The sequence below is a fragment of the Marichromatium bheemlicum genome, from assembly GCF_012276755.1.
Lineage (GTDB): Bacteria > Pseudomonadota > Gammaproteobacteria > Chromatiales > Chromatiaceae > Marichromatium > Marichromatium bheemlicum.
The window spans coordinates 55,879-98,150 of record NZ_JAAXKX010000015.1; the positions used below are offsets into that span (position 1 = coordinate 55,879).

At 68.4% G+C, this 42,272-nt stretch carries 38 protein-coding genes (1 of these 38 running past the window's edge); 23 read left to right on the plus strand and 15 right to left on the minus strand.

Annotated elements, in window-relative coordinates:
- Together amrA and amrB are read right to left on the minus strand one after the other, a co-directional pair.
- Nucleotides 1-393: the 5' portion of an AmmeMemoRadiSam system protein A gene (gene amrA, locus HF203_RS11165; protein ID WP_246221746.1), read on the minus strand. Its footprint begins 222 nt before the window's first position; only the first 393 of its 615 coding nucleotides appear in the window; its start codon is at nt 391-393; the stop codon falls past the left edge of the window.
- The gene (amrB, locus tag HF203_RS11170; protein WP_168669661.1) at nt 380-1,162 is read right to left on the minus strand and encodes an AmmeMemoRadiSam system protein B; all 783 of its coding nucleotides are present in this window, start codon (nt 1,160-1,162) and stop codon (nt 380-382) included. The genes amrA and amrB overlap by 14 nt, the downstream gene beginning before the upstream one ends.
- A 187-nt stretch (nt 1,163-1,349) precedes the next feature.
- Here amrB and HF203_RS11175 point away from each other — a divergent pair, with 187 nt between their 5' ends.
- Together HF203_RS11175 and HF203_RS11180 are read left to right on the plus strand one after the other, a co-directional pair.
- Nucleotides 1,350-3,296, plus strand: coding sequence for a transglycosylase SLT domain-containing protein (locus tag HF203_RS11175; protein WP_168669663.1), 1,947 nt, complete (start codon nt 1,350-1,352; stop codon nt 3,294-3,296).
- A 332-nt stretch (nt 3,297-3,628) separates the two neighbouring features.
- Complete coding sequence (locus HF203_RS11180) at nt 3,629-4,171, plus strand: hypothetical protein (protein ID WP_168669665.1); 543 nt, start codon at nt 3,629-3,631, stop codon at nt 4,169-4,171.
- 7 nt (nt 4,172-4,178) lie between these two features.
- Here the strand turns inward: HF203_RS11180 and HF203_RS11185 are convergent, their stop codons facing one another.
- Together HF203_RS11185 and HF203_RS11190 are read right to left on the minus strand one after the other, a co-directional pair.
- Nucleotides 4,179-4,979: a sulfite exporter TauE/SafE family protein gene (locus HF203_RS11185; RefSeq protein ID WP_168669667.1), complete on the minus strand. Its 801-nt coding sequence runs from the start codon at nt 4,977-4,979 to the stop codon at nt 4,179-4,181.
- 58 nt (nt 4,980-5,037) lie between these two features.
- Nucleotides 5,038-6,195 carry a class I SAM-dependent methyltransferase gene (locus HF203_RS11190; protein WP_168669669.1) on the minus strand — a complete coding sequence of 386 codons (1,158 nt, stop codon included), beginning with the start codon at nt 6,193-6,195 and terminating at the stop codon, nt 5,038-5,040.
- Nucleotides 6,196-6,341: 146 nt separating this feature from the next.
- Between HF203_RS11190 and HF203_RS11195 the strand changes: the two genes are divergently transcribed.
- From HF203_RS11195 to HF203_RS11205, 3 genes are all read left to right on the plus strand, one after another.
- Nucleotides 6,342-6,842 carry a C1orf50 family protein gene (locus HF203_RS11195; protein ID WP_168669671.1) on the plus strand — a complete coding sequence of 167 codons (501 nt, stop codon included), beginning with the start codon at nt 6,342-6,344 and terminating at the stop codon, nt 6,840-6,842.
- Nucleotides 6,843-6,889: 47 nt separating this feature from the next.
- A complete protein-coding gene (locus HF203_RS11200) occupies nt 6,890-7,537 on the plus strand; it encodes an SOUL family heme-binding protein (protein ID WP_168669673.1) in 648 nt (215 codons plus the stop codon).
- A gap of 353 nt (nt 7,538-7,890) precedes the next feature.
- Entirely contained in the window at nt 7,891-9,870 is a 1,980-nt protein-coding gene (locus HF203_RS11205; RefSeq protein ID WP_168669675.1) for a methyl-accepting chemotaxis protein, read from the plus strand.
- 114 nt (nt 9,871-9,984) lie between these two features.
- Here HF203_RS11205 and HF203_RS11210 read toward each other — a convergent pair whose 3' ends face one another.
- The 6 genes from HF203_RS11210 to HF203_RS11235 all read right to left on the minus strand — a co-directional run bounded on the left by HF203_RS11210 (nt 9,985) and on the right by HF203_RS11235 (nt 16,174).
- Entirely contained in the window at nt 9,985-11,037 is a 1,053-nt protein-coding gene (locus tag HF203_RS11210) for a cytochrome-c peroxidase (protein WP_168669677.1), read from the minus strand.
- Between the two features lie 130 nt (nt 11,038-11,167).
- On the minus strand, nt 11,168-11,590 hold the full coding sequence (locus HF203_RS11215) for a GNAT family N-acetyltransferase (protein ID WP_168669679.1): 423 nt from the start codon (nt 11,588-11,590) through the stop codon (nt 11,168-11,170).
- 104 nt (nt 11,591-11,694) lie between these two features.
- Complete coding sequence (locus tag HF203_RS11220; protein ID WP_168669681.1) at nt 11,695-12,654, minus strand: EamA family transporter; 960 nt, start codon at nt 12,652-12,654, stop codon at nt 11,695-11,697.
- Nucleotides 12,655-12,925: 271 nt separating this feature from the next.
- Nucleotides 12,926-13,870 carry an L-lactate dehydrogenase gene (locus HF203_RS11225; RefSeq protein ID WP_168669683.1) on the minus strand — a complete coding sequence of 315 codons (945 nt, stop codon included), beginning with the start codon at nt 13,868-13,870 and terminating at the stop codon, nt 12,926-12,928.
- A gap of 20 nt (nt 13,871-13,890) precedes the next feature.
- Complete coding sequence (locus tag HF203_RS11230; protein WP_168669685.1) at nt 13,891-15,288, minus strand: MFS transporter; 1,398 nt, start codon at nt 15,286-15,288, stop codon at nt 13,891-13,893.
- An 85-nt stretch (nt 15,289-15,373) separates the two neighbouring features.
- Nucleotides 15,374-16,174, minus strand: coding sequence for a TIGR01458 family HAD-type hydrolase (locus tag HF203_RS11235; RefSeq protein ID WP_168669687.1), 801 nt, complete (start codon nt 16,172-16,174; stop codon nt 15,374-15,376).
- A 267-nt stretch (nt 16,175-16,441) separates the two neighbouring features.
- Between HF203_RS11235 and wecB the strand changes: the two genes are divergently transcribed.
- From wecB to HF203_RS11260, 5 genes are all read left to right on the plus strand, one after another.
- Complete coding sequence (gene wecB / locus HF203_RS11240) at nt 16,442-17,539, plus strand: non-hydrolyzing UDP-N-acetylglucosamine 2-epimerase (protein ID WP_168669689.1); 1,098 nt, start codon at nt 16,442-16,444, stop codon at nt 17,537-17,539.
- Between the two features lie 450 nt (nt 17,540-17,989).
- Nucleotides 17,990-19,435, plus strand: a complete 1,446-nt coding sequence (gene sufB, locus HF203_RS11245) for a Fe-S cluster assembly protein SufB (protein WP_168669690.1) — start codon at nt 17,990-17,992, stop codon at nt 19,433-19,435.
- 77 nt (nt 19,436-19,512) lie between these two features.
- Nucleotides 19,513-20,268 carry a Fe-S cluster assembly ATPase SufC gene (gene sufC, locus HF203_RS11250; RefSeq protein WP_168669692.1) on the plus strand — a complete coding sequence of 252 codons (756 nt, stop codon included), beginning with the start codon at nt 19,513-19,515 and terminating at the stop codon, nt 20,266-20,268.
- A complete protein-coding gene (gene sufD / locus HF203_RS11255; RefSeq protein ID WP_168669694.1) occupies nt 20,265-21,560 on the plus strand; it encodes a Fe-S cluster assembly protein SufD in 1,296 nt (431 codons plus the stop codon). The genes sufC and sufD overlap by 4 nt, the downstream gene beginning before the upstream one ends.
- 75 nt (nt 21,561-21,635) lie before the next feature.
- Nucleotides 21,636-22,061, plus strand: a complete 426-nt coding sequence (locus HF203_RS11260; RefSeq protein WP_168669696.1) for an SUF system Fe-S cluster assembly protein — start codon at nt 21,636-21,638, stop codon at nt 22,059-22,061.
- Between the two features lie 19 nt (nt 22,062-22,080).
- Here the strand turns inward: HF203_RS11260 and HF203_RS11265 are convergent, their stop codons facing one another.
- The 3 genes from HF203_RS11265 to HF203_RS11275 form a co-directional block, all read right to left on the minus strand.
- Nucleotides 22,081-23,304, minus strand: coding sequence for an alkaline phosphatase family protein (locus tag HF203_RS11265; protein WP_168669698.1), 1,224 nt, complete (start codon nt 23,302-23,304; stop codon nt 22,081-22,083).
- 66 nt (nt 23,305-23,370) lie between these two features.
- Nucleotides 23,371-24,183 (minus strand): undecaprenyl-diphosphate phosphatase, encoded by an 813-nt coding sequence (locus tag HF203_RS11270; protein WP_168669743.1) that lies wholly within the window; start codon nt 24,181-24,183, stop codon nt 23,371-23,373.
- 44 nt (nt 24,184-24,227) lie between these two features.
- Complete coding sequence (locus HF203_RS11275; protein ID WP_168669701.1) at nt 24,228-24,923, minus strand: 4'-phosphopantetheinyl transferase family protein; 696 nt, start codon at nt 24,921-24,923, stop codon at nt 24,228-24,230.
- A gap of 138 nt (nt 24,924-25,061) precedes the next feature.
- On the opposite strand from HF203_RS11275, the gene HF203_RS11280 reads away from it, so the two are divergent.
- The 5 genes from HF203_RS11280 to cysN all read left to right on the plus strand — a co-directional run bounded on the left by HF203_RS11280 (nt 25,062) and on the right by cysN (nt 32,492).
- On the plus strand, nt 25,062-27,440 hold the full coding sequence (locus tag HF203_RS11280) for a Tex family protein (protein ID WP_168669703.1): 2,379 nt from the start codon (nt 25,062-25,064) through the stop codon (nt 27,438-27,440).
- A 173-nt stretch (nt 27,441-27,613) separates the two neighbouring features.
- Nucleotides 27,614-29,164: a mechanosensitive ion channel family protein gene (locus HF203_RS11285; RefSeq protein WP_168669705.1), complete on the plus strand. Its 1,551-nt coding sequence runs from the start codon at nt 27,614-27,616 to the stop codon at nt 29,162-29,164.
- 31 nt (nt 29,165-29,195) lie between these two features.
- Nucleotides 29,196-29,534 (plus strand): hypothetical protein, encoded by a 339-nt coding sequence (locus tag HF203_RS11290; protein ID WP_168669707.1) that lies wholly within the window; start codon nt 29,196-29,198, stop codon nt 29,532-29,534.
- A 148-nt stretch (nt 29,535-29,682) separates the two neighbouring features.
- Nucleotides 29,683-30,585: a sulfate adenylyltransferase subunit CysD gene (gene cysD, locus HF203_RS11295; RefSeq protein WP_168669709.1), complete on the plus strand. Its 903-nt coding sequence runs from the start codon at nt 29,683-29,685 to the stop codon at nt 30,583-30,585.
- On the plus strand, nt 30,585-32,492 hold the full coding sequence (gene cysN, locus HF203_RS11300; RefSeq protein ID WP_168669711.1) for a sulfate adenylyltransferase subunit CysN: 1,908 nt from the start codon (nt 30,585-30,587) through the stop codon (nt 32,490-32,492). Before cysD ends, cysN begins: the two co-directional genes overlap by 1 nt.
- A gap of 26 nt (nt 32,493-32,518) precedes the next feature.
- Here cysN and HF203_RS11305 read toward each other — a convergent pair whose 3' ends face one another.
- Nucleotides 32,519-32,992 (minus strand): EVE domain-containing protein, encoded by a 474-nt coding sequence (locus HF203_RS11305; RefSeq protein ID WP_168669713.1) that lies wholly within the window; start codon nt 32,990-32,992, stop codon nt 32,519-32,521.
- Nucleotides 32,989-33,993 (minus strand): ribosome small subunit-dependent GTPase A, encoded by a 1,005-nt coding sequence (gene rsgA / locus HF203_RS11310; protein ID WP_168669715.1) that lies wholly within the window; start codon nt 33,991-33,993, stop codon nt 32,989-32,991. The genes HF203_RS11305 and rsgA overlap by 4 nt, the downstream gene beginning before the upstream one ends.
- Before the next feature lie 197 nt (nt 33,994-34,190).
- On the opposite strand from rsgA, the gene orn reads away from it, so the two are divergent.
- From orn to HF203_RS11350, 8 genes are all read left to right on the plus strand, one after another.
- On the plus strand, nt 34,191-34,739 hold the full coding sequence (gene orn / locus HF203_RS11315) for an oligoribonuclease (RefSeq protein WP_168669717.1): 549 nt from the start codon (nt 34,191-34,193) through the stop codon (nt 34,737-34,739).
- 152 nt (nt 34,740-34,891) lie between these two features.
- The gene (gene rfbF / locus HF203_RS11320) at nt 34,892-35,662 is read left to right on the plus strand and encodes a glucose-1-phosphate cytidylyltransferase (protein WP_168669719.1); all 771 of its coding nucleotides are present in this window, start codon (nt 34,892-34,894) and stop codon (nt 35,660-35,662) included.
- Between the two features lie 5 nt (nt 35,663-35,667).
- Complete coding sequence (gene rfbG, locus HF203_RS11325; protein WP_168669721.1) at nt 35,668-36,732, plus strand: CDP-glucose 4,6-dehydratase; 1,065 nt, start codon at nt 35,668-35,670, stop codon at nt 36,730-36,732.
- Nucleotides 36,729-37,289: a dTDP-4-dehydrorhamnose 3,5-epimerase family protein gene (locus HF203_RS11330; RefSeq protein ID WP_168669723.1), complete on the plus strand. Its 561-nt coding sequence runs from the start codon at nt 36,729-36,731 to the stop codon at nt 37,287-37,289. The genes rfbG and HF203_RS11330 overlap by 4 nt, the downstream gene beginning before the upstream one ends.
- Entirely contained in the window at nt 37,289-38,515 is a 1,227-nt protein-coding gene (locus HF203_RS11335; protein ID WP_168669725.1) for a class I SAM-dependent methyltransferase, read from the plus strand. Before HF203_RS11330 ends, HF203_RS11335 begins: the two co-directional genes overlap by 1 nt.
- Before the next feature lie 11 nt (nt 38,516-38,526).
- Nucleotides 38,527-39,363 (plus strand): NAD-dependent epimerase/dehydratase family protein, encoded by an 837-nt coding sequence (locus tag HF203_RS11340; RefSeq protein WP_168669727.1) that lies wholly within the window; start codon nt 38,527-38,529, stop codon nt 39,361-39,363.
- 61 nt (nt 39,364-39,424) lie between these two features.
- Nucleotides 39,425-40,198 carry a cephalosporin hydroxylase family protein gene (locus HF203_RS11345; RefSeq protein WP_168669729.1) on the plus strand — a complete coding sequence of 258 codons (774 nt, stop codon included), beginning with the start codon at nt 39,425-39,427 and terminating at the stop codon, nt 40,196-40,198.
- A 75-nt stretch (nt 40,199-40,273) separates the two neighbouring features.
- Nucleotides 40,274-42,272 (plus strand): tetratricopeptide repeat protein (locus tag HF203_RS11350; protein WP_168669731.1); only part of this gene is annotated, 1,999 nt, incomplete at its 3' end.

A 42,272-nucleotide genomic window follows, 5' to 3' on the forward strand; every position in this document is an offset into this window, starting at 1 on the left:
GCCGGGGCGCAGCGCGGCACAGCAGGCGGCCTCGTTGGCACAGTCGATCGCCTCCCGGGACGAGAGTACCGAGACCTCCAGGTGGAGCCCACCCAGCTCGGTGTCGCACAGTGGTGTGAAGCGCGGGTCGTCGAAGGCCGCGGCGAAGGCGTTGGCGGCAACATCGCACACCAGCGCGCGATGGGGCTCAAGGGTCCCGACACAGCCGCGCAGTGCACCGGCGTGCTCGAGGGTGACGAAACAGGCGCCCACGGCACGCAGTGGCAGCGGATAACGTGCGGGATCGGGGGTGAGTCGCGTGCCCCGTTCGAGTCCGTGGTCGATGGCCTGCAGCGCGAGCCGCAGCAGCAGGTCGCGACTGCTGGCATCGAGTGTCGAGTCAGTGGAAGGCATAGGCGCCATAGCCGACGACCTGTTGCGGGGTCCCGGGGACCGCCCCTGAGTTGCTCAGTGCCAGGGTGTGGGCGCTGAGCCCGTGGCGCCGGGCCAGGGCCAGCAGGCCGCGTAGTGGATAGCAGCCGCAGGCGTGATCCGGGGTGATGGCCTCGACGTCGAGTCGTTCGATTGCCATCGAGGTGGCGCGATCGAGCGCCTGGGCCTCGGCACGTCGGTGATAGTGGCTGAGATCGGAGCTGACCACGATCAGCGTCTCCTCGCCACCCCACAGGGTCTCGAGCAGGGTCACGAGATCGGCCGTGGGGGTCTCGCCGACCACCAGCGGTATCAGCGAGAAGTCGTCGAGCGTGCGTTGCAAGAAGGGGAGCTGGACCTCCAGGCTGTGCTCCTCGGCGTGCGCCTCCTCCAGAGTGCGCACCCCGTCGAAGGCCAGCACCCGGGCGATGGCGACCTGATCGAGTGGGATCTCACCGAGCGGGGTGGCGAAGGCCGTCGCCGCACTGGTGGCGGCACCGCGTAATGCTACCCGGTGCGCCGGTCCGAGCAGCACCACGCGGTCGATCAGCGTGCGTGCCCGGACCAGCGTCGCATAGGCGTGAGCGGCGATCGCACCGCTGTAGCGGTAGCCGGCGTGGGGGACGATGAGCGCCTTGGGTGGTGCTCCGGTGACAGCACCGGCAAGATAGCCATCGATCTCGGCGCCGAGTGCCTCGGCGGTGGCTGGATAGAAACGCCCGGCAACGGCGGGTGGTCGGATCTGCTGCATGTCGGTTTCTCCCGGTCGGGGACACATCGACGCTGCTGGTGTGGCTGGTTATGCTAGTCGCGTATCGGGAGACGCTGGTCGGCATGGTTGCCTACGCATGGGCGTGTCCCTGACTCCATTATCGACGCTGTTGGCGAGAGGGCAACGCCCTGACCGTCTCGTCAACCTGGTTCAACAAGTGAGTCCGATGCCGCTGTTTGCGTTCGTCCGCCGTTGCGCCCTATGGGGGCTGCTCGGGTTGCCGCTGGTGGCGGGGGCGGCGGGAAGCGCCGCCCCCCCTGTCGCCCAGGCGCGGGCCGATTTCCTCGCCGCCGAGCGCGCGCTCGAGCAGGGTGATGAGGAGGGCTTCGCGCGGCTCGAATCGCGGTTACGTCATTATCCGCTCCACCCCTATCTGCGCTTCGCGCAACTGACTGCCGACCTCGAGCGCACCCCGGACGCGGCCATCGAACGTTTCCTCGGCATCGAGCCCGATAGCCAGCTCGCTTGGCGGCTGCGTCGTGCCTACCTGCAACGGCTCGCTGCGGCTGGACGCTGGGCCGACTATCGTCAGTTTTATCGCCCCGAGGCCGATGTCGAGCGCCGTTGTCTGTATCTGCGCGCATTGATCGAGACCGGCGAAACCGAGCGCGCGCTCGCCGAGGTCGAGCCGTTATGGCGCTCCGGGCGCTCGCGTCCGAGCGCCTGCGATCCGGTGTTCGACGCCTGGCGCGCCGCCGGCGGCTTGAGTCCAGAACGGGTGTGGATGCGTATCCGGCTCGCGCTCGACGCCGGTCAGGACGGGCTCGCGCGTCATCTCGGCACCGACCTGCCGGCGCGCGAGCGTCTCTGGCTCGCACGCTGGCTGGCGCTGCGCGCGGCCCCTGAGCGGTTGCTCGACGAGCGGGCCGTGCTCCCCGAGCAGCCGCTGCGGGCGGCGATCCTCGCCGATGTGTTGACGCGGCTGGCTAGGCGTGATGCGGAGGCTGCGCGTGCCGCCTTCGGACGGTTGCAGGCGCAAATCCGTGTCGATGCCGAGGCCGCCGATCGGGTCCAGGCCGCGCTCGGCGAGGCGTTGGTGGCCGCCGGCGACCTTGGCTCCGGGTTTGCCCTGTGGGACGGCGTGCGCGCCGTGCCCGCGACGCTCGATGCGCAGGAGCGGCGGCTGCGCGCGGCGCTCGAACGTGGGGAGTGGGCCTGGGTAGCGCGCTGGGTCGAACGCATGCCCGAGAGCGAGGTCAAGGCCGATCGCTGGGTCTACTGGCAGGCCCGCGCCGAGGCCGAGCTGGGGCACCCGGAGGCGGCGCGAGCGCTGTTCGCGCAGGCCGCCGAGGCGCGCAGCCTGTGGGGCTTCATGGCCGCCGACCGACTCGACCTGCCGTATCGCATGAACCATCGGGTGACCCCGGCCGTGCCCGCCCGCATCGCTCGTATCGTCACCCTGGCGCCGGTGCGCCGGATGCGTGAACTCGACGCCCTCGGGCGCGATACCGAGATGCGCCGCGAGTGGCGTGCGCTGACCCGCGACCTCGATCGCGCCGACCTGCTCGCTGCGGCCTATGTCGCCGATGTCTTTGGTTGGCACGACCAGGCGATTCGCACCCTGGCGCGCACCGACTACTGGGACGACCTGGCGCTGCGCTTTCCGCTCGCCCATCGCGCCGAGGTCGCGCGCGAAGCCCGTGCCCAGGGGCTCGCTCCCGAGTGGGTGTTTGCGGTGATCCGTCAGGAGAGCGTGTTCGCGCGCACGCTCGCCTCGCATGCCGGCGCCGTCGGGTTGATGCAGCTGTTGCCGAGCACCGCGCGCGACATGGCCGAGGCGCTCGGCGAGCCACTCGATTCGCGCTGGGCGCTGCTCGACCCTGGGCGCAACATCCGCCTCGGCAGTGCCTACCTGGCGCGGATGCAGGCACGTTTCGAGCATGTCGCCCTGGCCACCGCCGCCTACAACGCCGGCCCGACGCGGGTCGCGCAGTGGCGCCCGGCGCGTGCGCTCGCCACCGATCGCTGGATCGCCACCATCCCCTTCATCGAGACCCGTGGCTATGTCGAACGGGTGCTCACCTACCGTGCCATCTACGCCGCCCGGCTCGACACTGACCGTCCCCGGGTCCGTGACTGGCTGGCGCCCCGGGTCGCGCCGGCGGGGGAGTGAGACGGGTTGCTGCCAGCCGCCAGCCGCCAGCTGCCAGCTGCCAGCTGCCAGCTGCCAGCTGCCAAGAGATTGAACCGCAAAGGCCCAAAGGACGCGAAGAAAGTGACCAGCCTTCAGCAAACAGCCCCCAGTATCGGTGTGCGGTCGACCGCGACGCGACGAGATAACCCAGCCCCTCACTGGAGGCTGGCAGCTGTAAGCCTTTCTTCATCTTCGCGCTCTTGGCGCCTTGGCGGTTCAATCTTTCTGGCTGGCGGCTGAAGAGACCGCCGCGCCGGTCCCGTCTGCTACACTAGCGCGCCTTCCGTGGTCACTGCCGTTTTCCTCTGTTCATGTCCATGCTGTCCCTCCGTCGTTGCTCGTGGGTCTTCGCGCTGTGCGTGTCGCTGCTCGTTGCGCCGCTGGCGCTGGCCTCGGGGGGGATTTCGCGCGAGGCGATGGCCGATGCCATGGCGCAGATGATGGAGGCGATGGGGTTGTTCGCGCCGCAGCGCGGTGGTTGGTCGGGGCAGGCCGGGGTGCCGGGCTGGCCCTCGGCCTTCGATGGGCTGGGGGTGCCGGGCACCGGGGGCATGGAGCAGTTTGCGCGGTCGCTGGGAGAAGCGGCGGGGGCGGTGTCGCTCGATGGTGAATGGGAGGGCAGCGACGGCAGTCTGCTGATCGTGCAGGCGGGTTTCTATCGCCTTTACTCGGCCCACGGTGGCTATATCGATGGTGAGCTACGGATCGCCGAGCGCTGGCTGGAGCTGACCAACCCACGCGCCCAGTTCGATCACCGCTTCGAGTTCGCCCTCGACCGTGGGCGGTTGGCGCTACGCGATGCCAACGGGCAGGTCTTTCTCTACCGTCGTCTGGTGCTCGGTCCCGGGCGCTGAGTGGGGCTCAGGCGCCGAGCGCGAGCCGGGTGGCGAGCAGTAGCAGCAAGATGCCGAAGAAGCGCTTGAGGGTGGCGACCGGTAGGGTGTGGGCGAGCCGCGCCCCGAGCGGGGCGCTGGGGATGCTCGCCAGCAGGATGGCGAGCACCGCAGGCCAGTAGACGAAGCCGGTGCTGCCGACCGGCAGGCCTTCGCGGCCCCAGCCCACCACCACGAAGCCGATCATCCCGGCGAGGGCGATCGGCAGCCCGCAGGCGGCCGAGGTGCCCACGGCCTGGCGCATCTCCACCCCGTGGGCGCCGAGGAAGGGCACGGTGAGGGTGCCGCCGCCGATCCCGACCAGTGCCGAGAGCCCACCGATGCCGCCGCCGGCGCCGAGCATGCCGCGCCAACCCGGCAGCGGGCGATCGCCCGCCGGCGCACGTGCGCGCAGCACCATGCGCAGCCCCATCACCGCGAGGAAGACGGCGAACAGCCGCCGCAGCCAGACCTCGGGCAGCACCCCGGCGAGTGCCGCGCCGATCCAGGCGCCGAGCACGATCCCCGGGGCCAGGCGCGCGACCAGCTCCCAGCGCACCCCACCGCGCCCGTGGTGGGCGAGGGTAGAGGCGATCCCGGTGCCGATGATGGTCGCCAGCGAGGTGCCGACGGCCAGGTGCGCGAGCCAGGGGCCGCCGAGGTCGAACAGCGGGAAGAGCAGCATCAGCGCGGGGACGATCACCGCCCCGCCACCGACCCCGAAGAGTCCGGCGAGCAGGCCGGAGCAGAGACCGAGGGCGATCAGGGCGATGACTTCGACGAGGGGCATGATGCGAATCCTGTGACAGCGGCAAAGCCGCCATCATAGCCTGCACCGGTGGTGTGGGTCAGAGTCGATCGCCGAGATCGCGCTCGGCGAAGCCGCGCCACGGGCCATCGAGCCCGCGCGTCAGCCCGATCACCTTGAAACGCTCGCCCATGGCGTCGGGCAGCAGCAGCTGTTTGGCCTGCTGGGCGAGATCGAGCGGGTCGGGGGCGGCGGCGAGCAGGGCGTCGATGCCGCAACCGATGAGGAAGTGCGCCTGGGTGGTGAAGCCGGCCAGCTCGAAGCCGGCGCGCGTCGCGGCCTCGGCCACGGCGCTGAAGTCGACATGGGCGGTGATGTCCTGCAGCCCGGGGTGACGGTAGGGATCGTCATGTGCCTGGTGGCGGTGGTGACACATCAGCGTGCCCATGTCGCGCTCGGGGTGGTAGTAGAGCGGGCGCGGATAGCCGTAGTCGGCGAGCAACACCAGGGCGCGTTCGAGCGCGCCGTCGAGCGCCGCGAACCAGGGGCCGAGCCGAAGGTTGATCTCGGAGCTGTAGCCCGGGGTGCGGGCCAACCCCGCCGCCTGAAGTGCCTCGACCGCCTCGACCAGTCCCGGCGAGCGCGCCGCGGCCTTGACCTCGCGGAACTGGCCGTCCTCGCGGGTGACGAAGACCTCGAGCACCTCGCCTGTGGCGCCGATGGCGAAGCGGTGTACCGGCATGGCGTCGAGCACCTCGTTGCCGATGACCACCCCGTTGAATCCCTCGGGCAGTCGCTCGAGCCAGTGGCAGCGCGCGGCCAGCGGCGCGGGCAGGGTGGCGAGGCGCTCGCGCTGGGCGGCCTGCAGGTCGGGGCTGGGTTCGAGGATGAGATAGCGTTCGGGCAACTGGTCGAGCGCGGCAAGGCGCTCGAGGACCTGGGCGGCGAGCGCGCCGCTGCCGGCGCCGAACTCCAACACGTCGCCGCCGCCGAGGCGCGCGCGCGCCTCGGCACACTGCGCGGCGAGGCACTGGCCGAACAGCGGCGAGTACTCGGGGGCGGTGATGAAATCGCCGCCAGGACCGAACTTGGGCGCGCCGGCGACGTAGTAGCCGAGTCCAGGCGCGTAGAGCGCCAGTTCCATGAAACGGTCGAAGGGCAGCAAGGTGTCGGCGCTGGCGGCGATCTCTGCGGTGATGCGGGCGGTGAGCGCGGTGCTGACCTGTTGGGCGTGGGTGATGTCTGCGCGATGAGGCATGGTCGGATCGAAGCGATGGGGCTAGATTGCTGGGTAGAATACCCGGCATCGACCCGTGATGTGCACCACCGGATGCCGGGTGAGGCTGGAGTTCTCGGGCACCAGCGCCATCTGCTCTGGGGTAAGCGAGAAAACCAGGAGATTGCATGAGCGACGACCACAAGCCGATGCTGCATACCGGAGACGAGCGCAGCGCCCCCTATCCGGTCAGCCGGCTGGCCCCAGCCTTCGATACCCGTGAACTCAGCGCTGAGGTCGAGCGGGCCGAGGCCATGCTCGGTGCCCGTACCGGGGCCAAGCTGCGCGTCATCGCCGATCAGATCAAGCTGCTCCAGCAAGAGGCGCGCAAGGTGCTGGCCGACGCCCAGGCCGAGCAGGCGCTCAACCAGGCCCAGTGCGCCTTCAAGCGCATCCCCGGCAAGACCTATCACCTCTATCGCCGCGCCGATGGTCGCACCTTCTTCTCGATGCTCTCACCCGAGGACTGGGGCGGCGCGGCGCCGCACGCGTTCGTCGGCTCCTATCGGCTCGAGACCGACTACTCCTGGACCCCGGCCGAGCGCCTCGATGTCGGTGACGACACCGGCGAGATGGTCAATCAGCTGTTGCGTATCGGCGGGCTGAACAATGGTGAGGGTGAGCGCTGAGTACCGTTGTGTCACCCTGTCGATCCAGTCTCCCGGAGGTACGCTCGATGAAGCTCGTCCTGATCCTGATCGGTGGCCTGGCCGCGCTCGGCGTGGTTGCCATGGCGGTATTCGTATTCGTGGTGCAGAACGTCGAGACCCCGGATTACCGGGTCGTCGAGCACGACGGTGCGATCGAGATCCGTGACTACCCGGCGCTGATCGTCGCTGAGGTGCGCCGCGAGGGCGACCGGCGCGCTGCGCTGAGCGCCGGTTTCGGGCCGCTGGCCGGCTATATCTTCGCCAAGGAGCGCGAGGGCGAGTCGGTGTCGATGACCGCCCCGGTGACCCAGACGCGCGCCGCCGAGCCGATCGCGATGACCGCCCCGGTCACCCAGACCCCGACCGACGCGGCGGGTCAGTGGGCGGTGCGCTTCATCATGCCGGCGCGCTACGATCTCGACAGCCTGCCGGCGCCGGCGGGCGAGACGGTACGGTTGCATGCGCTGGAGCCACGTCGCGTGGTCGCGGTTCGCTTTTCCGGGCGTGCCACCGATGCATTGCTTGCCGAACAGGAGGCGAGGCTGCGTGCCTGGATCGATGCCCGCGGTCTCGCCGTGGTCGGGGCCCCGACCTATGCCTACTACAATGATCCGCTCACCCCCGGTTTCCTCCGTCGTAACGAGGTCATGCTCGAGTTGACTGCCGGGGACTAGGCGCGCGAACCGTGGTGCCTGGTCTCGACGGTGAGGCCGCTTGCGTTCCTGACCGCCGCCTCCTTGCAGGGCTGACGGCCGGCGGGTCCGGCGCCGTGCACCGTCGCCTCCCCGGACAGGGAATCCCTGTGCTCGGCCTTTGTTCGTGTGACTCGAAGCGATAGGGACTGATTGCTGTGATCTCGTGGCCGCCATCCGCCCTCGCCTTGTGAGTCTTGCTGGCCGTACACAGTTAGGTGTTACCGGATGCCCCTCTCGTGCCCGTGTCGCCGCTTGTCGGCGATGGGGCGGGGCATGTTCGGCGGGTTGTCGCGGTCGCGCCCAGCCGCACCAGTCAAGGGATGGATCGCTCCATGTTCAAGCACCTCAGCCTGAAGCTCGCCCTGGCCGTCATCCTCATCATCGCACTGCTGTCGTTGCTGTCGCTCTCCGGGTTGGTGATCTCACGCCAGTTCGAACAGGCCGCTCAGGCCCGGCACAATCAGCATCTCGTCAATGTCGCCTATGCCGTCGAGGCGATCGCGCACAATTTCGCCGTCGAGCGTGGTCTCTCGGCTGGCTACATCGGCTCAGGTGATGCCGCCCTTCACCAAAAGATCGAGGCCCAGCGCGAACGCGCCGACGCCGCGCTTGCCCAGGTCGAGGCGTTGATCGATCGCGAGGGGCTTGGTTATAGCGATCTGGTCGAGGGGCTGCAGCGGTTGGTGGAGCTTGCCGGTGCGCGTTCGCGTATCCGCACCCAGGTCGATACGCGTCACGGGGGCGAGGCCTTTGGTTTCTACTCCAGCCTCAACGCCAATGCCCTCGACCTCTTCGTCAAATGCATCGGCCATGTCGGTGACGACCTGGCCCGTCGCCAGCTGTTGATGTCCTGGCATCTAGCCTGGGTCAAGGAGAAGCTCGGTCAGATCCGGGGCAAGGTCAATGGCGTGCTCTCGGCCGGGGAGATTGCCCCAGCGGCCCAACAGGCGCTGCGTTTCTATGTCGCCGACCTGCAACGCGCAATCGGCCAGTTCGGCAGTGAGACCGACCCCGAGCTGTTGCACCAATTCAGGGCGGTCGTGCGTTCGGACACCGCGCAGATGATGGATCGGGTGTTGAACCGGCTACTGATCGAATCGGGCCCCCTCGCTGGCGACTATCCGCCGCCGTCGGAGTGGTTCGCTGCGGCGACGCGTTATATCGGCGAGGTCAAGGCACTGATGGATGGGGTCAAGGCCGGTATCGTCGCCGCCATGGAGCAGCGTCAATCACGGGCCCAGGTGACGGTGGCCGTCTCCTTGACGGTCTTTAGCGTATTGCTGGCATTGGTCGCGTTGATCTCGGTGGCGGTGGCACGTCGACTCACCGGAAAGATCGATCATGCCCGACAAGCGCTCGATCGCATCACCTCGACCGGGGACCTGTCGCTGACCTTGGGGGATGACTCAGGTGACGAGTTGGGGGTGATCTTGCGTGCGGTCGATCGCATGGTGGCCAATCTGCGCGAGGTGGTCGAACAGCTGGTGATCAGCGATCGCTCGACCAGCGCGAGCATCCACAAGGTCGAGAGCGTCTCTGATCATGTCGTGCAGCAGGTGGCCAGCGCCGATCAGGCGGTGCATGAGATCGCCGCAGTGAGCCAGTCGCTCAGTGAGACCTCGGGACAGATCACCGAGGTCGCCGCGAGCGCGCTCGACAGCACCCTGCAGTTCACCCAGTTGTCGGCGCAGGCACGAGAGATGACCCAGGGGACCCAGCAGGCGATCGAGGCGCTGGCGGGGATGAACGAGCGTGCCTTCGGCTCGACCGAGAGTCTCAACGACAAGACCCAGTCGATCGTGCAGATCCTCGACAGCGTCAATGCCATCTCCGAGCAGACCAACCTGCTTGCGCTCAACGCCGCGATCGAGGCCGCACGCGCCGGCGAGAGTGGGCGCGGTTTCGCGGTGGTCGCCGACGAGGTGCGGCAGCTAGCGATCCGCACCCAGGGTGCAACCGGCGAGATCGGTCAAGTGCTGGCCGCGATCAAGAGCGAGGCCGAGGCGCTGCGCCGGATCATGGAGGATATCCGCGCCACCAGCCACCGCACCTCGGAGAGCAGCACCCAATCGCTTGGCAACATCGACGATCTCTATGCGCAGATCCAGGCCATTCGTCAGCAGATAGAACAGGTCTCGGCTGCCGCGCAGCGCCAGCATATCGCCGCCGAGGGGATTGCCAGCGAGGTCGAGACGGTCAAGGGTGAGTCGAGCGAGATCTCCACCGCGATGGCCGATCTACGTTCGCTGATCGCCGATCTGGAGGCCTCCCACAGCGCGATGACGCAGGTCATGCAGAAGTTCCGGGTGTGATCGTGCCCGTCTCGTCCGACATCAATCGTGGGCTGTGGGTCAGCGCACATCGCCCCCGGTCGCGCCGACCGGGGGCGATGTGCCGTCCTACTGCGTGGATGGGGGCACGCCGGCTCAGGGCTGGGGCCGGGGCGTGGTCTCGGTCTCGGCCGGCAGGATCGGATAGGTGATCGTGGGGACCTCGCCGGTCAGGGCCTCGAGGAAGGCGGCGATCTTGGTCGCCTCGCCCTCGCCGATCTCGCTGCCGAGCTGCGCCGTGCCCATCACCGCGACGGCCTGTTTCAGGTCCCAGATCGCGCCGGAGTGGAAGTAGGGCGCGGTGAGTGCAATGTTGCGCAGCGGCGCGGCGCGGAAGACGTATTCATCGGTCGCCGAGCGGGTGACTTCGAAGCGTCCCTTGTCCGTCGGCGGCAGGATGTCGGCCCCCGGGCGCTCGAGCAGACCGAACGGGAAGTAACCCTGGCCGCCGAGGTTGACGCCGCTGTGACAGGCGGTGCAGCCGCGGTCGATGAAGAGCGCCAGCCCCTCCTTCTGCTCGGCGCTCAGCGCGTCGTCCTCGCCGCGCATGAAGCGGTCGAAGGGGGCGTTGGGCGTCACCAGCGTGGTCTCGAACGCCTCGATCGCCTTGGCAGTGTTGTCGAAGGTGACCGGCTCGGTGGCCTCCGGGAAGGCGGCGGCGAAGTGCTCGACGTACTCGGGCATGCTCTGCAGTGTGGCGACCACCTGTGCGGGTTCGTTGGCCATCTCGACGGCGGCCTGGATCGGTCCCTTGGCCTGGGCCTTGAGGTCGGCGGCGCGTCCGTCCCAGAACTGCGCGACGTTGAAGATGGCGTTGAGCACCGTCGGTGCGTTGCGCGGCCCGCGCTGCCAGCCGTGACCGACCGAGGTCGGCAGGTTGTCGTCGCCGCCCATCCCCAGGTTGTGACAGGTGTTGCAGCTGATCAGCCCGCTCGCCGAGAGCCGCGGATCGAAGAACAGCAGCTTGCCCAGCGCGACCTTCTCCGGCGTCACCGGGTTGTCCACCGGGTCCTCGATGACCTCGGGGATGGGTTGCAACCTGGCCGTCTGCGCCTTGGCGCGCAGCGCCTGATCGTCGGCCGCGACCAGCGTCGGTGCGCTCAGCGACAGGGTGAGTGCAACGGCAAGCATCTTCATCTGGCTCATCATGGCTGGATTCCTGCTCCTGAATTGGCGGGCGATGGATGCGCGTGCCGGTTCAATGGGTATGGAATGTGGGGGCACGCCCCTGAACCTTAGCAGATGCGCCTGGACCCGCCGCCCCGGGCAGGGTCCGGTTTCAGCCGAGCGTCTTGGTCATGGCGACGCAGGGGAGTCGCACGCCGCCCGGCAGTCGATGGTGGCCGGGGCCGATGTCGAGATAACCGCGCGCGGCGTAGAAGTCCCGTGCGTTCAGCGTCGCCCGGGTCGTCAGGGTGAGAATGTCGGTCGCCCTGGCGTGCTGCTCCAGCGCCTCGAGCAGTGCCGTGCCGACCCCCTTGCCGACGGCCTCGGGGTGGACGTAGAGGGTGCTGATCTCCGCCGCCTCGGGATCGAGGATCGCCAGCCCGACCGCTCCGTGTCCGGGCTGCTCGGCGATCAGCACCAGCTTTTCCGCCAACGCCTGGTCATAGACGGACGGGGTGAGCAAGGCGGTCCAGGCGCGCAGCGCCGTGGCCTCGTAGTGCCCGGCGCACAGCCCCTGGATGGACGCGATGTGCACTCTGGCGAGGTCCTCGCAGTCGCTGGCCGATGCCTGTCTGATGGGTGTCGCGGGCGCCTTCATGGCTGTCGTCCTCGGTGTGGTCCGGCTGATCGGGTGCGTCCCTATCGTATCGCTCGCCCGCCGTCAGGGCGCGACGACGGTCGCAGGCGACGGACGAGCCACGCGAGCGCGTCGCCGCCGAGCTGGAGAGAGCCGATGGCGCCGATGATCAGCACCAGACCGAGGCCCTGGAGCGGCTGCAGGCGTTCGTCGAGGATCGCCCAGGCGGCGATCAGGGTGATCACCGGGCCGCTCAGCGCGATCAGGCTGGCGCGCGCCGCGCCGGTGTGGCGGATGCCCTCGAACAGCAGCAGGAAGGGGAGCACGGTGGCGATCACCACCATCAACGCGACCCAGCCGAGGCCCTCGGCCGGGATGGCGAAGTCCGCGGGCGCGGCGCCGAGCAGCGCATAGCCACAGAACACCAGGAAGGTGCTGGTGTTGGTGAGCGCGGTGCAGCGCGCCGAGCCGATGCGTCGGGCGGTGTCCTGGACCCACACCAGGAAGCAGGCATAGCTCGCCGCCGAGACGAGCCCGCAGGCGATGCCGATCCACCCGGCCGGGCCGAGATCGCCGCCGAGCCCCCGGGGCGCGAACAGCAGCGCCAACCCGCTGTAGCAGACCACGAACACCGCCAGCTCGCGCCGGGTGGGCCAGCGCCGCGCGCGCCAGGCGACGAGCAGCTGCACCATCAGCGGATAGGTGAACAGCAGCATCCGCGAGGGCCCGGCGCCGAGCCGGTCGATGGCGACGAAGTCGGCCACCGTCGCCAGGGTGAACAGCAGCCCGATGAGCAGCCCGTCACGCCAGTCGCGCCCGGTGAGCGGGGCGGCGGCGGGCGAGAGCGTGCGCGCGGCGATCCAGTAGAGCGGCATGGCCAGCGCGATGCGCAGCATCAGCATCCCGCCAAGGGTGATCCCGGTGGCCAGCGCGAGCTTGGCGAAGATGCCCTTGAAGGCGAAGCCGACGTTGGCGAGCAGCACCATGAGGAAGGCGCCGTGGGGCGAGGCGCGGTATGTCATTGACTGGGCTTTGCTAACGTCTTTTTCGGTCCGGTGGGCGCTGTGTGAGCATTGCCCCATTCCTCATGGAGACGGTCATGACCCAGACCCTCGCCTTCGAGGCGCCGCCACCCTGATCGACACCCACGGGTTGAACCCCGCTGGCAGGCAGGGCCGCCCCGGTCTTCTCCCGCGACTGGCGCGAGCGCTAGCTCGAATACGCCTTCCGGCGCGGGCAGATGTGGCGATACACGGCCCTGGCGTCTCGTCGGCGCTATTGGATGGAGGGGGCTCACCCCAGCCCCAACCCCTCGATAAACCCCCGCAATACCTCCGCCGAATGCGCCAGCGCCGCCCGTTCCTCGTCGTCGAGCGGGAGCGGCAGCGGTGCGCCGGCGCCCTCGATGCCGACCCGCACCGGGATGCTCAGACAGATGTCGTGGAGGCCGTAGGCGCCGTCGAGCCGGGAGGTGATCGGGAGCACGCTGCCCTGGTCCTCCTGGATGGTGCGCACCAGGTGGGCGATGACCAGACCGATGGCCCAGTTGGTGTAGCCCTTGCACTCGATGATCGCGCCCGCCGCGCCGCGCACCTGGGCGAGCAGGGCGTCGCGGCAGGAGCGGTCGCAGCGCTTACCGAGGATGGTGTGACCGCGGATCGGAGTGCCGCCGATGTTGGCCTGGCTCCACACCGCGAACTCGGAGTCGCCGTGCTCGCCGAGGATCAGCGCGTGGACCGAGCGCGGGTCGACCTGGAAGTGCTCGGCGAGCAGGGTGCGCAGCCGGGTGGTGTCGAGCATGGTGCCGGTGCCGATGACACGATGGCGCGGACGGCTGGAGAGCTGCTCCATGGCGTAGGTGAGCAGGTCGACCGGGTTGGAGGCGATCAACAGCAGCGCCTCGGGGGCGTGGCGGTCGAGCTGCTCGGCGATCTCGTGGAACACCGCGACATTGCGTTGCAGCAGCTCCAGCCGGCTCTCGCCGGGGCGTTGGGCGACCCCGGCGGTGACGATGACGATCTGCGCCCGCGCCAGGTCGCTGTAGTCGCCGGCGCGCACCCGCCGGCGCCCGACATAGCCCTGGGCGTGCATCAGGTCCATCGCCTCGCCCTCGGCGCGGGCCCGATCGCGGTCGATCAGGATCAGCTCGTTGGCGATGCGTTGCTGGAACAGGGCGTAGGCGGTGGCCATGCCGACCTGGCCGGTGCCGACGATGCCGATGGTGTGAGGGTGGAGCATGGGTCTCTCTCCGCTGCAGGTCAGGCCGGGCGCGCGTCGGGCCAGACCGGGTGATGGGTGTCGATGACGAAGTCGTGGGCGTGGCGCAACGCCCGGTGGTGGTGCGGGTGGCGATGCGGCTCCGGTCCCTCCCAGCCCGCGTGCGGGTGGTCGTGGTGACTGTCGTGGGTGTGGAGGTGGTCGTGGTCGAGCGCGTGGTGCTGGTGCTCGAGCACCACGCGCTCGTCGCGCGGCCACAGCCGGGCAGCGAGTACGGTGCAGGCGAGCGCGGCCAGTCCCAGCAGCAGCGCGGTGGCGGGCGTGCCGAGCGCGGTGCCGAGCGCGCCGGCGAGCAGATAGAACACCAGCCAGCAGGCGTGCGAGAGCGAGAAGTGCGCCGAGAAATAGGCGGCGCGATCGCTGGCGGCGGCCGAGCGGTTGACCACCCGACCGGCGGGGGTCTGCACCAGTGAGAGACCTGCGCCGACCAGCAGCCAGATGGCGAGCAGCCCGCCGAGGCCGGGCGCGGTGGCGACGAGCAGCAGGCCGGCGCCGAGCAACGTCGCGCCGCCGAGCATCAGCCGTCGCTCACTGATGTGCGCGAGCAGTCGCGGTACCGCCAGCGCGGTGAGCATCGAGCCGGCGCCGGCCGCGCCCAGGGCGATGGCCACCATCGACTCGCCGGCGCCGAGGGTGTCGCGTACATAGACCACGGTGTTGACGATCACCATGGCACTGGCGCCGGCCACTGCCAAATAGAGCGCGAGCAGCCCGCGCAGTCGCGGGGTGGCGAGATAGGCGCGCACGCCGAAGAGGATCTCGGCGCCGAGCGTGCCGGCGCGCTCCGGCGCTCTGGCCGCGGGTAACAGGGTGCGCGCCACCAGCACTGCCGAGACGAGGAAGGCGAGGGCGTTGAGCGCGAACAGCCCGTCGTAGCTGATCAGCAGCAGCGCCGCCCCGGCGAGCACCGGGCTGAGCAGCGCCTCGAGGTCGTAGGCCAGGCGCGAGAGTGCCAGGGCGCGGGTGTACTCGGCCTCGTCGGGGAGCAGGTCGGCGATGGTCGCGGAGAACACCGGCTTGAAGCCCGCGGCGCAGAGATTGAGCAGGAAGATCAGCGCCAGCACCTGCCACAGCGCATCGACCCAGGGCAGGGCGAGCAGCACCGCGGCGCGGACCAGGTCCATGGTCACCAGGAAGGGACGGCGCGGCAGGCGGTGCGCCAGTCCCCCGAACACCGGGGCGAAGCAGACATAGGCGACCATCTTCAGCGCCAGTGCGGCACCGAGGATGGCCGCGGCCTGGGTGCCGCCGAGGGCGAAGGCGAGCAGGCTGAGCGCCACCGTGCTCATGCCGGTGCCGACCAGGGCGATGATCTGAGCGGTGAATAGCCGGCGAAAGTGTGGATTGGCGAGGGGGCGTGGCGGCGCAGACGAAGTCATGGAGTCAGACTCGTTGAGTAGGCGATGGGGACGGAGCCCGTTGTTATCCCGACCATCGCACAAAATCGCCCGCAGGCAAACCGCCTCAGCCGTTCGCCTGCCACCAGTGCGGCAGGTCGGCGATCGAGTCGAGCACCGCCGCGGGGCGGATGTCGCTCGTCGCCAGCTCGGCGGCGCGGAACTTGCCGGTGCGTACCAGCAGGCCGCGCAGGCCGGCGGCCTGGGCGCCGCCGATGTCGCCGCGCAGGTCGTCGCCGATCATCCAGGTGGTCGCGGGGCTGGTGCCGAGCGCCGCGAGGGCGCGTTCGAAGAAGGCCGCGGCGGGCTTGCCAAAGACCTGGGGTGCGCGCCCGCTGGCATGCGCCAGCGCCATCACGAAGGGCGCAGTGTCGAGTCGCAACCCGTCCTCGGCACGCCAGTAGCGGGTCATGCCGAGGGCGAGCAGCGGCGGGGCGTCGGGCTGCATGAGGAAGCGAAAGGCGCGATTAAGGGTGGCGAAGTCCCAGGCCGCGCCGAGGTCGCCGACGACCACGGCGCTCGCGCGTTCGTGCCCGGGGTCGTGGGCGAGGGGTAGCCCGTCGAGATCGGCCAGGGTCGGCTCGGGGACGAAGGCCGCGACCGGGCCGTCGGCGTGCTCGCGCAGCCAGTCGGCGGCGGCCACCAGCGGGGTGAGGATGTCGCCCTCGGCGACCGTGATGCCGTGACCGGCGAGGCGCGCGACCAGCTGCGCGCGCGGGCGCGAGCTGGCGTTGGTGACGAAGCGGTGGGCCACGGTGTTGGCGCGTAGCCAGGCGAGGGCGTCGGCGGCGCCGGCGATGCTCTGTTCACCTTGGTAGAGCACGCCGTCCATGTCGATCAGCAGGGCGGTGGCTGGGTTTGGGCACATGGCTCGCTCCTGTGGTGGTAGGCGCCGGCGGGCGCTGGGTGTGGATGAGGGGGTTATCCACAGTTGCTGTGGTTCCATCTGTGGATAACCTGTGCGCGAAGTCGATAAGTGTCGACTGTCGTTGGAGTCTTTCTGGAGTGAGCAAGCATTGTCCGGTGAGGCGCACCGTCCACCCCGTCCGACGGCGGGTGACGGAGCCGAGACGGCGCGTTAGGCTGTGCGCGCGCGGCCCGTCGCCGCGCCCATCGCCTACGAGGGACCGGACCCATGCCCCTGATCGATATCATCGCGGGCGCACGCCCGAACTTCATGAAGATTGCGCCCATCATCCAGGCCCTGGGGCGGCAGCGCGAGGCCGGCGGCGGGCTCGAGTATCGACTGGTGCACACCGGACAGCATTACGATCGGCGGATGTCGGGTGACTTCTTCGACCAACTCGGGATCCCCGCGCCGGATATCAATCTCGAGGTCGGCTCCGGCACCCAGGCCGAGCAGACCGCAGCGATCATGGTCCGCTATGAGCGGCTGCTGCTCGAGCACCCCGCCGCGCTCTGTCTGGTGGTCGGAGACGTGACCTCGACCATGGCCTGTGCCATCGCCGCACAGAAGCTCGGGGTGCCGGTGGCCCATGTCGAGGGCGGCATCCGCTCCGGCGACTGGGGGATGCCCGAGGAGATCAACCGTATGGTGACCGATGCCATCACCAACTGGTTCTTCACCACCAGCGCACACGCCAATGCCAACCTGCGCGGCGCCGGGGTGGGCGAGGAGCGGATCTTCTTCGTCGGCAACACCATGATCGATACCTTACTGGCCAACCTCGACCGGCTGCGCCCGCCGTCGTGCTGGGAGGGCCTGGGGCTGACACCGGGCGGCTATTTCGTGCTTACCCTGCACCGCCCGGCCAATGTCGACGCCGACGGCGCCTTCGCGCGCATGCTCCGGGCGGTGGCCGAGCACACCCGGGGGCTGCCGGTGGTCTTTCCAGTTCATCCGCGCACCGCGCGTACCCTGGAGCGGCTCGAGGCGGTACCCGAGTCGCTGCACCTGATCGAGCCCCAGCCCTATCTAGAGTTCAATCACCTGGTGCGCCACGCCCGCGCGGTGATCACCGACTCTGGCGGTATCACCGAGGAGGCCACGGTACTCGGGGTGCCCTGTCTGACCCTGCGCGACAGCACCGAGCGTCCCGAGACGGTCGAGATCGGCACCAACCTGCTCGTCGGCACCGATCCCGAGCGCCTCGCTCCGGCGCTGGCGCGGCTGTTCGACGGACGTTGGCCGCGCGGCGGTATCCCAGAGCGCTGGGACGGGCGTGCCGGTGAGCGCATCGTTGCCCACCTCGGAGATCTGCTCGCGACCTGAGCGGTTGTGTCGGTGTTGGCTCGGTGATTGCTTGAGTTCTCCGTCGAGGGCGCCATGTGTTGGGTTTGCTCCACACCGGGGGATCGTCTTGCACCAGCAGTAGGCCTCTCGGCCCTGTCGTGGTGCAAGACGAGCGAGACAGGGCGCTGCGCTGCGCGGTATGGTTAAGGGTTAGTATCCGGCCCGGGGCGCTCGCCCCACCGTGGAAGACGCTGCCACGCGCACGCCTCGTTGTTGCAAGGTCGATGTGAAAGCAGCCCTCGAATTGGAATATAATCGCCGTTTGTCTGCGATTTTCGGTGGACATTACCGCATGCGGGGCGATGTCCGGCACCGTCCTGCCTCCCGAGGTCGAGTAACTGCCGCGTTGCGCGGGGTGTTGATTCGTGCCCTTGGCGGCGTATATTAAAAACTGAGCAATTTACTGAGAATAGAGCGGAGCCTGGAGCGATGACCTCAACCCCCGCCGTCGAAGACATCGTCGGATCCGAGTACGAGCACGGTTTCACCACCGACATCGAGTCCGATACCCTGCCGCCGGGTCTGGACGAGGACGTGATTCGCGCCATCTCGGCGCGCAAGGGCGAGCCCGAGTTCATGACCGAGTGGCGGCTCAAGGCCTATCGGCACTGGTTGACCATGACCCCTCCACAGTGGGGCGAGGTCGACCATCCGCCGATCGACTTCCAGGCGATCTCGTACTACTCCGCGCCCAAGCGCCCCGAGGACGGACCCAAGAGCCTCGACGAGGTCGACCCGGCGCTGCTCGAGACCTACGAGAAGCTCGGCATCCCCATCGAGGAGCAGAAGGCCCTCGCCGGGGTGGCGGTCGATGCGGTGTTCGACAGCGTCTCGGTGGCCACCACCTTCCGCGAGACCCTGGCCGAGGCCGGGGTGATCTTCTGCTCGATCTCCGAGGCGGTGCATGCCTACCCGGAGTTGGTCAAGCAATACCTCGGCTCGGTGGTACCCCACACCGACAACTACTTCGCCTGCCTCAACGCGGCGGTGTTCAGTGACGGCACCTTCGTCTATATCCCTGAGGGGGTGCGCTGCCCGATGGAGCTGAGCACCTACTTCCGCATCAACGCCCGCAACACCGGGCAGTTCGAGCGCACCCTGATCGTCGCCGAGGCCGGCAGCTACGTCAGCTATCTGGAGGGCTGTACCGCGCCACAGCGCGACGAGAACCAGCTCCACGCCGCGGTCGTCGAGCTGGTCGTACTCGATGACGCCGAGATCAAGTACTCGACGGTACAGAACTGGTACCCGGGCGACGCCCAGGGGCGCGGTGGCATCTACAACTTCGTCACCAAGCGCGGTGACTGTCGCGGCGCGCGCTCGAAGATCTCCTGGACCCAGGTCGAGACCGGCTCGGCGATCACCTGGAAGTATCCGAGCTGTCTGCTGCGCGGCGAGGGGGCGGTCGGCGAGTTCTACTCGGTGGCCGTGACCCGGGGACGCCAGCAGGCCGATACCGGCACCAAGATGATCCATCTCGGCCCCAATACCAGCTCGACGATCGTCTCCAAGGGCATCTCGGCGGGCGAGGGGCGCCAGACCTATCGCGGGCTGGTGCGCATCGGGCAGCGCGCGGCCAATGCCCGTAACTACACCCAGTGCGATTCGCTGTTGATCGGCGATCGCTGTACCGCCAATACCGTGCCCTATATCGAGGTCAAACACCCCTCGGCGAACATGGAGCACGAGGCGACCACCTCCAAGATCAGCGACGACCAACTCTTCTACTGCCGCGCGCGTGGGCTCGACGAGGAGGATGCGGTGTCGATGATCGTCAACGGGTTCTGCAAGGAAGTCTTCAACGAGCTCCCGATGGAGTTCGCGGTCGAGGCGCAGAAGCTGCTCAGCATCAGCCTGGAAGGTGCGGTCGGCTAGCGCCGCGCGGGCTCGGCGAAACAACACGCAAGATTCGGACAGGGAACCCACGGGTTCCGGACGATTGGGAGAGGACGATGCTATCTGTCAGTGGCCTGCGGGCCAACGTCGGCGACAAAGAGATCCTGCGCGGGTTGGACCTGCGCATCGGCCCCGGTGAGGTGCATGCCATCATGGGTCCCAACGGCTCGGGCAAGAGCACGCTTGCGCATGTGCTCTCGGGTCGTGATGGCTATGCCGTCACCGGCGGCACGGCGACCTTCGCGGGTCAGGACCTGCTCGCGCTCGCCCCCGAGGAGCGCGCCCAACTGGGGCTGTTCCTCGCCTTCCAGTACCCGGTCGAGCTGCCCGGGGTGAACAACACCTACTTCCTCAAATCGGCGCTCAACAGCATCCGCAAGGCGCGTGGCGAGGACGAGCTCGACGCGGTCTCGTTCATGCGGCTGATCCGTGACAAGCTCAAAATCCTTCACCTCGACGACTCGTTGCTCAAACGCGCGGTCAATGCCGGTTTCTCCGGCGGTGAGAAGAAGCGCAACGAGATCTTCCAGATGGCGCTCCTGGAGCCCAAGCTGGCGATCCTCGATGAGACCGACTCCGGGCTCGACATCGACGCGCTGCGGGTGGTCTCCGAGGGCGTCAACGCGCTGCGTAGCCCCGAGCGCTCGATGATCGTGGTCACCCACTACCAGCGCCTGCTCGACTACATCGAGCCGGACTTCGTCCACGTCCTCTACAAGGGGCGGATCATTCGTTCCGGTGGTAAGGAGCTGGCGCTCGAGCTGGAGCAACACGGCTACGGCTGGATCACCGACGAGGACGCGGCGGCATGAGTGAAGACCTGGCGACCTGGCTCGGGGACATGACCCCGAGCGACGGCCCGGCGTGGCTCGACGCCTGGCGTGCGAGTGCGCGCGAGCGGGCGAGGGCACTCGGTGTCCCGGGGAGCAAACAGGAGGCCTGGCGCTACACCAACCCGCGTCGCTTGTTCGAGCAACCCTATGGTGACGGCGCGGCACGCCTCGCCACCGAGGCCTTGGCGCCGCTGCTGATCCCTGGTCTCGAGGCCGACCGGGTGGTGCTGGTCAATGGCCGTTACGCCCCCGAGCACAGCCGTCTCGGCGCGCTCCCCGAGGGTGTGCGGATCGGTTCGCTGGCGCGGCTGCTGGCCGAGGACCCGGCGGCGGTGCGTCCCCATCTCGGCGCGCTCGCCGACGATGCCACGGCGCTCTTCCCGGCGCTCAACGCCGCCGGCGGCGCCGACGGACTGGTATTGCTGCTCGCCCCCGGCGCCCGGCTCGAACGCCCGCTCGAATTGCTCCACGTCACCACTGGCGAGACCCCGACGCTGGCCCAGCCGCGCCACCTGATCGTGCTCGGGGAGGATGCCGAGGCGCGGCTCATCGAGCGCTATGTCGGGCTCGATACCGCGACCGCGCATTGCACCAACGGTGTGCTCGAGATCAGTCTCGGCGCCGGAGCACGCCTCGAGCACGAGCGGCTCCAGCGCGAGGCGCCCGAGTCCTTCCATCTCAGCACGCTCTATCTGTGTCAGCAGGCCCGCAGTCACTACCAGGGGGTCAATATCGGGCTCGGTGGACGCTGGGCGCGTACCGATATCAAGGCCCGTTTTGCGGCGCCGGCGGCCGAGTGCGTGCTCCACGGCCTCTATCTCTCGGGGGACGGTCAGCTCATCGATTATCATCTCGATGTCGACCACGGCGTGCCCGATTGCAACAGCGTCGAGCTGTTCAAGGGCATCCTCTATGGGCAGGGGCGCGCGGTGTTCGATGGTCGGGTGTTCGTGGCCCAGGACGCCCAGCGCACCGACGCGGCGATGACCAATCGCAACCTGATGCTCTCCGAGCGCGCCGAGGTCGATAGCAAGCCCCAGCTCGAGATCAACGCCGACGACGTCAAGTGCAGCCACGGCACCACGGTCGGCCAGATCGACCCGCAGATGCTGTTTTATCTGCGCGCGCGCGGCATCCCCGAGGCCACTGCCCGGCGCATGCTCTGTCTCGGTTTCGCCGAGGAGATCATCGCTCGACTCGGCGACGAGGCGCTGCGCGCCCAGGTCGCGACCCTGGTCGGCGACCGGCTCGAGGCCGCGCCGCTGGACTGAGCGTAACCGGCGCCACGACAGGCGCCGGCCTGGCCCGTCGGTATCCTTCAGTTGCAGTCGAAGAGGTTCGAATCCATGAACAGACTGGCCCGCCTCGCCGGATTCGGCAAACGCGAGCGTGATCACCAGGACGAGGTAGCGACACTCGCCGCCGACGATGCTCGCGATGTCGTCGCCGAGTCGCCGGCGGTCGATGCCGAGGCCCTGCGCGAGTCGATCGTCACCGCCCTGCGTGGCGTCCACGACCCGGAGATCCCGGTCAACATCTATGATCTCGGCCTGATCTATGGCATCGACGTTGCCGCCGATGGCGCGGTAGCCGTGGAGATGACCCTCACCGCTCCCGGCTGTCCGGTCGCCGGGATGATGCCGGTGATGGTCAAGGACGCGGTCGCCCGCGTCGAGGGCGTGGGCGAGGTCGAGGTCGCGTTGGTGTGGGATCCGCCCTGGACCCAGGAGCGGATGAGCGACGAGGCCCGGCTCCAGCTCGGGCTGATGTGATTTCGCCCGCGTGCGGTGTTCAGTCCGGGCGCAGCAACGCCAGCGGCACCTCCAGCTCGGCACGACTCAGCCCGCCGTGGACCCCGATCATCGGGTGGCCACGCTCGTTCGGCAGGTGGTCGACGACGACCGCGTTGTCGCGCCCGAGCAGACAGTAGTCGCCGATCCGCTCGGGTAGGCGCGGGTGCATCTGGCCGGTGCCGAACATCCCCGCCTCGAGCAAGCGTTCGCTTGGGACCACCTCCACGCGCTCGGCCAGGTGCGTTTCGCAGTAGCGTAGGAACTGCGTCTCGTACCCCGCTCGCAGATAGCAGAAGGCCGCGCGCGGCTCGCCGCACAACGGCAGCGTCAGGCATTCGGCCAGCTCCGGATGATCATCGAGATCGACCCGGGTGGTGGCGCTGCTGTCGACCTGGCCGTGATCGGCGCACACCAGCACCTGGGTATCGGTTCCCTTGATCAACTCGAGAAAACGCTCGAGTGCCGCCTCGATGCGTTGCAGATGGGCCACTGCTGCGGCGCTCTCGATGCCTTGCTGATGGCCGATGGTGTCGAGCCTCGGCCAATAGAGGTAGAGATAACGGGGGGCGTCGTCCTGGCGCCGCCGGCTGGGGCGCCAGGGCGTGCCCCGGATCACCCGCGCGGCCTGACCGAACATGTCGTCGAGTCCCTCGAAACCGAGCCGTTCGGCGCTGTCGCTGTGGGCGCGATTGAAGTCCGATTCGACGATGAACTGTGGCGCGATCACGCTGGCGCGGGTGGCGATGCGATCGAACAGCGGGCGGGTGCCGAGCAATTCGACCGGATCGAGGCCGGCGCGACCATAGGGCACGCCGCCGTAGCGGGGCGTGCCCGGGAGTGGCGCGATCACGCAGCCGAGTTCGCGCAGATAGGTGTACCAGCCGGTGAGGCCGTGGCGCAGTGGGGCGTCGCCGGTGAGATAGGTGGTGATGGCTGCGGTGGTGGTCGAGGGAAAGACCGTGCTCAGGGTGGCGATCCGGTGACGCGCGAGCAGCCCGTCGGGGGCGTGGCGTTGCAGCCAATCGGCCCCCAGCCCGTCGATCACCAGCAGTAGCAGGTTGCGGGTGTCGGCAAGCCGTGTCGGGGGCAACGCGGTCAGTGGCGCGGCCTCGGCCTGGCCGCCGCGCGCGCTGATCAGGGTGCTCATCAGGTTGACGATGCCGCCGCCGCTGTAATCGGGGCGGTATTGCTCGAGCAACGACTGGGACTCGGATCGGGTCATGCCTCCTCCTGTGGACGGCTGGGGGTGCTGCCGGCGATCGGTTGGGCGATTCCGGCGGCCTGGTGGTCACCACACCAGTAACAGGATGACGCCACCCAGTGCGATGCGATAGAGCACGAAGGGCAGCATGCTGACGCGCTCGATGAAGCGCAGGAACAGATGGATGGTGAGATAGGCGAAGAGCATCGACCACACCGCGCCGAGGGCTAATCCCATCCAGTCGACCGCCGCACCCTGTCCGGCCAGCTCGATGCCCTCGACCGTGCCCGCCATCAGGATGGTGGGGATCGCCAGCAGGAAGGAGAAGCGCGAGGCGGCCCGTCGGGTCAACCCCAGCAGTAACCCCGCGGTGATGGTGATCCCCGAGCGCGAGGTGCCGGGGATGATCGCCAGCGCCTGCATCAGCCCCACCATGAGCGCCCCGCGCCAGCCCAGGCTGTACTCGTCACGCGTGCGCCGACTGCGCCAGTCGCTCCACCACAGCAGCAGGCCGAAGCCGATGCTGGTGGCGGCGATCACCGTGGCGATCAGCGTCGGGTCATCGCGGAAGAACTCCAGCAGCAGCTTGAGCGGCAGCCCGAGCACCACCACCGGCACGGTGGCGAGCACGATCATCCAACCGAGCCGGGCGTCGGGATCGTCGAGTCGGCGGTGGCGCAGCGAACCGAGGACGGCGCGGGTCATGCGCGCGATCTCGTGGCGGAAATAGAGGGTCACCGCACCGAGGGTGCCGAGGTGCAAGGCGACGTCGAAGGCCAGCTCCTGTAGCTCGAAGCCGAACAGCAGCGGGGTGAGGATCAGGTGCCCGGAGCTGGAGATGGGGAGGAATTCAGTGATGCCCTGGACCAGGGCGAGCAGGATGATCTCTAGGGTGTCCACCAAGGGGTAACTCCTGGATAGGGGGCGAGGGTGGTTGTTGCCGCTCAGTCGTGCGCGAGCGCAAGGGTGTGCCAGTGTGCCCGTGGTGGCAAGGTCGGGCTGGCCACGGCGGCGATATAACCCGGGGCCGGGCAACAGTGAGCGATCTGCGGCAATGGGCTGGCCGGCGGGCGTGGGCGCATCAGCCCGCGACCGTCGCACTTGGCATCGGCCTCGAGCGCGGTCCAGGCGCGGCAGAAGGGGGCGAGCCGCTGGTGCTCGGGGTGGGCGAGGATCGCGGCGCAGGTGGCAGGATCGAACATCCGCCGTGCCACCGCCGCGAGGCGGCTGCGCGGGCGAATCCACTCACAGTCGACGCCGAGCTCGACCGCTGGCCCGCGCCCGTGTCGCACGCCGAGCAGCGCCAGTTCGCCGCTGGTGGTGAGGTTGAAGGCCAGCGCCGCCTGCCCCGCGTCGAGATAGGGCTTGCCGTTGGCGCCCTTGACCAGTCGTGGCGCCTCGCCCAGGTAGTGCCCGAGGATGCGCCGCAGCCCAGCCTGGGCGCGGATGGCTCGGGCGCGTAGGGCCGGGTCGCGGATGCGTTCGAGTCGTGTCAATTGCGCCTGATCGAGCGCGGCGCTGGCCGTCGCCAGGGGTTGACCGTGGTGCTCGCCGGTATCGATGCGCCACAGGTGGAGAGCGTCGGTGGCGAGTGAGGGGGCGGTGTTGACCGCTTGCCAATGGATGTGTTCTTCGTTCATGGGTACGGGGCTGTCCTTGTCGATCGGCGCCGGGGCGGTCGCCGCCCCAACGCTCGGGTATGATGCCACGGGCGCGTCCGGCGCGTGAGCGTGGCGCCATGCCCGGTTTTCCCATTTCGCAACCATGAACGAGAGTCAATGATCAGCATCACCGAGACCATCAGCCAGGAACTCGCGGTCCGACCCGCGCAGGTGGAGGCGGCCGTGCGGCTGCTCGACGAGGGTGCCACCGTGCCCTTCATCGCGCGCTATCGCAAGGAGGTCACCGGCGGTCTCGATGACGTCCAGCTGCGTCATCTGCAGGAACGGTTGGTCTATCTGCGCGAACTCGACGAGCGTCGCGCCACCGTGCTCAAGAGCATCGAGGAGCAGGGCAAGCTCACCGCCGAGTTGCACGCCGAGATCGCCGCGGCCGAGACCAAGCAGCGGCTCGAGGACCTCTATCTGCCGCACAAGCCGAAGCGCCGTACCAAGGCGCAGATCGCCCGTGAGGCCGGGCTCGAGCCGCTGGCCGACGCGTTGCTCGACGACCCCACCCAGGTGCCTGAGCAGTGCGCCGTGGCCTATGTCGAGGCCGAGCGCGGGGTGGCCGATGCCGAGGCGGCGCTCGAGGGTGCGCGTCAGATCCTCATGGAGCGCTTCGCCGAGGATGCGGCGCTCGCCGGCGAGCTGCGCGACCGGTTGTGGGAGCAGGGCATCCTGGTCTCGCGCGTGCTCGAGGGCAAGGAGCAGGAAGGCAACAAGTTCGCCGACTATTTTGACTATCGCGAGCCGATCGCCAAGATCCCCTCGCACCGCGCCCTGGCGCTGTTCCGGGGGCGTAATCAGGGGGTGCTCGCGCTGGAGCTGTTGGCCGGTCCCGGTGAGGACCCCGATGCCCCCTGTCGGGCGCGCATCGCCGCGCGCTTCGGCATCGCCCAACAGGGCCGCGCGGCCGACGACTGGCTGCTCGAGACGGTGCGCAAGTGCTGGCGTGTCAAACTCCTCACCCGGCTCGACCTGGAACTCAAGGGGCGGTTGCTGGAGGCGGCCGAGGGTGAGGCGATCCGCGTCTTCGGTCTCAACCTCAAGGCGCTGCTGCTGGCCGCGCCGGCCGGGCGGCTGCCGACCCTCGGGCTCGACCCGGGGCTGCGCACCGGGGTCAAGGTCGCGGTGGTCGATGCCACCGGGCGGGTGGTCGATACCGACACCATCTATCCACATGTGCCGCGCAACCAGTGGGATCACGGCATCGCCCGGCTCGCCGAGCTGGCGCGGTTGCATGGGGTCAAGCTGGTGAGCATCGGCAATGGTACCGCCTCGCGCGAGACCGACCGGCTGGTGCGCGAGCTGATCACGCGCCACCCCGAGCTGGGGCTGCGCTCGCTGGTGGTCAGCGAGGCCGGCGCCTCGGTCTACTCGGCCTCGGAGTTCGCCTCCAAGGAGCTGCCGCTGCTGGACGTCTCGTTGCGCGGTGCGGTGTCGATCGCACGCCGGCTGCAGGACCCGCTCGCCGAGCTGGTCAAGATCGAGCCCAAGGCGATCGGCGTCGGCCAGTACCAGCACGACGTCAACCAGGGGCAGCTCGCGCGCACCCTGGATGCGGTGGTCGAGGACTGCGTCAACGCCGTCGGCGTCGACCTCAACACCGCCTCGGTGCCGCTGCTCGCCCAGGTCTCGGGACTCAACCGCGGGCTGGCTGAGAACATCGTCCAGTTCCGCGAGGACCACGGCGCCTTCGCCAATCGCAAGGCGCTGATGGCGGTGTCGCGCTTCGGCGACAAGACCTTCCAGCAGAGCGCCGGCTTCCTCCGGGTGCCCGACGGCGACGAGCCGCTCGACGCCTCGGCGGTGCATCCCGAGGCCTATCCGCTGGTGCGGCGCATCGTCGCGCACACCGGCAAGGAGATCGGGGCGCTGATCGGCGATACCGCGACGCTGCGCGCGCTCGACCCGGCGGCGTTCACCGACGAGCGCTTCGGGCTGCCGACGGTGCGCGACATCCTCGCCGAGCTGGAGAAGCCCGGTCGCGACCCGCGCCCCGAGTTCAAGACCGCGCAGTTCAAGGAGGGCGTCGAGACCCTGGCCGACCTCAAGCCGGGGATGGTGCTCGAGGGCACGGTGACCAATGTCACCAACTTCGGCGCCTTCGTCGACATTGGCGTGCACCAGGACGGTCTGGTGCACATCTCGGCGCTCGCCGATCGCTTCGTCAAGGATCCGCATGCGGTGGTCAAGTCGGGCGATCTGGTCAAGGTCAAGGTGCTCGAGGTCGATCTCGAGCGCAAGCGCATCGCCCTCACCCGGCGCCTCGGCGACGAGGATGGCACCAAGGGCGGGGCGAGCGGGCGCGGCAAGGCCCCGGCGCGTGCCGCGGGCGAGGCGGCCAAGTCGGGCCAGCGCCCGGCCCGGCCCAAGGCCAAGTCGAGCAAGCCGCGCCAGGGGGAGCGCCGTCAGCGAGGTGCCGGTGCCGGGCAGGGCGCCGCCGCGCTCGGTGGCGCCATGGCCGAGGCCTTCGCCAAGGCCCGCAAGGGCTGAGCGCGCCCAGGCGAGCGCCCGCGCCGGGGCGCTCGCGGCGGTGTTGCCAGCGCTTGGCCTCACCGCCCTGATGCACGATCCCGCCGGTCGGATGCGCCGTCGGTTGCCGGGTCCGCCCGGTGGCGGCACGTCGATCGGTCCGACCCCATGCAAGACCCAGGCTGATCAACGACATGACCGCACTGTTCGACTCCCTGGCCCAGGACAACTGGCACCTGTTTCTCGGCGTGCTACTCGCCTTCCTGGTGATCCGTTTCATTACCTGGCGGATCGACAATCGTCCCGTCGCCAGTCGTTTCCCCGGACTGGTGGCGCTGCTCGACCTGCTGGTGTTGCCGGGGATGGTCCTCGTCGCCGGGACCCTGCTCAGGCTCGGCGCCCGGGTGCTCGAGGTCCCTGATGTCGATGCCGGGATTCGCTCGTTGACCCTGCTGGTGGCGCACCTGGCCGCCGGTTGGGCGGTGGCGCGACTGATCGAGGTGGTGTTGTTGGTGCGCGCCGACGACGATCTCTCCGAGCGCGTGCCCAAGCTGGTCGTCGGTCTGATCTATGTCGCGGTGATGCTCTTCGCGTTGGCCGTCTATCTGTGGCAGCGCGGCTATTCCTTCACCGGTATCTGGGTCTCGACCGGTGTCGCCGCGGCGGTGCTCGGTCTGGCGCTGCAGAAGACCCTGGGCGACCTCTTCTCGGGCATCGCCCTCGGTGTCGAGCGTCCGTTTCGCCTCGGTGACTGGGTCGAACTCAACAGCGGTATCGTCGGTCAGGTGATCGATCTCAACTGGCGCTCGACCCGGCTGCGCGGCTGGGACAACTCCACCCACATCATCCCCAACTCGCAGATGGCCGGACAACCGATCAAGAACCTGCACGACGACCAGCACCTCTATGCCCCCTGGTACTTCGTCAAGCTACCCGCCGAGGTCGATCCACGCTTCGCCACCGCGCTGTTGCTGGATGCGGCGATGCGCTGCGAGAGCGTGCTCAAGTTTCCCTATCCGATCGTGCGTCTGAGCGAGGCCACGACCGTGCCCTATGTCTACATGGTCTGGGTGCACCTGAAGAACTATCCGGCGATGTTCCGTGCCCGCGAGGAGCTGTTTCGCGAGATCCACCGCAGCCTCCAGGAGGCGGGCATCGAGATGGCCCCGGAGGTGCGCGAGATGCGCACCCGTCGAGCCCATATCAGTCACGCCGAGCCGCCGAGCATCCTGCTCGCGCTCAAGGGGCTGGATGTGAGCGGCCTGCTCACCGCCGATGAACTCGAGGAGGTCGCTGCACGCGGGGTCTATTGTCACTACGACAGCGGTCACGTGATCCTCGCCGAGGGGGCGCAGAGCGACGCCTTCTATGTCGTCGCCGGCGGTCTGGTGGAGGCCACGGTCACCCTCCCGGACCACACCCGCAAGGTCACCGAGACGCTGGGGCCGGGCAAGCACTTCGGCATCACCGCGATGCTGACCACCGATCCCTCGTTCATCGAGTTCACCGCCAAGAGCGATGTCAGCCTGATCCGCATCGATCTCGACTGCGTGCGACGCATCGTCGCCGCGCGCCCGGAACTCTCCGAGCGTCTCGCCGGGGTGGTCAAGGAACGACTCGATACCGCCGAGGCGGCGCGTACCGCCAGTCGTCAGCCGGTGCGTCGGTTGAGTCTGCGTGATATCAGTCGCCGTATCGAAACCGTGATGGTCCGCCCCAATCGCTTCTATCACCGGGGGCGCTGAGCCCAGTCATCCGAGATCAGGAGCAGCGACGATGGTGCACCGACCGCACATCCGCACCGCGATCCCCAAGCGGCGCTATCGACTCGGGGGCTGCGAGGCGACCCTGCTCGGCGAGATCGATAGCGCCGATCCGCGGTCCTATCGCTTCATCCTCGCCTTCGTCCCTGCGGGGCAGGGGGAACCGAGCCTCTATGTCTGCGCCGAGCGTGAACCGGGCGGTGATCGGTTGCGGGTGGTCGGGGCCGTGTTCGACGAGGTGGTGGCCGAGGGGCTGGCCTGGGAAGACGCCGACGACTTCGCCGCGCAGGCGCTGGCACTCGGGGCCGAGGTGCTTGGGCTGGGCGGCGTCGAGGCGCAGCGCTTGCGCTAGCATCGGGTCGCGCGGCCCTGGCCCTCGTGCTCGTGGTGTCTTGCGATCGCCTACGATTTTCATCGCCTCATCGTTTGCCATTACCATTGGGCATCTATGCGCGCGTCCCGTTGGCGGCGCGTCGCCCGTGTACGAGATCAGGGAAGCCATGTCATATCAGACGCATCTGCAACGCCTCGAGGCCGAGAGCATCCACATCATGCGCGAGGTCGCGGCCCAGTTCCGCAACCCGGTGATGCTCTACTCCATCGGCAAGGACAGCAGCGTGATGCTGCATCTGGCCCTCAAGGCCTTCTATCCCTCCAAGCCACCCTTCCCACTGCTGCATGTCGACACCACCTGGAAGTTCCGCGAGATGGTCGCCTTCCGCGACCGGCGTGCCGCCGAACTCGGGCTCGATTTGCTGGTGCATATCAACCAGGAGGGGGTGGCGCAGGGTATCGGGCCCTTCACCCATGGCTCGGCGGTCCACACCGACGTGATGAAGACCCAGTCGCTCAAGCAGGCGCTCGATCTCTACGGCTTCGACGCCGCCTTCGGCGGTGCGCGCCGCGATGAGGAGAAGAGCCGGGCCAAGGAGCGGGTGTTCTCCTTTCGCACCCGCAGCCATCGCTGGGACCCCAAGAACCAGCGCCCGGAGCTGTGGAATCTCTACAACGGTCGCATCAACAAGGGCGAGAGCATCCGCGTCTTCCCGCTGTCGAACTGGACCGAGCTCGACATCTGGCAGTACATCTACCAGGAGCAGATCCCGGTGGTGCCGCTGTACTTCGCCGCGCCGCGCCCGGTGGTCGAGCGCGACGGTACCCTGATCATGGTCGACGACGAACGCATGCCGCTGGCCCCGGGCGAGACGCCCGAGGCGCGCATGGTGCGCTTTCGTACCCTCGGTTGCTACCCGCTCACCGGCGCGGTGGAGAGCCGTGCGCAGACGCTCCCCGAGATCATCCGCGAGATGCTGCTGGCGCGCACCAGCGAGCGACAGGGCCGGGTCATCGACCAGGATGCCGGCGCCTCCATGGAAGCCAAGAAGCAGGAGGGGTATTTCTGATGACCCAGACACCGGAACACGCCAGCGCCACCGCCGAGGTTGAGGCCTATCTGCGCGCCCAGGAGGACAAGACGCTGCTGCGCTTCATCACCTGCGGTTCGGTCGACGACGGTAAGTCGACCCTGCTCGGGCGGCTGCTCTACGACTGCCAGCTGTTGTTCGAGGACCAGCTCGCGAGCCTCGAGAACGACTCGGCGCGCTTCGGCACCACCGGCAGCGGTAACCTCGACCTGGCGCTGCTGGTCGACGGCCTGGCCGCCGAGCGCGAGCAGGGCATCACCATCGATGTTGCCTACCGCTTCTTTACCACCGATCGGCGTAAGTTCATCGTCGCCGACACCCCCGGGCACGAGCAGTACACCCGCAACATGGTCACCGGCGCCTCCACCGCCGAGGCCGCGGTGCTGCTCGCTGACGCGCGCAAGGGGGTACTCACCCAGACCCGGCGTCACAGCTATATCGTCTCGCTGCTCGGCATCCGCCACCTGGTGCTGGCGATCAACAAGATGGATCTGGTCGACTGGGACCGCGAGACCTTCGAGCGCATCAGCGCCGACTATCGCGCCTTTGCCACCGAGCTTGGGGTCGAGGCGGTGACCTGTATCCCGGTCTCGGCGCTCACCGGCGACAACGTCACCACCGCCTCCGAGCGGATGCCTTGGTATACGGGGCCGACCCTGCTCGACTACCTGGAGGGGGTCGACGTCGAGCGTGACCTGCGTGCCGGGCCCTTCCGCATGCCGGTGCAGTGGGTCAACCGACCCAATCTCGACTTCCGTGGCTTCAGCGGTACCATCGCCGGTGGTCGGGTGCGTGTCGGCGAGCCGCTGGTGGTGCTGCCGGCAGGCAAGCGCTCGACGCTCGCGCGGATCGTCACCATGGACGGGGATCGCGAGCAGGCCGGTGCCGGCGAGGCGGTGACCCTGGTGCTCGACGACGAGATCGACGTCTCGCGCGGCGACCTGATCGCCGGTGCTGAATCGCGCCCCGAGGTTGCCGATCAGTTCGCCGCGCACCTGGTGTGGATGGACGAGCAGCCGCTGCTGCCCGGTCGACCCTATCTGTTGCGCACCGCCACCGCCACGGTCAACGCCCAGGTCACCGAGATCAAGCACAAGGTCAACGTCAACACCCTGGAGCAGACCGCCGCCAAGCACCTCGAACTCAATGATGTCGCGGTGTGTAACCTCGCACTCGATCGCGCGGTGCCCTTCGACCCCTATGTCGACAATCGCGAGACCGGTGCCTTCATCCTCGTCGATCGCATCACCAATGCCACCGTCGGCTGCGGCATGGTCGACTTCGCGCTACGCCGCGCGGCCAACATCCATCACCACGCGATGGAGATCGACAAGGCGGCGCGCGCCGCGGCCAAGGGACAGAAGCCCTGCGTGCTCTGGTTCACCGGGCTGTCGGGCGCGGGTAAATCGACGGTGGCCGATCTCGTCGAGCAGCGCCTTCACGCCATGGGACGCCACACCATGACGCTCGACGGCGACAACGTCCGTCACGGGCTCAACCGCGATCTCGGTTTCACCGCCGAGGACCGGGTCGAGAACATCCGTCGAGTGGCCGAGGTGGCGCGGCTGATGGTCGAGGCCGGGCTGATCGTCTGTGTCAGCTTCATCTCGCCGTTCCGCAGCGAACGGCGCCTAGCGCGCGAGCGGCTCGCCGACGGCGAGTTCTTGGAGGTCTTCGTCGATGCCACGCTCGAGACCTGCGAGGCGCGTGACCCCAAGGGCCTCTACAAGAAGGCGCGCGCCGGCGAGATCCCCAACTTCACCGGGATCGGCAGCCCCTACGAGCCGCCCGAGGCCCCGGAGCTGCGCCTCGATGCCAACGGCTCCGACCCCGAGACCCTGGCCGAGCAGGTCGTCGAGCTGCTCGCCGCACGCGGGGTGATCTGAGCCGCCGCCGTCCGGTGGTCCGGGGCTCAGGGCGCCGGGCGGTGTTCGAGCGCGAGGATGAAGTCGAACTGCGCCGGGCTCAGCGGCATCACCGAGAGGCGGTTGCCGCGGCGCACCAGTGGCAACTCGGCGAGCGCGCCCTCGGCGTGGGTCTTGAGTTCGGCTAGCTCGATCGGGCGGGCGAGATGACGGCGATAGCGTACGTCGACCAGATACCAGCGCGGTGTCGCCGGGTCGCCCTTGGGGTCGTGATGGGGCGAGGCGGGATCGAAGGCGGTAGGGTCGGGGCGCGGGCTGCTGGCGATCTCGGCCAGTCCGACGATCGCCGGGCGGGCACAGTTGGAGTGATAGAAGAACACCGGGTCGCCGACGGCAGTACGGTCGCGCAGCAGGTTGCGCGCCTGATAGTTGCGTACCCCGTCCCAGGGCTCGACCCCGCGCGCGGCCAGGTCGTCGATGCCGAACACCCCGGGCTCGGACTTGAACAGCCAGTGGGTCATGCGCCCGCCCCTTGCGCCAGATGATGGAAGTTGGCCAGTCGCGCGGCTGCGATCTCGCCGCGCTCGACCGCGGCGCGGATGGCGCAGCCCGGCTCCTGATCGTGACGGCAGTTGGCGAAGCGACAGCCGCCGAGGTACGGGCGGAACTCGCGAAAGCCCCACTGCAGCTCGGCCAGGCCGATGGCGCCGAGGCGGAAGCTGCGCACCCCGGGCGAGTCGATCAGCACGCCGCCGCCGGGCAGGCGGTAGCAGCTCGCCGCCGAGGTGGTGTGACGCCCCAGCCCGGTGGCCGCCGAGAGGCGCCCGACCTGGATGTCGCGATCGGGCAGCAGCGCCTTGACCAGCGACGACTTGCCCACCCCGGACTGACCGACGAGGATGCTGGTCTGGTCGTGCAGTGCCTCGACCAACGGGGCCAGCGTCTCGGGTTGTTCCAGACTGATCCACAGGGTGCGATAGCCGATCGCGCAATAGTGCGCGTAGCGCTGCTCGAAGGCCGCGCGCGCCGGGGCGTCGAGCAGGTCCATCTTGGTGGCCACCAGCATCGGTTCGACGCCGATGCCCTCGGCGGCGACCAGATACTGGTCGACCAGATAGCCGCTCGGTTCGGGCTCGGGGGCGATCAGCACCGCCAGTCGGGTGAGGTTCGCTGCGATCGGCTTGTCGCGACCACTGTAGTCGGGGCGGCTGAGCACCGTCTGGCGCTCGAGGATGGCACTAACCAGCCCACGACCGGGCTCGCCGCGCTGCCACACCACCCGGTCACCGCACACCGGGTGGCCGATGTGCTGGCGCGCGACACAAAGGTGCAGCGTGCCGTCGTGGTCCTCGACCACCAGGCTCGCGCCGTGGCGCACCACCACCAGCCCCTCCTCGGGCGGGGTCTCGGCCTCGCAGTCGGCGAGCGCCTGTTCGGGGCGGTTGGCGAGGCGCTCGCGCCGGCGCTCCTGGATCGCGCGGATGCGCTCGATCTGTCGCTTCGACAGCCGCCGCCGGTTCATCGGGCGCTCCGGCGGGACTGGGGCGGGGTGGAGTGGGGGCGGCGCGGGTGGTCGGTGTGCATGCTCGGGCTCCTGGCTGGGGTGCGGCTATTCTAGGGAAAGCGCCGGCGCTCCGCACGGCGTCGCTCCTTGCAGTACACTGCGCCCTGATTCCGCCACTCGGCCTCGCGACAGGCCCCATCGCTCAAGGAGCGCTCATGACCAAGAGCCCGCAGAACCTGATCTGGATCGACCTGGAGATGACCGGACTCGACCCCGACACCGACCGTATCCTCGAGATCGCCACCATCGTCACCGACACCCAACTCGAGGTGTTGGCCGAGGGACCGGTGATCGCGATCCACCAATCCGAGGCGCAGCTCGCCACCATGGACGAGTGGAATCGCGAGCACCACGGTGCCTCCGGGCTGATCGAGCGGGTGCGGCTGAGCGCGCAAGACGAGGCTGCCGCCGAGCGCGCCACCCTCGAGTTCCTCGCCGACCTGGTGCCGGCTGGGACCTCGCCGCTGTGCGGCAACAGCATCTGTCAGGACCGGCGCTTCCTCGCCCGCTGGATGCCCCGGCTCGAAGGGTTCTGTCACTATCGCAACCTCGATGTCAGCACCCTCAAGATCCTCGCCCAGCGCTGGGCCCCGGAGGTCGCCGCCGGGGTGCGCAAGGCCTCGCGCCACCTTGCCCTCGACGACATTCGCGAGTCGATCGAGGAGCTGCGCTATTATCGTGAGCAGCTACTGCGGTTGGAGTGAGTTGGCGTGCGGTGCTGTGCGATCTCAGTCGTGCTGTTTATCATAAGGGACAGACAAAGGTGGGCGTGAACGGTTTTGTTCATCTCGTTGCTGGTCGTGCCGTAATTGCTGCAGACGCCGATCGCAATCGATACCCTGATTGAGGAGCACTGATGAAGGCGGTCATTCTGGCAGGCGGTTTCGGGACGCGGATCTCGGAGGAGTCGCACCTGCGCCCCAAGCCGATGATCGAGATCGGCGGCATGCCGATCATCTGGCACATCATGAAGCACTACTCAGCTCACGGTATCAACGACTTCGTGATCTGCTGCGGCTACAAGGGCTATGTCATCAAGGAGTACTTCGCCAACTACTTCCTGCACATGTCCGACGTCACCTTCGACATCGCCAACAACCGCATGGAGGTCCATGAGCGCAAGGCCGAACCCTGGCGCGTGACCCTGGTCGACACCGGGTTGCACACCCAGACCGGTGGTCGGCTCAAGCGGGTGGGCGAGTATCTCGACACCGAGGCGCCCTTCTGCTTCACCTATGGCGACGGCCTGAGCGATGTCGACATCGGTGCGCTGGTCGCCTTCCACCACGATCACGGCCATCTCGCCACGGTCACCGCAGTACAGGCCCCCGGGCGCTATGGCGCGATCAAGCGCGAGGGCGCGCGGGTGGCCGCCTTCACCGAGAAGCCGCGCGGCGACGGCGGGCTGATCAACGGCGGCTTCTTTGTGCTCTCGCCGGCCTGTCTCGAGCTGATCGCCGGTGACGAGACCGGTTGGGAGGGCGAACCGCTGACGCAGCTCAGTGCCATGGGCGAGCTGATGGCCTTCGAACACCAGGGCTTCTGGCGACCGATGGACACCCTGCGCGACCGCACCCAGCTCGAGGCACTGTGGCGCTCTGGGACGGCGCCCTGGAAGACCTGGTGACGACGATGGAACGGCAATTCTGGTCGGGACGGCGGGTGCTCATCACCGGTCACACCGGGTTCAAGGGCGGCTGGCTCACGCTCTGGTTGGCACGGCTCGGTGCCCGAGTGCACGGCTATGCACTGGCGCCGCCGACCACCCCGAGCCTGTACCAGGCGGCGCGGGTCGGTGAGCGCCTCGCCGGCGAGCACATCGCCGACCTGCGCGATCGCGCCGCGCTCGCCGCCGCCTTCGATACCGCCGCGCCCGAGGTGGTGTTCCACCTCGCCGCTCAACCCTTGGTGCGCGCGGCCTATCGCGATCCGGTCGAGACCTATGCGGTCAACCTGATGGGCACCGTCGACCTGCTCGAGACCGTGCGCCAGCATCCCGGGGTGCGCGCCGTGGTGGTGGTGACCAGCGACAAGTGCTACGAGAACCACGACTGGGTCTGGCCCTATCGCGAGGACGACGCCCTCGGCGGTCACGACCCCTATTCGAGCAGCAAGGCCTGCGCTGAGCTGGTCAGCGCGAGCTATCGTCGCGCCTTCCTCGAGGAGGCCGGCACGGCGCTCGCCACCGCGCGTGCGGGCAACGTCATCGGCGGCGGCGACTGGGCCGCCGAGCGGCTGGTCCCCGACGTGCTGCGCGCGATCGACGCCGGCGAGCCGGTGGTGCTGCGCGCGCCCGGGGCGATCCGGCCCTGGCAGCACGTGCTCGAACCGCTCGCCGGTTATCTCGATCTCGCCGAGCGGCTGTGCGCGGACGAGGGTGAGTACATCGGCGCCTGGAACTTCGGCCCCGAGGCCGCGGACGCGCGCCCGGTGCGCTGGCTGGTCGAGTGGCTGTGTGCCGCCGTGCCGGGGGCGCAGTGGCGGCTCGATGACAGCCCTCAGCCGCGCGAGGCGGCGGTGCTGCGACTCGACAGCAGCAAGGCGCGCGCCGCGCTCGGTTGGCGTCCGCGCTGGCCGCTGGAGCAGGCGCTGGCGCGCACCCTCGACTGGCACCGCGCCTGGCGCGCCGGCGAGGACATGCAGGTCCGCACCCTGGCGCAGATCGCCGACTACATGGCTACGGAGCCACCGCGATGAGCGCGCGCCTGGTGCGTCACCCGACCGCGATCGCCGGGGTCGAGGTGATCGAGCGGGCGCCGCTCGCCGATGCGCGCGGCGTCTTCGAGCGGCTCTACTGCGCGGCGGATCTGGCGGCGCTTGGCGGGGGGCGCCCGATCGTCCAGATCAACCGCTCGCTGACGCGTGCGCGCGGCACGGTGCGCGGGCTCCACTACCAGCGCCCGCCGCACGCCGAGACCAAGTTCGTCACCTGTCTGCGCGGCGCAGTCTGGGACCTGGCGCTCGACCTGCGCGCCGGCTCGCCGACCTTCCTGCAGTGGCACGCCGAGCGGTTGGAGGCCGAGCGCCCGACCACCCTGGTGATCCCCGAGGGGTGTGCCCACGGCTTCCAGGCGCTGACGGACGACTGCGAGCTGCTCTATCTGCACACCGCGCCTCATGTCCCCGAGGCCGAGGGCGGGGTGCGCGCAGACGACCCGAGCCTGGCCATCCCCTGGCCGTTGCCGCTCGGCGAGCGCTCGGCGCGCGATCGCGCCTTGGCGCTGCTCGACGACGACTTTCGGGGGATTGCGTGATGCACTGCCGCCACTGCGGCGCGCCGCTGCGCCTGCCCTTCGTCGATCTCGGCAGCGCGCCGCCCTCCAACGCTTATCTGGGCGCTGCGGCGCTGCACCGCCCCGAGTCCTGGTACCCGCTGCGGGTGCTGGTGTGCGAGCGCTGCTGGCTGGTGCAGACCGAGGACTTCGCCCGCCCCGAGACCCTGTTCGACGCCGACTACGCCTATTTCAGCAGCGTCTCGACGAGCTGGGTGGCCCATGCCGAGCGCTATGTCGCGACCATGGTCGAGCGTCTCGGGCTCGACGGCGACTCGCGGGTGGTGGAGCTGGCGGCCAACGACGGCTATCTGCTCCAGCACCTGCGCGCACGAGCCATCCCCTGTCTGGGGGTCGAGCCGACCGCGGCGGTCGCCGCCGCAGCGCGCGAGCGCGGGCTGGAGATCGTCGAGGCCTTCTTCGACCGCGCGCTCGCCGCGCGGCTGCTCGCCGAGGGCTGGGGTGCGGATCTGGTGATCGCCAACAACGTCCTCGCCCATGTCCCGGCGATCAACGATTTCGTCGCCGGCATCGCCCTGCTGCTGCGCCCGGACGGGGTGGCGACCTTCGAGTTCCCGCACCTGCTGCGGCTGATCGCGGGCAACCAGTTCGATACCCTTTATCACGAGCACTACTCCTATCTGTCGCTGGGTGCGGTGGCGCGGGTGTGCGCGGCCAACGGCCTGGCGGTGTTCGACGTCGAGACCCTGCCGACCCACGGCGGCAGCCTGCGGGTGTTCGCCCAGCGTGCCGACCACGGCGCGCGTCCGACCACGCCCCGGGTGGCGGCGCTGCGCGCCGAGGAGCTGGCCGCCGGGCTGGAGCGGGCGGCGACCTACCAGGGGCTGCAGGCGCGCGCCGAGCGGCTGCGTCTCGACCTGCTCGACTATCTCATCCAGGCGCGGCGCCAGGGGCTCCAGGTGGTCGGCTACGGCGCCGCGGCCAAGGGCAACACCCTGCTCAACTTCGCCGGGGTGCGTCCCGATCTGCTGCACTATGTGGTCGACCGCAGCCCCGGCAAGCTGGGCCGCCATCTCCCCGGCAGCCGCATCCCCATCGTCGCCGAGTCGCGCCTGCGCGAGACCCGCCCCGACCGGGTGCTGCTGCTGCCCTGGAACCTGCGCGATGAACTCACCGCGCAGCTCGACTATGTCCGCGAGTGGGGCGCGCGCTTCGTTGTCTCGGTGCCCCGACTCTGCGAGTGTTGAGGCGACAGACCATGAATGAACGGGTCATCGTGACGGGGGCGAGCGGGTTTGTCGGACGCCGCATCGTCAAGGCGTTGCTCGTGCGAGGTGTCGGGGTGCGCCTGCTGGTGCGTGATCCTGCGCGTGCCGCGGCCTTGTTCCCGGCCCGCGGTGTCGAGCTGGTCGAGATCGAGGATCTCTTCACCGCTTCGGTGGAAACGCTGCAGACCGCGCTGGCCGGGGGGGAGATGTTGGTGCATGCGGCCTGGTATGCCGAGCCCGGTCAGTATCTGGACTCCACGCGCAATCTTGTCTGTCTGACCGGATCGTTGCATCTGGCCGAGGCGTTCGTCGCCGCTGGCGGTCGGCGCTTCGTCGGTGTCGGCAGCTGTGCCGAGTACGACCCGACGCCGGGGGCTCTCGGTATCCACACGCCACTGAGGCCCCGGACCCTCTATGGCGCATGCAAGGCATCGACCTATCAGGTCCTCGAGCAGTTGCTGCGAGTGGCGGGCGTCGAGTTCGCCTGGTGCCGTCCCTTCTATCTGTATGGCGAGGGCGAGGATCCGCGCCGGCTCGTGGCCTATCTCCATGCCCGGCTTGCTGCCGGAGAGCCTGTCGATCTCGGTGGGGGGGAGCAGGTTCGCGACTATCTCGATGTCGAGCGGGCCGGTGAGATGATCGCCGAGGTCGCGCTGGGCGGGCGATGCGGTGCGTTCAACATCTGCTCCGGCAGGGGCCAGAGCGTACGCCAGATCGCCGAGCGGGTCGCCGACGGTTATGGTCGTCGCGATCTCTTGCGCTTCGGGTCGCGGCCCGATAATCCGCAGGACCCGCCGTGCATCATCGGGGTGCTGGACGAGACGTGAACGGGGTTCGCGCCCGTTCTCACCAAAATCCACGGAGTTTTGCTGCTATGGCCACTTCACTATGAAAGATGACCGCGAGAGTTTCATTGCCGAACGTGCGGCCCGGGTCGAGGACTATCGTGACGATGGCCCCCTGCAGGAGGCCGCCGAGGGGTTCATGCGCGAGAGTTTGCGGGCGCGTTACTCGTATCAATTCGACTGGCTCGGTCTGCCGATCATCCAGTATCCCCAGGACGTCTTCGCGCTGCAGGAGATCATCTGGACGACGCGTCCGGACGTCATCATCGAGACCGGGATCGCGCGCGGGGGCTCACTGATCTTCAGCGCCTCCATGCTGGCGCTGCTCGATCTGACCGATGCCGAGCGCGCGGGCGTGCCGGTCGCCGATCGGCGACGGGTCGTCGGCATCGATCTCGATATCCGCGCGCACAATCGCCAGGCCGTCGAGAGCCATCCGCTGGCCGGGCGGATCGAGATGGTCGAGGGCGACAGTACGGATCCGGCCGTCCTCGACGAGGTCCGCCGTTCCATCCGCAGCGAGCAGCGGGTGATGGTCTGTCTGGATTCGAGCCACACCCATGACCATGTCGTGAAGGAGTTGGATCTGTATGCGCCCTTGGTGACCCCGGGGTGTTACTGCACCGTCTTCGATACGGTGATCGAGGAATTCGAGACCGCGGTCTTTCCCGGGCGGCCCTGGAGTCAGGGGGACAATCCGATGACGGCCGTTCGCGATTTCCTTGCAAGGGACTCACGTTTCGAGATCGACGCATCGATCTCCGACAAGCTGTTGCTGACGGTTGCGCGGGGAGGTTTTCTCAAGCGCGTTGCTTGAATGATGCGATCTTGTACGACCTACCCGGTCTGTCGCCGGGGTGCTCGATGACGATGTGGGGACCCTGACCTCGGTATGAACGACAGTCTGCTCACTCAAGCTCACGAACATCTCGTCGCCGGACGGCACGATGTGGCCGTGGCGCTCTGTCGCGCCGTGCTTGCCATCGACCCCGATCAGACCGAGGCCCAGGCGATCTTGCGCCAATTGGGCGAGACTGGCCCCCGTCTTGACGAACGGGTACCACCGTCCTTGCGCGAAGCATGGGTCGCGCGGGCGGCTGGTGCCGACCTCGAAGCGGCGGAGCGCGAGGCGCGGCGGTTCGTCGTCTGCTACCCGGGCGATGTCTTCGCCCACAAGGCGCTGGGCCTGATTCTGGTGCGGCGGCGGCATCATGCCGAGGCGCTCGCCGTACTCGAACGGGCGTTGGTATTCGATGCCGCCGATCCCGAGATCCATGACGGTATTGCGACAGCATTGTTGCGTCTGGGGCGGGTCGAGGATGCGCTGAGACACTACCGACGTGCCCTGGAGATCGCCCCGGACCAAGCCAAGATTCATTACAACCTCGGGCTCGCATTGCACGAGCTTGGCCGATTCGACGAGGCCCTGGCGTGTTATGCCCGCGCCCATGCGATCGCCCCCGGGCTCCTCCTGGCATGTAACAACGCCGGCAATGCCTGTCTCCAGCTCGGTCGGTTGCCGCAGGCCACCGATTGGTTCAATCGGGTGCTGGCACGAGACCCTTGCAACGTACAGAGTCTCAACAACCTCGCCAGCGTCCAGCTCCGCGCCCGCCTGTTCGAGACCGCGCTGGAAACCCTGGAGCGTGTCCTGGCGCTCGATCCGGATCACGTCGAGGCGTTGAACAATCGCGGCAACGCGTTTGCGGCCTTGGATCGACTCGGCGCCGCGCAGCAGAGCTATCTTGCTGCGATTCGGATCCGTCCGGATTATGCCGAGGCCTATTGCAACCTGGGCAACACCTTTGAACTGGAGCGCAAGTCCCAGCAGGCGATCGACTGTTATCGGCAGGCGCTCGTCCTCAAGCCCGACCTGATTGAGGCCCATCTGAATCTGGGTAACAGCTTGCGCGATCTCGATCGTCTCGGTGAGGCGCGCGCCTGCTACGAGCAGGCCCTTGAGCTTCATCCAGACTACCCCGGCGCCCTGCACAATCTGGGGTGTGTGCTCCAGGATCTAGGCGATCTCGATGCCTCGATCGCCGTGCGCCTTCGGGCCCGGGAACTGGCCGAGGATCCCTTCGGGGCTGACAGTAGTCTGCTCTTCACACTGAACTATCATCCGGATCGATCGGTCGAGGCGATCCGTGCGGCCTATCAGGACTTCGAATACCGTCATGCCGCTCCTGCACGCGTGCATCGGCGTGCATATGCCAACCCTCCTGACCCCGAACGTCGGTTACGTGTGGGCTATGTCTCCCCGGACTTTCGATCACATGCGATCCGCTACATGCTCGAGCCACTGCTCGAATGCCATGACCAGACGCAATTCGAGCTGTACGCCTATGCCGAGTTGACGCGTCAGGACGCGCAGACGGCGCGCTACCAGGGGTTGGTCGATCATTGGGTACCGACCCGTGGTCTGAGCGATGCCGAACTCGATACGCGCATCCGTGCCGATGGTATCGATATCCTGGTGGACCTGGCCGGACATACGGCGGGCAATCGGCTGAGGGTCTTCACGCGCAAGCCGGCGCCGGTGTCGGTGAGTCTCTGGGTCGGTTATGGCTACACCTCGGGGTTGAGCGCGATCGACTACTTCCTGTGCGACGAGGTCCTGGTGCCCGAGGGTGCTGAGGAGTTGTTCAGCGAGCGGCCCTGGCGGATTGCCGCGCCTGCCGGCATGTATCGTCCGAGCGAGGGGGTGGGGGCGGTGAACGTGTTGCCGGCGCTGGAGCGGGGATACATCACCTTCGGTACGCTGACCCGTGGGGTGCGTGTCAACCACCGCACCATCCGGGTGTGGTCCGAGATCCTCGAGCGGGTGCCGGGTTCGCGCCTGGTCGTCGACAGCCGAACCTATGCCGATCCATTGAGTGTCGAGAGCCTGA

Bases quoted from the DNA above. Each gene is read 5' to 3' on its own strand.
- HF203_RS11200 (WP_168669673.1), top strand. From the start codon at position 6,890: ATGAAGCTCGTCCTGATCCTGATCGGTGGCCTGGCCGCGCTCGGCGTG.
- HF203_RS11275 (WP_168669701.1), bottom strand. From the start codon at position 24,923: ATGAACGAAGAACACATCCATTGGCAAGCGGTCAACACCGCCCCCTCA.
- cysD (WP_168669709.1), top strand. From the start codon at position 29,683: ATGTCATATCAGACGCATCTGCAACGCCTCGAGGCCGAGAGCATCCAC.
- HF203_RS11265 (WP_168669698.1), bottom strand. From the start codon at position 23,304: ATGACCCGATCCGAGTCCCAGTCGTTGCTCGAGCAATACCGCCCCGAT.
- rsgA (WP_168669715.1), bottom strand. From the start codon at position 33,993: ATGAACCGGCGGCGGCTGTCGAAGCGACAGATCGAGCGCATCCGCGCG.
- HF203_RS11305 (WP_168669713.1), bottom strand. From the start codon at position 32,992: ATGACCCACTGGCTGTTCAAGTCCGAGCCCGGGGTGTTCGGCATCGAC.
- amrB (WP_168669661.1), bottom strand. From the start codon at position 1,162: ATGCAGCAGATCCGACCACCCGCCGTTGCCGGGCGTTTCTATCCAGCC.
- sufC (WP_168669692.1), top strand. From the start codon at position 19,513: ATGCTATCTGTCAGTGGCCTGCGGGCCAACGTCGGCGACAAAGAGATC.
- HF203_RS11335 (WP_168669725.1), top strand. From the start codon at position 37,289: ATGCACTGCCGCCACTGCGGCGCGCCGCTGCGCCTGCCCTTCGTCGAT.
- HF203_RS11180 (WP_168669665.1), top strand. From the start codon at position 3,629: ATGTCCATGCTGTCCCTCCGTCGTTGCTCGTGGGTCTTCGCGCTGTGC.
- HF203_RS11190 (WP_168669669.1), bottom strand. From the start codon at position 6,195: ATGCCTCATCGCGCAGACATCACCCACGCCCAACAGGTCAGCACCGCG.
- sufB (WP_168669690.1), top strand. From the start codon at position 17,990: ATGACCTCAACCCCCGCCGTCGAAGACATCGTCGGATCCGAGTACGAG.
- HF203_RS11225 (WP_168669683.1), bottom strand. From the start codon at position 13,870: ATGCTCCACCCTCACACCATCGGCATCGTCGGCACCGGCCAGGTCGGC.
- HF203_RS11205 (WP_168669675.1), top strand. From the start codon at position 7,891: ATGTTCAAGCACCTCAGCCTGAAGCTCGCCCTGGCCGTCATCCTCATC.
- rfbF (WP_168669719.1), top strand. From the start codon at position 34,892: ATGAAGGCGGTCATTCTGGCAGGCGGTTTCGGGACGCGGATCTCGGAG.
- HF203_RS11260 (WP_168669696.1), top strand. From the start codon at position 21,636: ATGAACAGACTGGCCCGCCTCGCCGGATTCGGCAAACGCGAGCGTGAT.
- HF203_RS11220 (WP_168669681.1), bottom strand. From the start codon at position 12,654: ATGACATACCGCGCCTCGCCCCACGGCGCCTTCCTCATGGTGCTGCTC.
- sufD (WP_168669694.1), top strand. From the start codon at position 20,265: ATGAGTGAAGACCTGGCGACCTGGCTCGGGGACATGACCCCGAGCGAC.
- HF203_RS11230 (WP_168669685.1), bottom strand. From the start codon at position 15,288: ATGACTTCGTCTGCGCCGCCACGCCCCCTCGCCAATCCACACTTTCGC.
- orn (WP_168669717.1), top strand. From the start codon at position 34,191: ATGACCAAGAGCCCGCAGAACCTGATCTGGATCGACCTGGAGATGACC.
- HF203_RS11345 (WP_168669729.1), top strand. From the start codon at position 39,425: ATGAAAGATGACCGCGAGAGTTTCATTGCCGAACGTGCGGCCCGGGTC.
- HF203_RS11285 (WP_168669705.1), top strand. From the start codon at position 27,614: ATGACCGCACTGTTCGACTCCCTGGCCCAGGACAACTGGCACCTGTTT.
- HF203_RS11185 (WP_168669667.1), bottom strand. From the start codon at position 4,979: ATGCCCCTCGTCGAAGTCATCGCCCTGATCGCCCTCGGTCTCTGCTCC.
- cysN (WP_168669711.1), top strand. From the start codon at position 30,585: ATGACCCAGACACCGGAACACGCCAGCGCCACCGCCGAGGTTGAGGCC.
- HF203_RS11210 (WP_168669677.1), bottom strand. From the start codon at position 11,037: ATGATGAGCCAGATGAAGATGCTTGCCGTTGCACTCACCCTGTCGCTG.
- HF203_RS11290 (WP_168669707.1), top strand. From the start codon at position 29,196: ATGGTGCACCGACCGCACATCCGCACCGCGATCCCCAAGCGGCGCTAT.
- HF203_RS11340 (WP_168669727.1), top strand. From the start codon at position 38,527: ATGAATGAACGGGTCATCGTGACGGGGGCGAGCGGGTTTGTCGGACGC.
- HF203_RS11330 (WP_168669723.1), top strand. From the start codon at position 36,729: ATGAGCGCGCGCCTGGTGCGTCACCCGACCGCGATCGCCGGGGTCGAG.
- HF203_RS11280 (WP_168669703.1), top strand. From the start codon at position 25,062: ATGATCAGCATCACCGAGACCATCAGCCAGGAACTCGCGGTCCGACCC.
- rfbG (WP_168669721.1), top strand. From the start codon at position 35,668: ATGGAACGGCAATTCTGGTCGGGACGGCGGGTGCTCATCACCGGTCAC.
- wecB (WP_168669689.1), top strand. From the start codon at position 16,442: ATGCCCCTGATCGATATCATCGCGGGCGCACGCCCGAACTTCATGAAG.
- HF203_RS11235 (WP_168669687.1), bottom strand. From the start codon at position 16,174: ATGTGCCCAAACCCAGCCACCGCCCTGCTGATCGACATGGACGGCGTG.
- HF203_RS11175 (WP_168669663.1), top strand. From the start codon at position 1,350: ATGCCGCTGTTTGCGTTCGTCCGCCGTTGCGCCCTATGGGGGCTGCTC.
- HF203_RS11195 (WP_168669671.1), top strand. From the start codon at position 6,342: ATGAGCGACGACCACAAGCCGATGCTGCATACCGGAGACGAGCGCAGC.